Source organism: Lactobacillus mulieris, assembly GCF_007095465.1.
In the GTDB taxonomy this organism is placed as follows: domain Bacteria; phylum Bacillota; class Bacilli; order Lactobacillales; family Lactobacillaceae; genus Lactobacillus; species Lactobacillus mulieris.
Map to the genome: position 1 here is coordinate 57,672 of NZ_SDGL01000006.1, position 57,671 is coordinate 115,342.

Here is a 57,671-nt window from a genome sequence, read left to right on the forward strand (position 1 = left end):
TATACAATGTATAAAGCAAAGAACATGATAGTGAATAGAATTAAGAACAAGTGACCATTCTTAGTTGCTAACCCATTCATAGTAGTAAATAGGAATGGACTACCAAGACCTAAAATTAGACCAGTTCCTAAAATCCAAGGACGATACTTTCCCCACTTAGAATTAGTTTTATCAATCATTGAACCAATAAATGGATCAAGGACTAATTCAATAATTCGAACAACCATAATAATCATAGTTGTAATAGCTACCATGTGAGTAGTGTAATTCTTGTCACCACCAGAGAACATAATACTGGTAATAAACATTAATAAATAGGTGTTCAAAATTCCATAAAATGAATCATGACCAAAGGCACCTAAACCATAGGCCACAGTATTTTTCCACTTTTGCATAACGGTTTTATCTCCAAAAATTATTGTTTTAATTATTTAACTGCTTTAAAGTAATGAACTTCACTAATAAAGTCACCCTTATGAGTAGGATTTCTGAATAAACCGAGGTTCATCAATTCATCGCCACCATAAATTTTTCCAGTTACACTATCTTGATAGTTCTTATCAGGATCTAGGGCATACATCTTAGTGTTTACAATTTCATATCGAACTGAACTCAACTTGCGATACATAAATAGTAAAGCTTCACTTTTATCAGGGCTGACAAATTCCCAAGCAACGTGATTACCAGCAAAGGCACTTTGTAAGCGATAAAAATCACCAAATTGAATCAATTTACGATGTTCCTTATAAAAGGCAACTTGTTTTTTCACTTCAGCTTTTTCATCTTCAGTTAAGGCACTTGGATCCAATTCATAACCAAAAGTTGCACTCATTGCGACATCACCACGCATCTTAAAACTAGTAATGCGGTTAGTGTGCCCATTTGGAACCGCTGAAACGTGACCAGTAACAGAAGAAATTGGATAAACTAAACTAGTTCCTTCTTGAATTCTTAAACGTTCATTAGCATCAGTGTTATCTGATGGCCAGCATTGTGGCATGTAATATAGCAAACCGGCATCATCACGACCACCACCACCAGAACAACTTTCAAATAAAATATCTGGATATCTTTCAATCAATTTTTCCATTAAACTGTAGACACCTAAAATATGACGGTGAGCAATTTCACCTTCTTGATCTGCTGGATAAGCAGCTGAATAAACTTCAGTTAAATTCCGGTTGCAGTCCCACTTGATGTAATCAATATCTACATCATCTAGAATCTTACAAATTTGATCAAAAATATTATCGACAACTTCTGGACGACTAAAGTCGAGTACTAGTTGATTTCTAGCTAAAGTCATTCCACGCCCCGGTTCATGTAAAACATAGTCTGGGTGGGTCTTATACAAGTCTGAATCTTTTGAAATCATTTCCGGTTCAAACCATAATCCAAATTTCATGCCAGCATCATGAGTCTGCTTAGCCACCTTATGTAAGTCAATTTTCTTAGTATTGACATACCAATCACCCAAGCTTGAGTTGTCATCATCCCGGTGACCAAACCACCCATCATCTAGGACAAACATTTCAATTCCAAGTGGCTTAGCTTCCTCAACTATTTGATCTAACTTAGCAGCATCAAAGTTCATTTCAGTAGCTTCCCAGTTATTGATAATGATTGGACGCTCACGGTCACGCCATTTGCCACGTGCTACTCGTTCACGAAGTAAATGATGGAAAACTTGGGTCATGCCATTAAGCCCCTTAGTTGAATAAACGTTAATTGCTTCTGGAGTTTGGAAGCTTTCACCCGGATTTAATTTCCAACTGAAGTTGTCATCATTAATTCCAACAAGCAAGCGGATTTGGTCAATTTGGTCACTTTCCAAACTAATCTTAAAGTTGCCAGAATATACAAGTAATGTAGCCATAACATTACCATGAAATTCATCGGTATCCTTATCTACAATTGCAGCAAAAGGATTCATATGATGTGAACTAGCTCCACGTCGACTAGACATTTCAAAAATACCTTGATCAATTGACTTACGTCTTGTTTGGCGTTCAACACCATATTGTCCAGGTAAGTAAACTAAATCATAGTTTTGCTTAGTTAAATCAAGTTGCATAGAAGCTAACTTTTCAACTTGGAAGGCTTCACTACCACAATTAATTAAGCGAGCATTTCTAGTGATAACTGGACGATCACGGTAAATGGTGTAAGTTAAAACTAAATCAGCCTTAATAACATCATCACGTAAAGTCACTTCCAAAGTTTGAGCTTCTTGATCACTTTCAACATAACTTTGAGGTAAACCTTCAAGCTTAGGCTTGCCATTAATGATCTTATATGATTGATAGCGGAAATCCGTCATTCTCGCACCATTTTTGGTCTTAATAACAATGGAGGGCAATCTAAAATCGCCAGTATTATTACCGGAGTATTCTTGGAGCAAATCATCTTTTGAATATGTCCGATCTAACGAATCAGGTAAATTACCAGAAAACCCCCGATCAATTCTAGGATAGAAACGTTCACCATGATATGCTCTAATTTTAGGACCATAGTATAAATGGCCTAATAATCCACCTTCCTCAATAGAAAAAAGGTATGAAATAGATGCATTTGTGAGGTTAAAGACTTTTTGTTTTTCATCAAATGAAATCATAAGCGAATCCTTTTCTTTCTTTATTTTTGTTAACGGTTACATCTTAATGCTTTTGGTGTTTTATGTAAACACTTACATTAAATAGCTTCATAGAAATAGTGGCTAATTTTCTTTATATAAAAGCATTTGAAACGTTTACTTAAAAATAGCTTTTTAAGTAAACAAAGTTATATAAAAAAGGTCTTGGTATTAATCCAAGACCTAAAGTAAGTAAAAATTATTTATTTACCAATTCAACGGGTAAAATATACTTCTTTTCAATATTTTCCTTATAATTTTCAATCTGATTCAAACATATTTCTGTTAACAAATTAGCCAATTCTTCCGTTGGCTGTCTAACTGTAATCAATTCTGGAAAGAGATGATTTATAAATTTTGTTCCATCAAACCCTGTAATAATTGGAGAATAGTTGATTAACTTAGCCTGTTCTCTAACGAATAAAGCCGTTATATCATCTGTTGTACAAATCGCGTCATATTTTTTATTTTTTATCAATCCATCAATTTGAATTTTTTTGGCAATTTCTGATCCCTCAAAATCCGTATAAGCAGTTTTTATTTCTAATTCATGATAATTGAAAACCTTCATCATTCCTTTAATTCTATCGGTAATGGGGAAATAATCCTGACGATTTCCAGATAAAATCAAAATCTTCTTACAGCCTTTTTCTACTACTGCCTTAGCAATTTTAAACCCACCATCTAAATTATTACATGATACAAATGGAATATTTGGCCCCAAATTTCTATCAAAAGTAACAATCGGAATCCCTGGATAATTTACCTTATCTATTTTTAATGGGGAGCTATTAATAATTCCTTTTATTTGTCCATCTAGAATTAATGACACATAATCTTCCAGCTTATGATTTTCATTATTATCAATAAACAAAGTACAATTATATCCCTTATTTTTTAAATTACTTTCTAAATATGTAAATAATTCAGAAAATAATGGATTCTTAATTGATGGGAATACTATCCCTATCGCCTTAGTAGTTGAGGGTTTGCGTATTTCATTTTTTGGCTGATAGTTTAACTTGGAAATTGCATTTTCAATCTTTTTGGCAGTAGATGCAGCTACATAGCCATTTTGATTAATAAATCTTGATACAGTTGCAATTGAAACTCCTGCTTCCCGAGCAACATCTTTAATATTAGCGCTCATAATCTTATCCTATTCCCTTAATAAACACTGTAAAAAATGTAATTTATGTAAAAAGATGTAAATAGTTTCATATTATAAAACTATTGTATACAATTTTTATATAAAATCAACTGAAAGCGCTATGATAAGGAGTAAATAGTTATGAAATTACAAAACAAAGTGATGTTAATCACTTATCCTGACAGTATGGGTCATAACTTAAAAGACCTAAACTTCGTCTTAGAAAACTATTTAAAAGGTGCCATTGGTGGTTTACATATCTTGCCATTTTTCCCATCAGCTGGAGACCGTGGTTTTTCACCAATGACTTATGATAAAGTCGACGATCAATTCGGTGACTGGAGTGATATTGAAGCATTGTCAAGTAAGTACTACACAATGTTTGACTTCATGATTAATCACTTATCCAAGCACTCAGAATATTACAAGGACTTTGTAAAAAATAAAGACAAAAGTAAATATAAAGATCTTTACCTCAACTGGGATAAGTTTTGGCCAGAAAATCGTCCTACCCAAGCTGATGTAGACTTAATTTACAAACGTAAAGATCGTGCCCCATATCAAACTATTGAATTTGCAGATGGTAGTAAAACTAATATCTGGAATACTTTTGGTGAAGACCAACTTGATTTAGATATTAGAACTGATACAACTAAGAAATTTGTCAAAGACAATTTAGTTAACTTAGCCAACCATGGTGCAAGCTTAATTAGATTAGATGCATTTGCTTATGCTGTTAAAAAGCTTGATACTAATGATTTCTTTGTTGAACCAGAAATTTGGGACTTACTTAAAGAAGCAAATGATGACTTAAAGGGTACTGATGCTCAACTTCTCCCTGAAATTCATGAACACTACAAGTATCCATTTAAAGTAAGTGAACACGGTTACTTTATTTACGACTTTGCTTTACCAATGGTCTTATTATACTCACTTTACAATGGTAAATCTAAGAGACTTGCTGACTGGCTACGTAAGAGTCCAATGAAGCAATTTACTACTTTAGATACTCATGATGGTTTAGGTGTTGTTGATGCTAAGGATATTTTATCTGATGATGAAATTGACATGACCACTAATGAATTGTACAAGGTTGGTGCTAATGTTAAACGTAAGTATTCATCAGCTGAATACCACAACCTCGATATCTACCAAATTAATACTACTTATTACTCCGCTTTGGGTGACGATGATAAGAAATACTTCATTTCTCGTCTTGTTCAAGTATTTGCACCTGGTATTCCACAAGTTTACTACGTTGGATTACTTGCTGGTCAAAATGACTTGAAGTTACTCGAAGAAACTAAAGAAGGTAGAAATATCAACCGTCACTACTATGAAGTTGATGAAGTAGCTGACGAAGTTAAGCGTCCAGTAGTTGCAAAATTACTTAACTTATTACGCTTCAGAAATGAAGAAGAAGCTTTTGACTTAGAAGGTAGCATCGATATTACTACTCCTAGCGAAAGCCAAATCCAAATTGTTCGTGAAAACAAAGATAAGACTAGAAAAGCTGTGTTAAACCTTGATTTAGCAAGTCTTGAATACAGCGTTGAAGTCAATGGTAAATCTGTTGATTTCAACTAATCTCTTTTTACATTAATTATTCTAACTGTTTAATTATTTTCCTATTTCCAATTTTATAACTCAATTAAAAAAGCAGTCATCTGACTGCTTTTTTCTTATCCACTAATTTTTATCGTACCAGCAATTACTAGATATATTGCCAATATACTTAACAAAAGTAAAAATATCATAACTAATTTTTCAGAAAGAGAAATTGTTTTTTGATAATATTTCCTAGCCTTGTAATACAAGTAAAAGCCTGGAATAAAACTAACTGTAACTAATAGAACTTGTTTCCAACCAGCTAAAATCATACAGCATAATTGAAAGAGCGCACCTAATAATCCGATTAATAATTGACCCCAATTATTTTCTTTTCGACTTAGTTTCATCTGATAGATACAAACGAATAGATACGTAAATAAACTGGCTGCAACACATAATGAATATGCAAATTCATAAGCTTGCTTTGTAAATAAAAGTGAGAATAAAAAGATACTTTGTAAGCTAGCTGTTAAAATCAACGAATCTTTTGGCGCACCTTTTTTATTTGTTTTGCCCCAAAACGGTGGTAAAACTTTATCTCTTGCTAATAACATTGTAGATTCTGCAGGTAAAAGTGTCCATGACAGCCAAGAAATAAAAGTAGAAACAATTAACCCAATATTTATAATAATTGTTCCTGGCCACCCAATCAGCTTAGTCAAAATTGCTCCTAAAGCTGGTTGACCAGCTTTAGCTAGTTGCGCTTGCGTCATAACCCCATAAGGTAAGATAGAAATCAAGACATAAACCAAGAACAGCAGAATAAAAGCTACAATCGAAGCAAATTCAGCTTCTTTTCTTGTTTTAGCCCGGTGAGCCATCACACTTGCACCTTCAATTCCGATAAACACCCAGATCATAGTTAATAATGATGCTCTAATTTGTGACCATAAATTTCCAACCTTAAAACTACCATTTAAGTTATCAAATGCATTTCCCCAAAAATTAGCTGTAAATAAACCTGCTTTGAAAGAAATTATCACAAAGATTAGGAATAAAATTAAAGGACATATTTTGAAAAAAGTTCCAATAGTATTGATAAAAGCGGCATTTTCTACTCCTTCATTAACCAAATAAGTTAATATCCATCCCACTACAATTGCAAATAAAATAGCAGCAATAGTTTGCCCATTTCCAAAAATCGGGAAAAAGGTTCCTAATGCACTCATCATCATAGTGGCAATTGCAATATTTCCTAACCAATCAGACAACCAATAAGTCCATCCAGCAATAAATTCTGCTAGTGGTCCTAATGCTTCATGGGCATAGCTGAATACTCCTGATTCCAAATCAGGTCTTTTTTGCGATAAATTATTTAATGATAAAACTAAGAATAAAATTCCCAACCCCACAAATAACCAAGCTAATATTGCAGGGCCGGGGGCGGCAGCTGTACTAATATCTGTAGTAATTCCAAAAATTCCTGCACCAATACATGAGCTAACGATTAGTGCAACTAGTTCTAGCTTTCCAATTGCTCTTTTTTTAATTGTTCTCACCTATTCTGAAAAATAATAAAATAATTAATCATTTTATCAGATTAAACTATTATTTGTCTAACAAAAAAAAAAGCTCTAAACAATTAGAACTTTCTTCTTTAAGTTATATTCAGTAATTAGCCAATTTTAATTACTCCAGTCATAATAAACATGATTGATACCAAACTTAACAATAGAATAACTCCCATTACCAATTTCTCAGATAATGAAATTGACCGTCTATTTTCACGACATGCTTGGTAGTAAATAATAAAGCCTGGGATAAAACTAATTGATACTAGCAATACTTCTTGCCAACCAGCCAAGAACATACATGCCAATTGAAAGCCTGCTGCTAGCAAACCAATAGTGAATTGTCCCCATTCCTTGCGACCAGCACTAAACTTCATTTGATACAAACCAACTAACAAGTACGAGAATAAAATAGCAGCTGTACATAATGAATATGCAAATTCATAAGCTTCTTGTGTAAATAAAAGTGAGAACAAGAAGAGTGTTTGCAGAATCGCTGTAATGTAAAGCGAAGCAGTTGGTGCTCCCTTAGCATTTACTTTTCCCCATACTTTAGGCATTGCCTTATCTTCAGCAGCTAACATTGTAGTTTCTGCTGGAAGCATTGTCCAAGACAACCATGAAATAATTGTTGATACTATCAAACCTAAGTTAATAATGGTAGCTCCCCATTGTCCAACTACATTTTTAAGTACATATCCTAAAGCAGGTTGACCTGCACTAGCAAGTTGAGCACGAGTTAAAGTACCATAAGGTAAGATTGAAATTAAAACATAAATTAGGACTAATAAAATAAATCCAATAATTGAAGCTTGTTCAGCTTCTTTACGAGTCTTAGCTCTGTGGGCCATGACGCTCGCACCTTCAACGCCAATAAATACCCAAATCATTGTCATCAATGAACCTTTTACTTGTTCACCAATTGAACCTGTTACAGTTCCTTTAGACATATTATTAAGGACTTGACCCCAGAAATCAGTAGTAAACATCCCACCTTTAAAGAATATTACCATCAAAATAACAAATAGCACTAATGGGACAATCTTAAAAATAGTACCAATAAAGTTAATAAATGATGCACTTTCTACACCGTGGTTAACTAAAATAGTTAAAAGCCAACAAAAAATAATTGCTCCGATAATTGATGGAACATTTTGACCACCAGCAAACAGAGGAACAAAAGTACCAATGGCACTCATTAACATAGTCGCAAAGGCAATATTCCCTAGCCATGCTGAAAGCCAATAAGACCAACCTGAAATAAATTCACCTAATGGTCCAAAGCCTGCACCAGCATAACTAAAAATACCAGCTTCAAGATCTGGACGCTTTTGTGATAAGTTATTTAAACATAAAACTAAAGCTAAAATTCCTAAACCAACAAACAGCCATGCAAGCAAAGCTGGTCCTGGTGCTGCAGCTTTCGAAACATCACTAGTAATACCAAAAATACCAGTCCCGATACATGAACTAACTATCAATGCAATTAGTTCAACACGGCTAATTCCTTTTTCTTTTTCCATAATTACACCTCACGCAAAATAGCGAAGTAGCCTCTTCGGCCAACTTCGCTATCTCCTTAATCGATATCTTCACGTACGATTGGGCAAGACATACAACGTGGGCCACCACGACCGCGTGACAATTCACTTGAACGAACTTCATGAACTAAAATACCATGTTTACGTAACAAATCGTTTGATACATAGTTTCTATCATAAGTTACAACTTCACCTGGAGCAATTGCCAAAGTATTTGAACCATCATTCCATTGTTCACGTGGAGCCACAATCTTATCACCATTACCAGTCGCAATTAAGTCAATTTCTGGCTTGTTCAAAGCTTCTTTCAAAACTGCCTTAATGTCAGTGTGGTGTTCAATGGTAATTTCACCATCTTTACCTGGGTGAAGTACCCAATTATCTACCTTGCCATCTTCATTCAAAATAGCTGGGTGAACTGTAAATTGATCATAATTAATCATTGTAAAGACAGTATCTAAGTGCATCATTGCGTGATTATGTGGAATATGGATAGCAATGATGGTATCGTAATCAGAATCTTTAAATAAGTTCTTTGCAATATCTTGAATTGCATCAGCAGTAGTTCTTTGACTAATACCAATTGCCAAAACATGATTACTTAAAACTAATTCGTCCCCACCTTCAATGTGAGTAGCATGGTTACGATCACGCCATACTGGAACTTTACCAGCAAACCGTTCATTATACTTAATAATGTATTCTGTAATCAAAGATTCTCTTTGACGTGCCTTAAAGGTCATCCGGTTAATTGAAATACCATTACCAATTGAAGCTTGTGGATCTCTAGTAAAGTAAGCATTTGGCATTGGATCCATTAAGAATGGCCAATCAGTATCTTCTGAAAGTGATTGAAGATCTGGATTTTTAATTTCAACATCTTCAATTCTTACACCTTCAATAATTTTATTAACCATATCTTGAACATTCATACTGCCCAAGTATTCCATCAAAGCTTCTTTAGTTGCTCCTGCAATATAGCCAGATTCGGCAATCATTCTTTCCAAAAATTCATGACGTACCTTTTCATCTGCCAAGGCTTCAGCAGCTAATTTTTCAAAATAAATTACTTCAATTCCTTGATCACGCAACGTTTGTGCAAAATAGTCATGCTCTTTTTGAGCAATTGGCAAATATGGAATATCATCAAATAAAAGTCGTTCCATATAATCTGGTGTGATATTTTCAATTTCCTTACCGGGACGGTGAAGCATAACAGTCTTTAACTTTCCGATTTCAGAAGTTACATGAATTCCACTAGTCATTACTTTCACTCCTTTTCTCAAGTCTATTTTTAATAAAAATAATGTTTTAATTATGAATTACTGTTCCTAGCTTGCCTGCTAGTGCATCATCTAAGCCGGCAAGTGAGGTAATAATTGCTTTTCTTTCTGGGTGATTTTCAACAAAGCTCAAGCAAGCTTCTACCTTTGGCAACATACTACCAGTGGCAAATTGCTTTTCAGCAATATATTCCTTGGCTTCAGATACTGATAAATCCTTCAATGTCTTTTGATCTGGCTTATTGTAATTTACATAAACATAATCCACTGCTGTCAAAATAATTAACGTATCTGCACTAATATTATCAGCAAGTAAAGCACTTGAACGGTCTTTATCAATAACAGCTGGCACACCCTTTAATCCACTCTCAGTTTTGATAACGGGTACACCACCACCACCACCAGCAATAACAATTGTGCCGTTTTCGATTAAAGTTTTAATAGAATTTAGTTCAATAATCTTTTCCGGAAGTGGTGATGCAATAACTTGGCGATATCCTCGACCAGCATCTTCTTTGAAAGTTACCCCTTTTTCTTCAGCTAACTTTTCAGCTTCTTCTTTAGAATAGAAGCTTCCAATTGGCTTAGTTGGATTTTGAAATGCATGATCTTTTTCATCAACCAAAATTTGAGTAATTAAGGTTGCAACATCTTTATCTGGCAATTCATTTTTTAAACTTTGTTGTAAATGATATCCAATATAACCTTGACTTAAGGCACCACATTCTGGAAATGGGAAGCTAGCTCCTTCACCATGTTCAGCCGCATAGCTTAAGCCCAAGTTAATTTGCCCAACTTGTGGGCCATTACCATGACTAATAACGACTTGATGTCCTGCTTTAATTAGACCAGCAAGTGACTTAGCAGTTTGCTTAACTAACTTTAATTGTTCTTCTGGAGTTTTACCTAAGGCATTTCCACCTAAAGCTACAACAACTTTCATTAAACTTTCCTCCTTAGTCACCTAAGGTTGCAACCATAACAGCCTTGATGGTGTGCATACGGTTTTCTGCTTCGCGGAATACTACTGATTGTGGACTTTCAAAGACTTCATCAGTTACTTCCATTTCACTTAAACCATACTTATCTTTAATCTTCTTAGCAACAGCAGTATCTAAGTTGTGGAATGCTGGTAAGCAGTGTTCAAAAATTGCATGTGGATTTTCAGTTGCTTCCATAACTTCCTTAGTTACTTGGTAAGGCTTAAGGAGCTTAATTCTTCTTTCCCATTCTTCGTCAGGTTCACCCATTGATACCCATACGTCAGCATAGATAACATCCATGCCCTTAACGCCTTCTTTGATGTCGTTTGAAACAACAATCTTGGCACCAGTCTTTTCAGCAATCTTGTTAGCCTTTGCTAAAACTTCTGGATCTGGGTTCAATTCTTTTGGAGTTACAACGTGGTATTCCATCCCCATAACTGCACTACCAAGCATTAAAGCATTTGATACATTGTCTTGACCATCACCAACAAAAGCAAACTTAATGTCGCGGTATTCCTTCTTCAAAACTTCCTTTGCAGTTAAGAAGTCAGCTAAAACTTGGGTTGGGTGATCTTCATCTGTTAAACCGTTCCAAACAGGAACACCTGAATATTTAGCCAAAGTTTCTGCTGAGCGTTGTGAAAAGCCACGGTATTCAATACCATCAAACATTCCACCTAAAACGCGGGCAGTATCTTTAACTGATTCCTTGTAACCAATGTGTGAACCAGATGGTCCTAAGTAAGTTACATGTGCGCCTTGATCCTTGGCACCAACTTCAAAAGCACAACGAGTACGAGTTGAAGCCTTTTCAAAAATTAATGCAATGTTCTTACCCTTAAGGTGTTGTTGTTCAGTTCCTGCATACTTAGCCTTCTTTAAATCTTCAGATAAGTTAAGTAAATATTCCATTTCACGTGTATTAAAATCTGCTAATGTTAAAAAACTACGATTTCTTAAATTAAAAGCCATTGATATATCCTCCCTGGATAATATTTCTTTGATTTATTTTCACTTTCTATTATAGTAACTGCTTTCAAAACACTTCATCAGATATTACCTTTATTCATTTATTTTTTTCTATCTTTTTGTGTTATTCTAGTAATAGATAAATATTAATAGCGCTTACATAAGCTTTTAACTAAAAATATGTTTATATTTAAATGATTATTTTTTTGAAAAGTGTTGTTTCAAAGTACATCATTATATTTCAATTTTATTCACGAGGTATAAACCATGAACTTTTATATTGTCGATCCAAATAAAGAAAATCGTGATAATCTCCGTAACTTAATTGAAGCAGACTATGATTCAATCGTAGTCGGAACAGCTGGAGAAAGTAATCGTGCCTATAGCGAAATTATTCAATTACACATAGACATTTTAATTATTAATTACAATCTTGATGAAAAAGAGAAAGGGCTTGAACTCATTAATAAACTCAAAAATGTTGGATCGCGGCCCAGATTTCTAATGATCTGTCCTAAGCTATCTTCACAAGAAATGCAAAATATTTATGATTCAAGCGTCGATCTAATTATTGCTTCCCCTCTTAATTTAGTCGAGGCCAGACAAATGATTCGCCTAATTTCTTCTTATGCAATGCTTTTAAATCGCTTAAATCAAATTTATGAAATATCTAGCTCCAGTATTGCTCCTTACACTCGGCCACAGGCTTTGCACCGTGAGCAAACTGATTATATTGCACAAGTACTTAGATTTTTAGGAATTGCGGCTGAAGCAGGAATTGATGATATCATGAAAATTTGTAATATTATGTGTGATCAAAATATTGAGTTTTCACAAATTAATTTTGAACGTGATTTACATATTACTGAACATGATAAACGAATTATCTTTCAAAGAATTAGACGATCTCTTAAAGTTGGAATCAGCAACCTTGCTAATATGTGCATAGACTATCCAGAAAATGATATTTTATTAGATTATGCCAATAATTTATTTGAGTATCGAAATATCCATAGTGAAATGCGCAAATTAAATGGTGAGAATGCTAAACCTGTTCAAATCTCTTTGCAACATTTCTTTAATGGGCTACTTCAAGAAAGTTATCGCGTTAAAAAATAAGCAAAAAGCTATCGAAATGTATCAATTGATGCATCTCGATAGCTTTTATTTGTTTAATAGAAATCTTGCAAAATATAATTCATAAATTATACCAAATATTGAAAAACACGCTGCAAAAAAACCTTCTGTTAAGACATTAATAATCGGATCGGTCAAAGGATTAAACAGCCAATTATTATTATGAAAAATCATATGATGGAAAGTGACAAAAAAAGTATCAAAATTTGCCACCGCAAATGGGACAACTACTACGGGAATGAGCATAAAGATTAAAGCCCAAGTCTTAGATAAATAATCAAAGTTAGACTTAAACCGCAAGACTATTAATCCCAAAATAAATACAATCACAGCTAATTCAAATAGGTGCTTACATTCAGTAAAATGTTCAATTGCATTAGCAGAACTTGCAAAATTATCCATTTTTAATTCCTGCTTAAATGGCCAAAGCAAGAACCACAATAACTGACTATAATTATGCATTACTTGTCCTACTGTTAAATTCACTGTTTCATAAGTTTTCTGTACTTTTACAAATAAAGCAAGTAATGGCCAACTTAACAAAATCGTACCAGTTACTGCACTTGCTACTCCCATAAAGAAATGAAATATAGGATTGTAGGCATTATTTCCAATTAATTTTTTTCTTTTCATAATTCAAATTCATCTAAATTATTCACAATATAACTTGGTTGACGCTTATCAATAATATCTTCACGCTTATTGACCCCTGTTAAAGTTAATAAGCTATCTACTCCACTATTAAAACCAGCATGAATATCCGTCAAATAATTATCACCAACAATTAAACAATCTTGTTTGTGATATGAAGTCTTTTCTAATAACTTTTCCACAATGATATTAGAAGGTTTACCAATAAATAATGGCTTTTGCCCGCTGGCTACTTCAATCATTTTACAAATTGAACCATTACCTGGTAACAATTCATCCCCACTAGGCAAATTCAAATCACTATTGGTTCCAATAAATTTTGCTCCATTTCTAATATGGCGAACCGCAGTCCGAATTTTATGATATGTTAAGTCAGTATCCATGCCAACTACAACATAATCCGGATTTTGATCATCAAAACTAATTTCGGGATGAGATAACAATTCATTCCATAGGCCAATTTGTCCAATTATATAAACTTTGGCAGACTTTCTTTCAGACAAAATATATGAACTAGTAGCCATACAAGGTGTATAGATATGTTGAATATCTGTATTAATTCCATGCCCTGCCAATTTTTCAACAACCATTTGTGGGGTACGAGTAGTATTGTTAGTTAAAAAGATATAATCTAATCGTTTCTCTTGCAGCCTTTTAACAAAATTAACCCCTGATTCAATCGTGTCTTTTCCTCGATAAATAGTGCCATCTAAATCAATTAGAAAGAGTTGGTATTGTTTCATTAGTAATTATCTATCCTTACGTTTTTTGATTACAAAGACATGGTGTTTGCCTTTTTTAGTTTGTGCATAATCTTTCTTAGAATTAAACTTAGTCTTTTTGACCTTTCTTTCTCGGAAATAATGCGAATTGTTTTTCTTTTTGTGGTAATTATTTTTACTTCTAAAACGCACATTATAAGTCTTCTTCTGCTTAAAGCTTTGACTTACTTCATTATGCGTATTATCTTCATCTAACTGTAGAATAAAATAACCACTTCCAGGATTACAATATTCCGTTAAATAATCTACAATTGTTGAAACTTTTTTATCAATTGACGTTCTCACCCAATCTTGAAAGAATCCTTTTAATCGTAAATGTTCACTTGAAATATCACCAACTAAAAAATCATACTGATCAAGATAAGGATCGTATTTTTGCCTTAAAAGCTCTAAATCAACTGCATCTTTCTCATTAGCAATAATTGTATATTGCCGTCCATTAATTATTAATTTATCACCTAACCGAGCTACTGATGCTAATGGATGATGCAAGATAGGAGTATTTTCATGTTTATTTTCTTCCACTAACCTCACCTTTCTTAATTGGATATTTTTTAGCCAAGTATTCACCAATAACTTGACTCAATACTTTAGAAAATAAAAATTCATTTTCACCGACTACAGCCAATGTTGGAAAGAATGGAATTAAAATGTAATGATCTAGTGTTGCAATTTGATAATATCTGTCAGGATCAATTTCTTCCCCATTAACATAAACAAGTCTAGTTTTCATATCAACCTGAATATTTCGGTAATAAACTTCACCAAATACTTTTCCTCGAAAACTCATGCCTATCAAATGAAATTTCCTAAGGAAATGGCGATTTTTTTCAATTTCCATGACTAGTCGCCATAAGTCACTACCTTTAAGAGTTGTACGTACGACATGCATTGGATGAGGCAAGCAAGTTTGTAAATCAAAGCGAGTCATAATTCCCTGTTTAAACGGTGTCAAAAACAATCCAGTTGAAAGCATTGCCAAATCAGTCCCAGCAAAGTCTGCTATAGCATCAAGCGAAACAGCTACCGCTTCTTCTTTATCATCTGCAAACAAAGCTGGCAAATCAGCTATTTTTTCTCTTTCTAATAATTGCTTGCCCTTTTCAAACAAAGCTTTACTCTCGGCCAAATCTTGTGCTTGTTCAGCCATTTGAGCAGTTTCATGTACACAAGCCTTCATTGAAGTAATTTTATGGTGATCATCAACAATCAAGTTAACATCCCCAACATAACGTCCCCATTTTCCAGTTTGAACAATCAAGGTATTATTAACCCATTTTCCAGTTTCTAATAAAGTATGAGTATGCCCTCCAACAATTAAATCAAACTCAGGGAATTTGTCAGCAATCCAACTATCTAAATTGACCCCAATGTGGGTTAAACCGACTAATATATCATATTTTCCCTTCAAAGTAGTCAACAAGTCTGGTATCACTTCTCCTAACATTTTTACATGCCAATGATTAGGACCATAAGTCATTGGATAAGGGGCCGTTAAACCAATGACTGCAATTCTTGTTTTCTTTTTGGTAGTAAAGATTTTATAACTAGTACACCATTTAGGCATACTTTCATCTTCTTCGCGCAGATTAGCCAAAACAGTTGGAAATTGTGCATAATCAAATAAATGTTCAACTACTTCATGTGGATTAGAAATTCCCTCATTATTTCCAATAGTTACAGCATCGTAATTAAACTGATTCATCAACTCAATATTGGCATGGCCATTAGTTGCATCACTTAATGGATTGGAACGATCCATAAAATCTCCTGCATCAAATGTATAAACTTGATCAACAGTATTATCTTGTTGTGCAGCATTTAAGAAGCGCTTAATTTTAGGGAACTTTTCAAAGTGTGAATGTAAATCATTTGTATGCAAAATTCTGATTTTTTCCATGGTTGCCTCTTATCCAATATGATTTGATTTTAAAATTAAATTATAAGCGTCCAGTACTTTTCCTTTTGGTTTATCCCACTCTTCCCACTTAGTTAAGGTGGTCAAAGTTGGAAATTTGTAAGTTTTATTAATATATGCTTCATAAGTTTTCAAAGCATTAGTTCTGGCAATATTAAGTTGTAATAACCGAACCTCTTTAATCATTCCCCGGTCACAAGCTAACTCAGCGATTCCATTTTGTTCAACATTAGTAATCTCGTAGTAAGTTGAACCGTCATTACGGGTTATTTCTTCAATCATATCAAATGTTTGGTAATTTTGATTCATTACGCACTCCTTAAAAATCGCTAATTTAATAGAAAAAAAACTCTTTCCATGCTATCGTAAAAACAACAGAGGTGGACAGATGAAATTAAAAAAATGCCTAAGTTGGGGCCTTTTCTTATGTTTAATATTTATAATTAATTGTGGCTTTTTAGTTGTTGGGCATCGTGGAGATCCAACTAAATACCCAGAAGAAACCATTCAAAGCGATAATTCTGCTTTTGACTCCGGAGCCGATTATGTGGAATTAGACTTGCATATATCTAAAGATAATATAGCAGTAGTTTCTCACGATGACGACTTAGAAAGAATGGTTGGTACAAATGCCATTGTATCACAAAATACCTTTGAAACTTTAAGTAAGCTTCAATACTCTAATGGTGAACACGTAATCAGCTTAGAGCAATTATTCGAATACTATAAAAATAAACCAAATGCCAAATTTATTCTTGAAACTAAAGTTGATCACGGAGTTGATAAAAGTAACAACCTAGAAAAAGTCATTGCGACTAGTATCAAAAAATATCATATGGAAAATCGAGTAATGATTCACTCTTTTTCTGCTAAAAGTTTATACTATTTCAGCCAATTACTTCCAAATGTAGAACGTATTTTTATTGTGGGATCTTTAAAGAGAATTAATTATGATACTCTTCAATATGTAAATGCTGTTAACGTTTCAAGTGATTTAATTAAAAAATATCCCAATCTAGTAAAATGGCTGCATGGCAGTGGAAAAAAGATTTTTGTTTGGGCAGAAATGGATGAATCACCTAAACTTTGGAATTGGTTAATCAATAACAATATTGATGGTGTGGTAACTAACTTCCCAGCAACCGGCTTTAAATATAAAGTTGCTAAAGAGGGTTCAAAACAAATAGAAATTAATAAAGATGCCACTTATTTAGGATTTACCAATGCAAAAACTATTATGAATCCATATCAACCTGTTGCCAACAAAACCAAGCTTTCTTTTTTAGAAAGCATTCATGTCGTAAATAGTGTACAAGTAGGGAACCAATTATACTATCAACTAGGTGGTAATTCGTTTGTTAAAGCTGACTATATAAGTTTTGATTTGAATTATGACAATTTAAATCCTTATTTCAATGCTCAAGTAAAAAGCCCATCTCATACTAAAGTAAAAGTATATCTAACACCTGATCATTTATCATATTTGCATAAACATCTAAGCTTTAACAAAAGCTATAAAATTTATGGATTCTCAGGAACTAGTAAAAATCTTTGGATTAAGACTAACTTAGGTTGGGTTCAAGCGCGAGAAATTTTATTCACTAATCTTCCGATTAATAGTTTTGCTTTTAGTCGCTACCAACTACTTGATGCAAACACAAGATATAATAATATTGAATTACTTTCATTTACTGTTTTACATGATTCATATACTCATCAATTTAATCCAAATTTAAAATCTTTTCTTAATCATAAGGCGCTTTCATAAAAGGAGCGCTTTTTTTATGATAAAATTAATTTAATATGATTAAGGAGGCTTTTTCGATGGAATTAGATTATAAAAAATTAGCCCTTGCTAAAAAAGATGATATTTTAAAAGACTTAGGTGAATTAATTGCAATTGATTCTTCAGAAGATTTAGCTAATGCTAGTGAAGAATATCCTGTTGGACCTGGACCAGTTAAAGCAATGAAGAAGTTTTTATCTTTTGCTGAAAGAGATGGCTTTGATGTTCAAAACTTTGCTAACTACGCTGGACGAGTAAACTTTGGTGAAGGTAAAAAACGCTTAGGTGTAATTGGACACATGGACGTAGTTCCTGCTGGAGATGGCTGGGTAACTGACCCATTTAAGATGATTATCAAAGATGGAAAAATTATTGGCCGTGGTAGTGCTGACGACAAAGGTCCTGCTTTAGCAGCTTACTATGGAATGTTAATTCTAAAAGAAGCTGGCTTTAAACCAAAGAAAAAGATTGATTTTGTTTTAGGTACTAACGAAGAAACTAACTGGGTTGGTATTGATTACTACTTAAAACATGAACCAACCCCTGATCAAGTTTTTTCACCAGATGCTGAATTTCCAATTATTAATGGTGAACAAGGTATCTATACCTTAGTTATGAACTTTAAAGAAGTTCCCGGTACTGGTAGCGTTGAGCTTCTTACCTTTAAAGCAGGAATTGCAGCCAACGTTACTCCACAAAAAGCTTTTGCAAGTATTAAGGCTGCTAACCTTTCAGAAATTAAGTCTGAATATGAAAAGTTTTTATCAGATAACAAATTGGAAGGTAAATTCGAAATTGCTGGCGATACTGCTAACTTAGAATTAGTTGGACAAGGCGCTCACGCTTCTGCCCCACAAGTTGGTAGAAATGCTGCCACTTTCTTAGCTGTATTCTTAGATACTCTTGATTTAGCTGGTACTGCTAAGAATTACATTCACTTCTTAAGCAGTGTTGAGCATGAAGATTTCAAGGGTGAAAAGTTAGGTGTTGCCCACCATGACGACCTAATGGGTGACTTATCAAGTGCACCAAGTATGTTTGACTTCAAGAAAGGCGAAAAAGCTGAACTTCTTGATAACATTCGTTACCCACAAGGAACTGATCCCGACAAGATGATTAAACAAGTAACTGAAAAATATGGTGATATCTTAGAAGCTTCATTCGATGGCTTTGAAGAACCTCACTATGTACCTGGCGATGACCCACTTGTTAAGACTTTGCTTAGCGTTTTTGAAAAGCAAACTGGTCTTAAAGGACATGAAGTTGTTATTGGTGGTGGTACTTACGGTCGTCTATTTGAACATGGGGTTGCTTTCGGTGCTCAACCTGAAGATGCTCCAATGGTTATGCATCAAGCCAATGAATATATGAAAGTTGATGACTTGATTGCCTCAATTGCAATTTATGCCGAAGCAATTTATGAATTAACTAAAGATGCTGAATAATAAAAAAGTCTGGAAGGTTAATCTTCCAGACTTTTTTATACTATTTATTTAGTAGTGCTGCCCTTTTCTACTAATTCGTAAGGCAATACCATATGTTTTTCTTCTAATTCTTCATTAGCCATTAACTTGGTTAACATTCTCATTGCCACAGCACCAATATCATAAAGTGGTTGCTTGATATTAGTCAAACTAGGACGAACAACTTCAGAAATTACAGTCGCATTTGAAGTAATTAATTCTAAATCATCAGGAATTTTTTTGCCATCATCTAATGCAGCATTCATAATTCCAACTGCAGATAAGTTTCTGGTTACCACAGCACCTTCAATTCCATCTTCTTCTAACTTGCCATATAAATCATAACCATCTTGGTAAGAGTAAATATCTTGATAAATATGCTTGGTCAAGTTATGTTCTTCCACAAATTCTTGGTAAGCTCTGATTCTGTTTTCTTTATTAATACTTGCTTCAGCATCTGCTAAAATTAAGGCAATTTCACCACAACCATTTTCAAGTAATAAATTAAAAGATTCCTTATCAGATTTTGGGTAATCAATATTAACAGAATCAAATTGCTCTCTTGAATCAATTGTTCCTGCTAAAACAACTGGAGTATTAGTTCTTTCAAAAGCAGCAGCTGCTTCATCTGATAAACGATCCCCCATATAAATTACCCCATCGACTTGCTTATTAAGCAAACCTTGAATAACTTGGTCTTCTCTCAATAGCTTATTTTCAGTACTTGAAAGGATAATATTATACTTATATAAAGTTGCAATATCATCAATACCCTTTGACAATTCTGCAAAGTATAAATTAGTCAAGTCCGGTACAATAAGACCAACAGTAGTAGTTCTTTTAGATGCCAAACTTTGAGCTACTGCATTGGGTTGATAATGGAGGCGATTGATTACTTCCATTACCCGATCACGGGTTTCTTTGCGAACGTTATTATTACCGTTCACTACTCGCGAAACTGTAGCCATCGAAACTTTAGCTTCGCGAGCAACATCATAAATAGTCACTTCTTGTTTATGCATAATTTCGCTCCTCATCTTTCACTAACTCATCATATAACAATACCATGAAATCCCATAGTGGTGCAAACGCTTGCCCAATTCATGGCAAATTCTTTACATTGTTATATAATAGTTTTAAAAGATTTTTAATTATAAAGGAGAAAAAGTCATGAATTTAGATAAATTACAAAATTGGCTAGCTGAACATAATGTAGATGCTGCTTATATTTCAAACCCAATTACTATCGCTTATTTTACTGGTTACGAAATGGAACCAGAAGAAAGAATCTTTGCTTTATTAGCTTTTAAAGATGCTGAACCTTTCATTTTTTGTCCAGCTTTAAATGTAGAAGAAGCAAAACATTCTGAATGGAACGGGGATGTATATGGTTATTTAGACCATGAAAATCCATGGCAAATTATCAAAAGCCTTGTTAAAAAGAGAACCAATTCTTTTAAGCACTGGGCAATTGAAGAAAATAATTTACCTGTTGAGCGTTATAATTTTTTGCGACAAGCCTTTAATAACAGTGATTTTGATACTAATTTATCTGAATTTATTGATCATTTAAGACTTTACAAAACTCCTGAAGAAATTGAAAAATTGAAAGCTGCAGGTGCTGAAGCTGATTTTGCATTTCAAATTGGATTCGACAATATTGCCACTGGCGTAACTGAAAGATACATTGCTGGTCAAATTGATTATCAATTAAAGTTACAAAAAGGTGTTATGCACCAAAGTTTCGAAACTATTGTTCAAGCTGGTGAAAATGCATCAAATCCACATTTAGGACCAACTATGAATCAAATAAAACCAAATGAGTTAGTTTTATTTGACTTAGGGACAATGCATAAAGGTTACGCTTCTGATTCTTCAAGAACTGTTGCTTATGGTGAACCAAGTGATAAGCAAAAAGAGATTTATGAAGTCGACCGCGAAGCTCAACAAGCAGCCATTGAAGCAGCTAAACCTGGAATTACAGCCGCAGAATTGGATGCAGTTGCTAGAGATATTATTACTAAAGCAGGATATGGTGAGTATTTCATCCACAGATTGGGACACGGAATTGGTAAAAATGTTCATGAATTCCCTTCAATTATGCAAGGAAATGATTTAGTAATCGAAGAAGGTATGTGCTTCTCAATTGAGCCTGGGATTTACATTCCTGGTGTTGGTGGCGTTCGAATCGAAGATTGTGGCGTTGTAACTAAAAATGGCTTTGAACCATTTACAAAAACTGACAAAGCTCTTAAATATATCCCTTTACGTGATAAAAAATAGCAATAAAAAAAACTTTACCAGATAGGTAAAGCTTTTTTATTACTTTTCAGCGTTTTCTAAATCACTTAAAGTTTCATTATCGTCATTTTCATTGCTGCCAAGATTATGCTTGGTTGAATCAATTACGATATCATCAAAATCTTTAAGTTCAGAATCATCTTCAACATTTTTAGGAAAAGCAGCGAGTTGATTTTTCACAATTTCAGTTGAATTATCATACTTCTTTTTTAAATCATTTAAAGTATCATTATCATTAATCTTTTGCTTTAAGTCTTCAAGTGTTTCATCTGGAAGAAGATATGCAGCTGCTGCTAATCCTGCTGCTGCACCAACAACTGTCCCAAACACAAATGCTCCTAATTTCTTCATCGAGAAAATCCCCAATCTTTTCTAATCTAAACCGCGACGTCTTCTACGTCTAGCCAAAATACTAGTCAAAATAGTAGTCATTAAGCCTGTTTTCTTGATATTTACCTCAGAAAAACGTGTCGCTAACTTACGAGATGATGAATTAAGGTCAGATACACTTTCACCCAAATCTGCTGCTGCTTGTACAACAGGTTCAACAGTTTTCATCTTGGAGTTTACGTCTTCTAATAAATCATTGGTTTTATCAAGCAAGTCATTGGTCTGCTTCATAATATCGTCAATATCATTACTCATCTTCCCCAACGCATCATTGGTGATGTCCATTGTTTGTTCAACTTTCTTCAAAGTCTTAGTAGTTCTTAAAAGAACAGGAATAGTAAATAATACAAACAATAAAAAAGCAACCGCTGCAATTAAGCCAGCTAATGCACCATAAGAAATTAACATTATTTTTCCTCCAATTAATTCATCTAAAAAAAGTCTAGCATGATTTAGTCTATCTGACAATTTTACATCATTATCTGGTATGCTAATAACATAATAGCACGAAATGAGGACATACATGTACACGCTAACTTCAAAAATATTTTCAAATTGGTCAATTGATTGGTCTAGCTACTTAAATAATTTTATAAATGTAATTTGGCAATTAGCTATTACTACTGCCATCTTTCTTTTAATTAACAACTTCGGTAAACGTGTAATTACTAAATATTTTTTGAAAGGTAAAGTCAAGTTAAATAAGCGCAGCCAAACAATTGCTAATTTATCAACCAACATTTTTCAATATACTACTTTATTTTTCTATTTATTTGGCGTTTTAAGCATTCTAGGAGTCCCTGTCGGTACTTTAATTGCCAGTGCTGGTATTTTCTCCCTTGCCTTAGGTATGGGGGCTCAGGGCTTTGTTAGTGACCTTGTAAATGGCTTCTTTATTTTAAGTGAAGATCAATATAATGTGGGCGATTTAGTAAAAATCGGAACCGAAAAAGGTACGGTTGTCCGTTTAGGAATTAGAACAACATGTATTAAGCAAGTAGATGGCTCACTTACCTATATTCCCAATCGTAATATTTTATTAGTTACTAATTTGTCTCACGGAGGAACCGGCGGAGATATTGAATTAAACTTATTAGCAAAAAATGATTTAAACAAAGTAAATGAGCTAATTAATCAAGTTAATAAACAACTGAAGCGCAATGAAAAATTTTTATCTACACCACCAAAAAATTATGGTGTAACTAAACAAGAAGGCCCAAATGTTACAATCCAAGTTCACTTACAAGTAATCGGGGGGGATTCAACAGAAATAAAAAACAATTATTTAAGTAGTTATATTCAAGCTTTTCAAGATGCTGGTATAGAATTTGCTCACTTAACATAAAAGGTCCTGGAAAAATCCAGGACCTTTTTTATGCACGCCATTGTCCACCTTGACCATAAGTATGTGGACCTAATTCATTGATAATTACATGGATGTGTTCTTTAGGAGCGCCTGTATTTTTGTGAACAGCATCAGTAACATCTTTCATTAAATTTTCTAATTGTTCAGGACTTCTGCCCTTAATTAATTCAATATGTACAAATGGCATAATCTACCTCTTAAAATTGTTCAAGCCAAGCTGGCAACTTCTCTACTAATTGTTTAAGTGCTTTACCACGATGAGATACTTCGTTCTTTTCATCCGTAGTCATTTCAGCAAAAGTTTTGCCTTTTTCTGGAACATAGAATAATGGATCATAGCCAAAACCATCATGCCCACGAGGAATTGCTAAAACCACACCTTCACATTCACCAGTTACAACTAAATCCTTATCAAAATGTCCAGGCATTGATAAAACAAAAGTTGAGCAAAACTTTGCAGATCTTTCTTCTTCAGGAATACCACCTAAAGATGCAAGCAACTTAGCATTATTTCTTGCATCATTATGTGCTTCTCCACCATATCTTGCTGAATGAACACCAGGAGCACCATTTAATTTATCAACAACTAAACCTGAATCATCACTTAAAGTAGGCAATTTAGAAAATTCTGCTAAAGTGTGAGCCTTTAAAGTGGCATTTTCTTCAAATGTGCTGCCATTTTCACTAACATGTGGAGCTGCTTCTAAGTCCGCATTAGTTTTAATTTCAATATCTAATCCTGCCTTTTGAAAAGCAGCTTTTAATTCTTTAACCTTGTTTTGGTTATTAGTTGCAAATAATAAAACTTTATTCATTACCTTTCTCCCGTTTCTACATGATTAGCTACTAACTGCGGATCATCTAACCATTTACGAGCAATTTCCGTAAACTTTTTACAGTCACCGGTCGTATAGTATTCATGCTTTCCTTTTTCTCCAGCTAGCATTCCATCCCGCTTTAAAATATTTTCAGTGTATTGAGCAACCTGATCAGCAGGATCTACTAGCTTAATTGTACTACCAACAATTTCAGAAATTTCTTTCTCAATAATTGGATAATGAGTACAACCTAAAACCATTGTATCAAAATCTTTTCCTTTTAGGGAGTCCAAACTATCCCTTACCACATCAACATTGTAAGCGAAATCACGTTGTGCCTCAACAAGTGGTGCTAATTTAGGTGTTGCAAGTTCTGTAACTTTAATATCAGGGTTGCGGAACTTAATTTCTTTGCTATAAGCATGCGATTCAATCGTAACATGTGTACCAATTACTGCCACTTTATTGTTTTTAGTAATCTTAGCAGCAGCCAAACTACCTGATTGAATAACTCCAATAATTTTGGGGGCAATTTCTTTTTGAATCACTTCCATTGCAGCAGCAGTTGCTGTATTACATGCAAAAATAATTACTTTTACATTTTTGGATAGTAAAAAATCAACACTTTTTCTTGTTAATTCTATTACTTCCTCAGTTGTTTTATCACCATATGGCATATGTGCTTGATCACCAATAAAAACCGTTGCTTCATTTGGTAGTTTCTTCATAACCTTTTTGAGGACGGTTAAGCCACCTAATCCGGAATCTAATAATCCAATTGGTCGATTATCCATTAATTTTTCTCCTCAGACTTGTAAAAAATATTTTTCGCTTCCACTAGTTTAATGTAAAATAGAAAAGAATACAAAGGGATGGAAAGCTATGCAAGAAAATAACGAACACTCATATTTTATTAATCAACTCTATCGTGATTTTTTATTACCAACTATTTTAGGGGAAGATACCAAAGAAATTCTTTATTGGGCTGGTAAAAAAATCGCTAATAAATATGCATTAAGCGATACTGACTCTCTAATCGATTTCTTCCAAATGGCACAATTTGGTGATTTAAAATTAATCAGTGAAAAAAGAGTCGGGGCCACTTTTGAATTAAGTGGTCAAATTGTGGAAGATCGTTTAAATAGTGATACTAAAGATTTCGAACTTGAAGCTGGCATTATTAGTGCTTGCTTAGCTAGTGAAAATCAACGTGATTGTGAAAGTAACGTTGTCATTAACGACAAAGAAAAAAAAGTTCAAATCATTGCTCAATATTAATTACATAAAAAAGCTACTTCGTTTTGAAGTAGCTTTTTATGTAATTATTAGTCAGTATATTGATCTAAAATTTCATCTAATTTTTCTTTAGGTGTATAACCAGTAATCCGATCTACAACTTCACCATCTTTTTTAATAATTAACGTAGGAATTGCCATAATTCCCAAATTCTTAGCTGTTGATTGATTTTCATCAACGTCCATTTTGGTAAATTTTACATCTTGGCGTTCTTCTGCCAATTGGTCAATAATTGGTGATTGCATTCGACAAGGTCCACACCAGGTTGCCCAAAAGTCAGTTAAAACTACGCCTTCCTTAGTTTCCTCAGCAAAGTTTTGATCAGTTAAAGCTTCAACCATTTTAACTACCTCTAATCTAAAAATAATTTTGTTTTTGAATTTGTACTTTAAGTTTATGGTTTATACTTACTTTTTGCAAGTAACTTGCTCATTATTTTAACTCAACTATAGTTGCACCATTTCCACCTTCATTAGCTGGTGCATAATTGAAACTTTTGACATGGCGGCTAGACTTCAAATATTGCCAAACTCCTTGTCTAATTGCTCCCGTACCAATTCCGTGAACAATTACGACACTACCTAAGCCTGCTAATAAAGACGTATCCATATACCGATCTAAATTAACCATTGCTTCTTCATAGCGCTGTCCTCGTAAATCTAGCTGACTGCTTGCGTTTGCTCGATTAAGCTTTCGAGTTGTCCGGACAATTGTTTGCTTTTTCTTAGGAGCTTTACTGGCTTCTTTTTCAATATCACGATCTGTCACTTTAAGCTTAACAATCCCCATTTGAACTTCATAGTCATGTTCAGATAGTTTTTTAGTAATCGTCCCTACTTGACCATATGATAAGACCTTAACCTGATCACCAACCGCAACATTATGACGCTTTTTTTCTCTTTTTAAAACTTTATTATTGGCTAAATTATCAGCTTCTTTGGCTAACTTATTGAAATTACCCTTAGCATCGATCAACTTGTTTTCTTTAATTGCTGCACCACTTGCTTTTTGCTTTTCTAATTCCGCAATAATCGCCTCGGCCTTTTTGCGTTTTTTAGCGACCACTTCATTAGCACGTTCATTTGCAAATTCTAATTGTTTTTGTAAGCGTTGGTTATAAATGTCTAAGCCATCTTGTAACTTCTTGAGAAGCTCCTCAGATTTCTCCAAATTTTTAGCTAAAAACTTACGCTTAGCTGTCACTTCTTTTGTTTGTTCATTTAAACGAGCAATCATTTTATTTAGTTCAGAATCAGAATCTTTAGTCAAGCTTTCAGCTTTTTTGACGACTTTCTCATTCATTCCTAAACGTCTGGTAATGGCAAATGCATTTGAATAACCTGGAATACCAACTTGTAAAAGATAAGTTGGTGTCAAATTCTTCACATCAAATTCCATTGAAGCATTAGTAGTTCGATCACGGTTATAACCATAAAGTTTAAGTTCAGGATAGTGAGTTGTTACCATGATTTTAGCACCATGTTCTCGCAACTCATCCAAAATCGCAATTGCCAAACTAGCTCCTTCTTCTGGATCCGTACCTGCCCCAATTTCATCAATTAAGACCAAAGTGTTTTTATTTACATGCTTCATGATATAAATAATGTCATTCATGTGTGATGAAAAAGTACTCAAAGATTGCTCAATAGATTGTTCATCACCAATATCAGCATAAATCTCACCAAACACGCCCACTTGACTATTTTCATTTGTGGGAATAAACAAACCAGATTGGGCCATCAATTGAATTAAGCCCAGAGTTTTTAATGTTATTGTTTTACCACCAGTATTAGGACCAGTGATTAACATCGTGTCAAAATCAATCCCTAAACTAATATCATTTGGCACTACTTTTTCTGGATCAATCAAAGGATGTCGCGCTTGTCTTAAAAGTACTTCATGATTATCTGAAATCATTGGCTCAGAAGCTTTCATTTTTTTAGCTAATTTAGCTTTAGCTTGTAAGAAATCAAGTTCTGTCAGTGCAATGCCAATATTTCGCAATTGTTCTCTATCTTCGCCAGCTAAAGCTGATAAATGTTTTAAAATTTTGCGAATTTCTTTCCGCTCTTGAGCTAACAAACTTTGTTGTCGGTTATTTAAATTCAAAACTGCTTCTGGTTCTACGAATAAAGTTTGCCCACTGGCACTTTGATCATGGACAACCCCACCGAGTTTTCCTTTAAATTCTTGCTTAACCGGCAATACATACCGATCATCACGAATGGTAACCAAGCCCTCTGATAAGTATTTACTCGCTGATTTAGTTAAAGAAGCCATTTTATTTTTGATTTCTTCTTCGTTAGCAGCAATATCATGTCTTAACTTGGCTAATTCGTTAGATGCTGAATCTAGCACACTACCATCAAAATCAATTGAATGTTTTAGTTCAGATAACAATTCAGTAGGGACATCCAAATCTTCTAAAATCTTATCAATTGCCCTTAAATCAAGTTCAGCATCTACATTTTTTTCAATAAAGTCATTAATTTCTTTGGCTAATGTCAAAATAAGTAAAATATTTGCTAATTCTTCTGCATTCAAACTAGCCTTTACCTTTAAGCGCTTTAAGCTACCGTCTAAGGGCTTAAAATTAACAATAGGTAATTGTCCCCTAATCCGTAGTAAATTTGCTACAGCACGTGTTTGAGCAAGCATTATCCTAACTTGAACAGAATTGTCACTCGGTTGTAAATCACGCGCTTGTTTTTTAGCTGTATCTGTAATTGCTTCTTGAGCTAGTTTTTCAGTAATTCGTGGATATTCTAATATTTTTAAAATCTTATGATTCATATTTCCTTTAACCTATAAAAAAGGACCGGCCTAAACCAGTCCCTTTAATTATTCACCGCTTAAACGATCATCATCTAAGAATGTGTTCAAGACTCCTTGAACCATGGCCCATTCTTCATCTGATTCAATTTCATGCAAATCGCTACTTGTTACATCACCATCTGCATTTGCATCATAACTAAAAGCTTGAACTTCAATATCTTCATCTTCAGCAATTGCAGCTGGGTATAATAACACATAACTTTTATCATAATCATCTGAATGAAAGGTGAATAAAACTTCAAATAATTCTTCATTACCTTGATCATCAATTAAGGTAATTTGGCGATCTTTATCATCACCTGGATTAATTGTTGCTGCCATCAGTGTTCCTTCTCTTTAAATCTAAATAATTCTGTAAAATTAAAACCGCAGCCATTTGATCAATGACTTCTTTTCTTTTTTTACGGTCATGGATTTCAGCTTCTTCAATCAAAACACGATCTGCTTCAATTGTCGTCAAACGCTCATCAGAATAAGCAACTGGCAAAGAAAATTTTTCTTCTAATCTCTTACCGTAATTCTTACTTCGATTCACACTTGCACCATCAGAACCATCCATATTTTTAGGTAGACCTAGTACAAAACCAGTTACATCATATTCTCGCACTATTTTCTTTATTGCTTTCATACCAAAATTGTGCCGAGTTTCATCAATTGAGATTGTTTCTAGTTTTTGTGCAGTAAGCCCTAGTTCATCACTAATTGCTACACCAACGGTCTTTGAACCAACATCAAGGCCTAATAAGCGCATTACTTGTCCTTACCTAAGTAACTCTTGACTAATTCCTCGATAATTTCATCACGTTCATGTTTCAAAATCAAGTTACGTGCATCATTATGCCGAGGAATATATGCTGGGTCGCCAGAAAGTAAATATCCTACGATCTGGTTAGTTGGATTATAACCTTTTTCTTCAAGAGCATTATAAACATCTTGTAAAGTATCATAAACATTTTTGCCTTTATTTTGATTGAAATCAAAATGCATAGTTTTATCTAGCGAACTCATTTTTCATTCCTCCTATGGCAATTCTACTTGAAAAACGCGGTTAAAACAATTAATTTTACTTGTTAATCTCGTTAATTACAGCTGTAATAGCTTCTTTAAGTCCAGCAGGATTCTTACCACCAGCCTGTGCCATGTTGGGACGGCCACCACCGCCACCACCAAAGACAGGTGCTGCAACTTTAATTAAGTTACCAGCTTTAAGTCCTTTATCTAAGGCTGCGTCAGCTAAACTAATAACCATATTAGCTTTGCCATCATTGGCACAAGCAAGTACCAAAACATCACTCTTGTTAGAAGCTTTCCAGTTATCAGCAAGTTCACGTAAATCATTCATTCCATTTACATCAGCCATAGCTGCAATAACTTTCAAGCCATTGACTTCTTGAACATTTTCAAAAATATCGCTTGCTTTAGCTGCATTAATTTCAGATTCAAGTTCTGCGGCTTTCTTTTGACTAGCATGTAATTCTTCTTCTAGTGAAGTAATCTTAGTCTTAATATCTTCAACCTTAGTAGCCTTAACTTCTTGCTTAATTTCTTCAAGTAAAGCATCACGGTTAGTTAAGTATTCATAAGCTTTTTCACTTGTTACAGCTTCAATTCTGCGCATACCTGCACCAATAGCTTGTTCAGAAATAATCTTGAAAATGCCAATTTGAGCTGTGTTAGAACAGTGTGTCCCCCCACAGAATTCAATTGAAAAGTCATTGATTTGAACAACTCGAACCTTGTCGCCATATTTACCATTGAATAAGGCTAAAGCCCCCATCTTCTTACCAGTTTCAGGATCAGTAATAGTTGTCTTAACATCAATATTTTCCCAAATTTTTTGATTAACTAAGCGCTCAACCGTTTCAATTTCGCGTGGAGTCATTGGGTCAATTGCTGTAAAGTCGAAACGCAAGAAGTCAGGATCAACTAAAGAACCAGCTTGGTGAGTATGTTCTCCTAATACTTCACGAAGTGCAGCATGAATTAAGTGAGTTGCAGTATGTGAGTGACGCAAACCTTCACGGCGGTGAGCGTCAATCTTTAAGACATACTCTTTACCTTTTTCCATTGGTAAAACAAGATCAACAAAGTGTAAGTTTTGATCATTTGGTGCATGTTGAACATCAGTAACTTTAGCAACCAAATCACCATTTTGGTCGTAAATATCACCATGGTCCGCCACTTGTCCACCACGTTCTGCATAAAATGGAGTCTTATCAAAGATTAAAGTAGCAGTTTCACCATCAGCTTTATCAACAAGCTTATCATCAACAACGATATCAATTAATTTAGCATGTTTTTCTTCATAAACGCCATATTCAAATTCTGACTTATCTTTGATATTCATCAAAGTTTCGTCCTGACGTCCCATTGATTGAAGGTCACCACGAGCTTTTCTAGCACGTTCTTTTTGAGCGTCCATTTCTTTATCAAAGCCGGCCTTATCAACCTTTAAGCCTTTATCTTGAGCTGCTTCAAAAGTTAATTCATATGGGAAGCCATAAGTGTCAAATAATTTGAAGGCATCTTTACCAGAAATGGTCTTATCATCACTTGCACTAGCCTTTTCGATTAAGTCGTCAAGCAAAGAAAGGCCTGATTCAAGAGTTGCACCAAAACGATCTTCTTCATTCTTAATTACTTTTTGAATGAATGAAGCTTGCTTTAAGACTTCTGGATAGTGGCTTTCCATAATCTTACCCACAACTGGAACTAACTTGTAAAGGAAAGCCCCATTAATGCCCAAACGCTTACCATTCAAGTCAGCACGTCTAATCAAACGACGTAATACATAGCCACGGCCTGAATTTGATGGGAGAGCTCCATCACCGATTGCAAAGGAAACTGCCCGAACGTGGTCCGCAATAATCTTAAAGGCAATATCATCTTCTTTATTTGCACCATATTTCTTACCAGCACTCATCTTTTCAGTTTCATGAATCATTGGTAAGAATAAGTCAGTTTCAAAGTTAGTTGGAGCATCTTGTAAGATTGAAAGTACCCGTTCAAGTCCCATCCCTGTATCGATGTTCTTATGTGGTTGATCAACATATTCACCATTTGGTAAGTGATTGTATTGTGAGAACACAATGTTCCAAATTTCAAGGTAACGGGCATTTTCACCACCTGGGAAGTTTTCAGGGTCATCTTCAGCCACGTCATTGTTTTCTTGACCACGGTCATAAAAGATTTCAGTATCAGGACCACATGGGCCTTCACCAATATCCCAGAAGTTATCTTCTAATTTAATGATATGGTCCTTTGGCATCCCTGCTTTTTCCCAAACCTTTTGTGAGTCAACATCTTTAGGGTAGACAGTACAGAAAAGTTTGTCTTTATCTAAACCAAGCCACTTAGGACTAGTCAAAAATTCCCAAGCCCAAGGAATAGCTTCATCTCTAAAGTAATCACCAACACTGAAGTTACCAAGCATTTCAAAGAAAGTTTGGTGACGAGCTGTTTTACCAACATTTTCAATATCGTTAGTTCTGATTGACTTTTGTGAACTAGTAATTCGACGATTCTTAGGGACCACAGAACCATCGAAATACTTCTTCATAGTTGCAACCCCTGAGTTAATCCAAAGCAAAGTTGGATCATCTTGAGGGATTAGTGATTGTGATGGCAAAACCATGTGACCATGTTCTTTAAAGAAATCTAGGTACATTTGCCGAAACTCTGAACTTGTAAGCTTCTTCATCGTTATCTCCTTGTATAAAAAAACACTATTGCACATATTCAAGGACGCCAACGCGCGGTACCACCTTGATTGCAACAGTGTTTGTTACCACTTTAATATCGAAATTTAAGAACTTAAAGGAGCATTTTTTACTTCTTATTAGGATTTCCCACCAAAACTTCCCTCTCTGTAAATAAGATTGGTAAAAAACATATCTTAAGCTGAAAATAATTTTACTACTTAGTCATTATTTGTCAACGCGTTTGCGTTTGCGACGACGTTTTTGAACTCTTGCTTCATGCCTTTTTTCAAGCTTCCGCTTTTGTTTAGCATCTTCAGCAATAGCCTTTTTAATTTTCTTTTTATAGCCAGGCTTTTTCTTAACTTTTGCTTTCTTAACATAGCCAATCAAACGATTGTCTAATTTATGATTAGTTGCACTTCTTTGATTACGGCGATGATAGTGCGTTCTTTCTACTAATTCACCATTTTTCAATTCAACAAAATCGAATTGAACACCAACATGTTCTAATTGCCCTACCAAGTTCATTTCTTCTTCACGGATTAAGGTAATCGCATGCCCCTTTAATCCATTACGGCCTGTTCGACCAATTCTATGAATTACAAACTCTAAATCTTTAGGCAATTCGTAGTTAATTACCAGACTAACACCATCAATATCAATTCCTCTAGCTGCTAAATCAGTAGCAACAACATATTGAAAATCACCTTGGCGAACTAAACGTAAAGTTCTCTTTCTTTCTCTTTCAGTAATACCACCATGAATTTTAGCAACTCTCAATCCTTGATCCTGTAAATATTTAGCAACTTCATCTACTTTTTGCTTAGTATTTGCAAAAACTAAGGCTAAATATGGTTGCCCCATTGTTAGCAACTTAAATAAAATATTCTTTCGATCTTTTGAACCAATATCAAGTAAATCATTTTTTATTGTTGGAGCAATAACAGCTGGATTTTCAATAATGATTCGTTCAGGCTTTTGCATATACTTCCGCAAAAAGTTATCTAACTTAACAGGAATTGTCGCAGAAAAGGCCGCAATTTGAACTGTCTTAGGCATTCGTGCTGCAACTTGGTCAATATCACCTAAAAATCCTAAATCAAGTGACATATCTGCTTCATCAATAATAAAACACTTAGTGTTTTCTAAATTGATAATTCTTTTCTTGGCGAAATCAAGTAATCTACCAGGAGTTGCAACTATAACTTGTGGTGCCTTACTTTCCGCTTTAGAAATTTGCCGATCACGATCACTACCACCTGCCAAAAGAGAAATTGAAATATCTAAACTACTTGCATCTCTCAATTGACGAGCAACTGTATAAAGTTGCTGCGCTAATTCACGGCTTGGTGCGGTAACAACTACTTGAGTAGTTTGACTACTTGTAATTACTTCGTTAAGGGCTGGAATTAAGTAAGCATGAGTTTTTCCAGAACCAGTTGCCGCTTGAACTAGCATATTCTTACCTGTCAAAAAGACTGGAATAACTTCCGATTGCACCTTAGTTGGTTTTTGGAAGTTAATTTTTGCAAGACCTGCTTGAAGATTTTCGTTAATTCGTGAATCTAAAAAAATATTATTCATGTTCTTCCTTATATTTATTTGTAACATCAATTAATTCTGCAAAAATTTGTTTAATTTCTGCTTCATCTTTAGCCTTAGCACCACTTGCTAGGGCATGACCTCCACCATTATGTTTAGCAGCTAACCCATTAATTACTGGGCCCTTTGAACGATAATGTACTCGGTATGTACCATCTTCTAATTCAACAATCACACTCCAAGTCAAAATATCTTTAATTCTACCAGGAGTTGAAACAGTAACAGAAGCTTCTTCAGTTGTAACTCCCATCTTCTTCAAATCAGCTTGAGTCAACACTGCATAAGCTGCACCTGATTTATCAACCGTCATGTAATCTAATACACTACTTTGAAGCTTAGCTTGCTTGAAAGTTACGTCACTAATGTTTCTAGCAATTTGTGTCAAATCAATACCAGTTTTTGCAAGCATTGCTGCAATTTCAAATGTATGAGCAGTTGTTTCTGGATACATGAAACGTCCAGTATCTCCTACAATTCCCGCATAAATTGGCAAAGCAACTTCAGCTGTAATTGGCATTTTTTGACTAATTAAGAAATCGGCAATAATTTCACTAGCTGCAGGAGCTTGATCATTTACATAATATAAATCACCATAAGGATCTACATTAGGGTGATGGTCCATCTTAATTAAGAAATCTCCCATGTCATACCGTTGATCTGAAACACGTGGTCGATCAGCAGTATCAGTTGTAATAACTAAGGCACCCTTATAGTCTTCATCCTTAATGTCGTCACCTTTATTAATCCAAGTTAAGTCGCCCCAATCAACACCAGCATATAAAACTCTCTTTTCTGGAAAGGCTAATTTAATTGAGCGGCCAAGACCTGCTTGAGAACCAATTGCATCAGGATCAGGACTAATATGACGATGCAAGATAATAGTGTCGTATTCTTTAATTTTGGCATAGATTTCATCAAAAGTAGTATTAGACATAATAATGTGCTCCTTTATGTTTAAATAAACTCAATATAAATTCTATCAGATAAAGAATATATTTTACCAATCAGTTGAAAATAAACCAAGATTTATTTCCGTATAGCGGTTATTTTCAAGCTGGCTAACACTAATTCCAAGCAGACGAATGCCAGCGGTCCGATAATCAATTTGATTAAGTAACTCATAACTAGCTTGATAAATTATCTGCTCATCATTGGTAAATTGAGATAAAGTTTTACGCTTAGTTTTAGTAACAAAATCAGGCGTTCGCACCTTAATTGTTACTACCTTACCTTGCAACTTTTTTTCTTTTAATTGCTTACTAATACTCTCAGCAAAATTCCTTAAATTCCGCAAAATTTCATTTTGATCAAATAATACTGGCAAAAAAGTATTTTCTTTTCCAATTGATTTTCGTTTACGTTGCGCCTTAACAGGCGAGAAATCAATTCCATGTGCATGAAGCGCTAGTTGATAACCGAATTTTCCAAATAATGTAGTTAACTCTTTTACTGTTAGTTTCTGTAAATCCTTACCAGTTTTTAATCCCAATGCTTGAAAAGTACCTTGGGTCTTTTTTCCAACGCCAGGAAATTTTTTTATTGGCTGGTCTGCAAGAAAAGTCAGGGCTTCTTGAGGCAGAATCACACTTCTTCCAAAAGGCTTAGCATATTCAGACCCCATTTTGGCTAAGAACTTATTGTAACTCACACCAAAGCTAGCTCCTAGCTGTAACTCCTTGTAAATTCTCTCTTGCATATAACTGCCCAGTTCAATAGCACTATAATTTCCTAGTTTATTACTGGTTACATCCATATATGCTTCATCTAAAGCGACACTTTCCACTTGATCAGTTACAGCATGCATAATTTCATGAACTTGAGCTGAAACTTGGCGATACTTATCAAAATTAGGTGTAACAAAAACCAGCTTATCCTTGGGAATTCTTTTAACAGCTTCAATTGCTGGCATTGCTGAATTTATCCCATATTGCCGAGCTAAATAATTAGCAGTAGCAACTACACCATGTCCATTATATTCACGAGGATCATGAGCAATTACTAAAGCCTTATTTTTTAAAGCTGGATTATCTCTCATTTCAACTGATGCATAAAATGCATCCATATCTAAATGAATAATTTTACGATGAAAATCATTTTTGGGAAGTAAATCCATTATTCATAAATCCAACGTTCAGTTGGACTTTCAAAAATTTCACCAGCTTGTTTTGGTCCTAACTTTCCTTGTGGATATTGAATTAATTTTTCAACAGATTCATTTTCACTTTGCCAAGCAGCTTCAACTGCATCAATAAATTCCCAAAACTTAGCAATTTCACTCCAATGTGTGAAATTAGTTTGATCTCCAACAAAAACATCATGTAATAAGCGTTCATAACCATCAGGAACTAATGAGTTTTCATAATCTGAAAATTCATAAGCTAAGTTTTCACGACGAATACCTGGCTCAGAAATTCTCTTACCATTGATTGTGAAATAAATCTCACTCTTAGGGTCAATAATAATTGTAATATTATTGGAATGAGCTTGTCCGTATAAGTTATTCATATGCTTTAAGACGATATCAATTCGGTTCTTCTTTTCCCGCATTTTTTTACCTGTTCTAAAGTAAATTGGGACATTAGCTAAAGGGCCTTTGGTAAATTTAACTTTCCCTGCCGCAAAAGTTTCAGTCTTGGAATCAGGATCAACATTAGGTTCTTGTAAGTAGCCGAAAGTGTCGTCTGTTCCTGCATATTGTGCTCTAACAAAAGTTTTTTTGACTTCATCAACTGAAGGAATAACCATACTATCAAGTAATTCTTGCTTCTTAGCATGAATTGCTTCTGAGCTAAGTGCAGTCGGTTCCCCCATTGCCAGTAAAGTAATTATTTGGAAGATATGATTTTGAACCATATCACGCAAAGCACCTGAAGTTTCATAATATCCACCACGAGCTTCAACACCTAAGTTTTCAGCTAGTGTAACTTGGACATTCTTAATAAATTCACCTGACCAAATATATTTAATTAATGGATTAGACAAGCGCATTGGTAAAATATTTTGAATCATCTCTTTACCAAGGTAATGATCAATTCTATATACTGAATCTTCACTAAATGAAGCCTTAATTTCTTCATTTAGTTCGCTAGCTGAAGCAAGATCTCTGCCGAAAGGTTTTTCAACAACAATTCGATTAAATCCACTACCCATCAGCTTTTGATCGTTAATATGAGTCGCAATCGTTCCAAAAAAGCGTGGAGCCATTGCCATGTAAAAAATTCGATTTCCTTGAGCGCTGTATCGACTGTCTAAGTCATTAGCCAAGTCTTTAATCGCTTGGTAGTGTTCAGTATTAGTTACATCATGTGATTGATAGTAAAAGTGGCTTGCAAATTGCTTTAAGTGATTTTCATCCACATTTTTGTCATTTTCATGGACAGCATCAATAACCTGCTCACGTAAATATTCATGGCTCCAAGGTCGACGTGCAGTACCAATTACTGCAAAATTATCTTTAATCAACCCCTGCTCAAATAAATTAAATAAAGCTGGGTACAATTTCCGATGGGCTAAATCACCACTGCCACCCAAAATAGTCATAATTACCGGTATATTTTTCATAGTCATCCCTTCTAAATCAGTTACTCACATTCATAAATCATTTTACAACATTCTAGTTTTAGACATAGAAAAAACGCCTCACGGCGCCTAATCTTACTTGTCTTCGTTAGCTTTTTCTTCTTCTGAAGCAGCTTTTTCTTCAGTTTCTGCTGGCTTAACTTCTTGTTCAGGAGCAGCTTCAACTACTTGGCGAACTGCCATTTTACTAAAAGTTAAGAAAATTCCATCAGCATCAACAACAACTGTCTTGTTCTTGTCATTAACTGAATCAATCTTAGCATGTAAGCCACTTACTAAAATTACTTTATCGCCCTTTTTAAGCTTAGAAAGCATATCCATTGCTTGTTGTTGACGCTTCTTTTGTGGCTTAATCATGAAAAAGTATGTAAAACCAACTAAAACAACCATCATAAGGATTGTTGAATAACTACCAAAACCGGCTGCTGCAGCCATAAATGAAATATTCATTTCTTCACCTCATAAAAATATCTACTTTATATTATACAAAACTATACAAACTTTACTAGAAATTAAGTTTAACTTTCTTCAGGAAGTGGTATCCCCAGTTGCAAATAAGCTTTCTGAGTGGCTACGCGACCACGCGGTGTCATCGTAATAAACTTATGCTGAAGCAAATATGGCTCATAGACGGCTTCAATTGTATCTGTATCTTCTCCAATATTTGCTGCCAAAGTTCTAATTCCAACTGGTCCACCATGATAAGCTTCAATAATTGTTCTTAAAATCTTGCGGTCAGTTAAATCTAGCCCTTCATTATCCACTTGCAATTGATCTAAGGCATACTTGGTTGTAGCTAAAGAAATTTTGTTTTCTTCTTTAACTTGAGCATAATCTCGTACTCGCTTCAAAAGCCTGTTAGCCACTCTTGGCGTTCCCCGACTTCTTCTAGCCAATTCATGAGCGGCTTCTTTACCAATTTTAGTGGCAAAAACTTCACTAGAGCGTTGAATAATTTTTTCTAAATCACCAATTGTGTAGTATTGCATATGCTCAACAATTCCAAAACGATCTCTTAATGGTGCTGATAAGTCCCCTGCTCTAGTTGTTGCCCCAATTAATGTAAAAGGAGGAAGTGGTACGTGTACCGCATGACTAGTCGAACCTTCTCCCACTACAATATCAACATAATAATCTTCCATTGCTGAATAAAGAATTTCTTCAATTGGCTTAGCCAAGCGGTGAATTTCATCAATAAACAAAACATCCCCCGGATCAAGATCCGATAGTAAGGCCACTAAATCGCCAGCCCTTTCAATCGCTGGACCGGAAGTGTTTTTTAAATTAACTCCCAATTCATTCGCAATTACAAAAGCCATAGTAGTCTTCCCTAAACCAGGTGGTCCATAAAGCAAGACATGGTCTAAAGCTTCATCCCTTTTTTTAGCAGCTTGGATGTAAATTTCCATTTCTGACTTAACTCTTTTTTGCCCAATATATTGACTAAAAGATTGGGGACGCAAACTTAATTCATCTTGCAAATCTCCTTGTTCTTCTTCACCAGCTACCACTCTGCTATCTTCGTCCATCATTTCACTTCCTTAAATTGGTTTATTTTATTTATTTCTTCTTGAGCAACAGCTTGAGACCTTCTTTAATATACTCATCTGCTGTATCAAAGCTTGATTTTTCAAGTTTTGGCTTAACTTTTTCGACTTCTTTTTTAGTATATCCTAAAGCTGACAAAGCTAATAAAGCATCACTAAGAGCTTGAGAAGTATCAGCTGTAAACAAATCTTGTTCAACATAACTACCTAATTTACCCTTTAAATCAAGCACAATTTGGGAAGCGGTCTTTTTCCCAACACCTGGAAACTTGGTTAAGTAGTTAACTTCTCCATTTTCAATTGCTTTAGCAAGCGAATCGCTACTTTCAGCTGCCATAATAGCCATGGCACTTTTGGGTCCGATTCCACTTACACTAAGTAGCTTCAAAAATAATTGTTTTTCATCGCTACTTTCAAAACCATATAAACTAATATCATTATCACGCACAACTTGCTCAACATAAACCCGAATCCGTTGGCCTTCACTATAGCTATATGGCTTTGCACTAAAAATCTTAAAGCCTTGTCCACCCACATCTAATGCAATGAAACTTGGCGTAATGATTGTAACAGTTCCTTCTAAATATTCATACATTCTTATTCACCTTTTTTAAACATATGGTCAAGTTCCGTATCAGTAATTTTGACAATAATTAATTGTCCAAATGGATCATGATATGGATCAGCTAAACTTGCTAGTTGTTCAAGCAGGTTTTGAGCGCCTTCTTTTGTAAGCTTTTCTTTACGTACTTGTCTTCTTACTTCTGCTTTAGCAAGGCTAGACTTAATGCTAGTTAGATTATCTTTTTTGCTGGTCAAAAATAAATCTAACAGTTCTCGAATATTTCGCTCAGATTCATCTTTTAACCAGAGTGGATAACTAGGCAAAAGAAGTGAATTCTGACCAAAATCTTCTAAAATTAATCCCAGCTCTTTTAGTTCTGATAAGTGATTTTTAATTTCTAAGTAGTCTTCACTGCCAAAATCTAAAACAAGAGGAGTTAGTAAGGTTTGTTGATAATCTTTCTCCTGCATCTGCTTTAAAGTATCGCGATATTTTAAAGCACGCTGAGCACTCACTTGATCAATTAAGTATAAATCATCCTCATTGCTTGCTAAAATATAGGCTCCTACCTGACCACAATAAGTTAAATATGGCAAAGAATAGGCTATTTTTTCATCGCCCTTGGTTAGTAAACTATCTTCTGAGCTATCAGTATCTTTTGAGGTAAATGGCGTTAAGCTTACTTGAATTGCAACATTTTTATCCCAACTAGCAGTTAAAACATAACGATCATCTTCTCGAACTTGATTTAAATCAACATAATTAGCCTCTTGATCAGCAATTTGCTTTTCTTCTTTAGCAGGCTTTTCTTCATAAGTACGAGTTGTATCAACCACATTTTTGTTAAGATTAAAAGCTAATTGGTCTTGTCTGTCTACTTCTTTATTTAAATTCGCTAAAGCACTTACTTGACTAGTATTTTCTAATAAAGCAGTAGAAATTCCCTCAGTAATTAGCCGACTAAGTTCTTTTTCTTTTGATAGTCTAACTTGTTCTTTAGTAGGGTGTACATTTACATCGACTAAAAATGGGTCAAGTTCTATCAAGATGACAGCTATTGGATAGCGTCCTTGAGCAATTTTACTACCATAGCCGGCTAAGATTGCCTTGGTTAATTGATAGTTTTTAATGTAACGCCCATTAAGCAAGATCGATACAAAATTGCGATTTGATCTCGTAGTCTCAGGCGTAGATAATAATCCACTTACCTTAAAATCTGGATCTTCTTTACTAAATTCAATCATATCTTTAGCAATAAATCGCCCATAAATATTGGCTAAATCTTGGCGTAAGTTATTATTGCCTGGCGTTTTTAAAAGCAGTTTACCTTCATTTTTTAAAGTAAAGGCAACCTCACTATGTCCAAGTGCTAGTCGATTCACAATGTCCACAATTTTCATTGTTTCGGTCCGTGGACTCTTTAAATATTTCAACCGAGCTGGCGTATTGTAGAACAAATCACTAACTTTGATTTCAGTTCCCTTTGTACTAGCATGAGTTTCTTCGCTTAGCTTTTCCCCACCAGCAAATTCAGCCTTCACACCTTTAATACCATCAGTACTTGTTATTACTTCAGTATGTGACACAGCAACAATTGAAGCTAACGCTTCTCCACGAAAGCCCAGAGTTGCAATCTTAAAAAGATCACGTTCTTTGCTTATTTTGCTGGTAGCATGACGGCGAAAGGCTAAGTCTAAGTCTTCACTTGCAATACCACTACCATTATCGCGAACGATTACTTCTTTTAGACCAGCATCAATAAATTCAATCTCAATTTGACTAGCTTTAGCATCAATTGCATTCTCAACTAGTTCTTTAACTACACTAGCTGGTCGTTCAATAACTTCACCAGCCGCAATCTGATTGGTTAAAGTTTCCGATAATTCATGAATTTTTGCCATTAGTCTTCATCCTTTAAATCTTGTTGCCAAGATGCTACTAATTGCATAACTTCTAGTGGCGTCTTATCAGCCAAGTACAAGTTATTAATATCTTCAATTACTTGCTTTTCAGTATCGGAAATGGCTTCATCGCTAGTAGTTTCTTCACTGTCATTTTTCTCGTTAAAAAGATCTAATTGCAAACTAGCTGGTTCAAGTCCATTAGCGCCTTGCGCTTCAAGCCGTTTTAGCATCTTGCTTGCCTCGCGTAAGACTTTATTAGGTAAGCCAGCAAGTTGAGCAACGTGAATGCCGTATGATTGATCGGCTGGTCCTGGCAAAATCTTATGTAAGAAAATTAGCTTGCCATTTTCTTGAGTTGCACCAACATGAATATTTTTAAGATGATCTAGTGTTTTTTCCATATCAGTTAATTCATGATAGTGCGTTGCAAATAAGGTCTTAGCACCAACCTTATCATGTAAGTACTTCACGATAGCCCCTGCAAGCGCCATCCCGTCATAAGTCGCAGTACCACGTCCAATCTCATCAAAGAGGACAAGTGAGCGCTTAGTAGCATTTTGCAAGGCTTCATTAGCTTCGCTCATTTCAACCATAAAAGTGGATTGTCCACTAATTAAATCATCGGCTGCCCCAATTCTAGTAAAGATCTGGTCAAAAATAGGTAAAGCTGCTTCAGTAGCTGGCACAAATGAACCTACTTGAGCCATTACGGCTATTAAAGCCATCTGTCTCATGTAAGTACTCTTACCTGACATGTTAGGCCCTGTAATTAAGAAAACACTAGTATCATCAGCCATTTGAATGTCGTTGGGGATATAACTGCCATCAGCAAGCACCTTCTCAACTACGGGGTGACGGCCTGCGACTACTTTAATTTCTTGACTATCTTGGTGGAAACTTGGACGACAATAATTATTTTCTTCTGCAACTGTCGCAAAACTAGTCAAAGCATCTAAGCTGGCAATTGTGTTACCAAGTTCTTGTAATTTAGGGATGAAGGTCTTGATATATTCACGCAAGTCAGAAAAGATTTGGTATTCAAGGTCCGTTGACTTATTTTCAGCCTCTAAAATTAGATTTTCATGTTCTTTAAGTTCTGGCGTAATGTAGCGTTCTGAACCAGTTAAAGTCTGCTTACGAATGTAACGGCCTTCTGGCACCTTGGCAACATTTCCCTTTGAAACTTGGATAAAGTAGCCAAAGACCTTGTTGTAGCCAATCTTTAAATTCTCAATCCCAGTTGCTTTACGTTCTTGAGCCTGCAACTGAGCAAGCCAAGTCTTCCCATTGTTCATTGCATCGCGATAACGGTCAAGCTGTTCATTGATACCTTCACGAATCAATCCACCATCAGTAGTTAGAATTGGAGGATTTTCTACAATTGTATCTTTAATCTTCTTAGCTAACTCTGATAAATCAATAATCTGCTCTGCAAAATTAGCTAAATCTTCATCGCCACTTTCAAATAAGGCACTTTGAATCTGAGGAATCGCATCTAAAGAACGTGACAGTTGCAAAAGTTCGCGCGCATTAGCACTGCCAAAGGCAATTCGACCAGTTAAACGCTCTAAATCGTAAACACCCTTTAGTGCATCCTTTACACCTTCTCGAGTAAAGTAGTTGTCTAACATTGCTTGAACAATCTTTTGGCGCTTTTCAATTTCACTAATTGAAAGAAGTGGCCGCGCTAACCACTGCTTGAGAAGTCGTCCTCCCATCGCAGTATTAGTTTTGTCAAGTAACCAAAATAGCGACCCCATCTTCTTGCCAGTCTTGGCACTAGCCACTAATTCGAGGTTATTTTGAACAACGTGGGACATTTGTAAGTATTGAGAAACCTCATAACTCTTGGCAATTTGTAAGTGAGCTAGACTTCTCTTTTGAGTAACTAATAAATAAATTACTAGTTGCTTAGTTGCATCTTTTTCAGCTTGATTGCTTAACTTTTGAATTGCATATGAAACTTCGGCATGCTTTTCTTGGTCTTGAATAGGTGTTGAAACTGTAATGTTACTCTTTTTTAAGACATCCTTTTGACTATCAGAAAGACTGCCTTCAAAAACTACTTCTTTAGTTCGCAGAGAAAGCAATTCATTTAGCACATCGGCAAAACTCTTCAAATGAGTGGTAAAGATTTCCCCAGTGGATAAGTCAGAATATGCTAAGCCAAAGCCACTCTTGGTGGAAAAAACAGAAGTTAAATAGTTACTTTCCTTAGCTCCATTAGGTCCCTCATTCATCATAGTTCCGGGTGTAACTAACTGAATGATTCCACGCTTAACCATCCCTTTGGCTTGCTTAGGGTCTTCAAGTTGTTCACAAAGAGCAACCTTGTAACCTTTTTCCACTAAAGTATTCACATAAGAATCCACAGCTTGGTGGGGAACCCCAGCCATTGGAATTGGATTTTCGCTTTTATTTGAGCGGTGAGTTAAGGTTAATTCTAAGATTTGCGCACCCTTAACTGCATCATCTTCAAAAAGTTCATAAAAGTCCCCGACACGATAGAACAAAAAGGCATCAGGATACTGACTCTTGATGTCGTAATATTGCTTCATCATAGGTGTTGTTTCTGCCATTTAATTGCGTCCCCTCAAAAAGAAATTACTATATTCTATTATAGCAAAAAGAAAGCGTGCAATAATCATTGCACACTTTAATTACTTAATAATTATAATCATCATCCGAATTGGCGTTTTGTTTGACTACTAATCTCTCCAACATAATTTAAGTTACATACTAAAAAGAACGAAAAAATATTGATACTTCAAAGAATATATCCCTTGATTATCAACATTTTGGCATTACAGAAGAAATTTACTCTAAATATACTTTATTAAATAGGTCCAATTGCCATTTGTTTTGCTTGAGAAACCACCAATTTCGTTGCATCAGCTGAAATATCAGGTGGATACCCGTATTTTCTTAAAAGGTGTCTAACAGCCATTATCATTTTAGCTTGAACAGCAGCTCTTCGTTCCCAATCAACACCTGCATTAGCCTTGACTGTCTTTACTAGTTCTTTGGCAATTAAATGTAATTTTTCTTCACCTAAAACTTGTACAGCTTTTTCATGGTTTGCTAAAGCATCATAGAAAGCAATTTCTTCTGGAGTTAAACCAAGATCTTTACCTTTTTCCTGTTCAGCATTAATTTTTTGAGCCATTTCAATCAACTCTCGAATAACAATTTCAGTGTTTATCCCACGTTTATTATATTCAGCAATTGACGCTTCAAGCATTTCTTGAAATTTCTTACCTTGTACAATGTTCATTTGCAAACAAATTTTAATCTGTCCTCGTAGAATTTTCTCCAAAATTCTAACTGCTAAAGATTTTTCATTTAGATTTTGAACTTTTTTCAAAAACTCTGGAGAAATTGTATCCAATCTCGGCTTTTCCAATCCCAAAGATTTATATACATCTACTTCAGGTTCAGCAATTATTGATTGGTCAATCATTTGACGTAAGCGATAATCAATATTCTTTCTTTCATGATCATCATTGTTAGAAAGTAATTTCATGATAAATACTTTAACTAACCTAAAGAATGCTATTTCTGGCCCAATCTCTTGAGCAGCTGGCTGAATTGCCACTAATGCATATAACTTTTGAGCTTCTGTTACTACATCACAAAACTTTTGAATTGTTTCTTTATCTTCAGCAATTAACTCATTTGCAACCTTATTAACTGTCCTAGTTCTTACAATATCATCTTTCGAATCGAAGCCAGAATAGTCTATTCCGTATAAGAAATCATTTTTAATGATATTGTACTTATCTTTAAGCAGTGCCAAAACCTTTTCGACATTAATGCCTACTTGATCTTTGTCATCTTTAGAATAAATACTTAATGCAAGTTTTAAAGAATCCGCAATACCAATGTAGTCAACAATCAAGCCACTTTCTTTATTTTTGAACACTCTGTTAACACGAGCTATCGCCTGTATCAAATTATGACCTTTCATAGGTTTATCAACATACAAAGTATTTAAACTAGGTACATCAAATCCAGTTAGCCACATATCAACAACTATTACTATTTGAAGTTCATCTGAGTTGTCTTTCATACGTTGTTGTAAAATACGACGGTCTTGCTTGCTAGTATTATGTTTAGAAAGTTCTGGGCCATCTGAAGGACTAGAGGTCATTACGATCTTTATTTTTCCTTTGTGGATATCTGAACTTTCCCAATTTGGACGCAATTTTATAATCTCATTGTATAATTTGACAGCATTGATTCGAGAGATTTCGACAATCATAGATTTACCGAACTCTTCTTTTTGCCGAGCTTCAAAATGAGATATAAAATGCTTAGCTATAGCTTCCAATCTTTGCTTAGCACCAGCAATAGCTTCAAGCTTAGTTAATTCTTTATTTCGAGCTTCTTTTTCTGAATCAGAAGCTTCGGTATTTAAATCATACTCATTCATCAACTCATTAAACTTCTCTTCTGAGCCTGATTTAAGTTTTAAAGGAATTATATGACTTTCATAAAAGATTCTAACTGTTGCGTGGTCTGCTACAGATTGAGTTATATCATATACATCAATATAATTACCAAAAACCGCTACAGTAGACTTATCTGCTGTATCTATTGGAGTACCAGTAAATCCAATAAATGAAGCATTAGGCAAAGCATCCCTCAAATATTTTGCATAACCATATCTAACACCGTTCTTAGTAAGTTCAGCCTGCAAACCATATTGAGTTCTATGAGCTTCATCTGCCATAACAATTACATCAGATCGATTAGTTAAAACTGGCATCTCATTTTCCCCACGTTCAAAATCTGGAGAAAACTTTTGAATTGTACTAAAAACAATTCCACCTGAATTACGACTCATATAATCTCTAACTTCATCACGATTTTCTGCATGATCTGGTGTTTGTTGAAGATATTCATGAGCCTGAGCAAAAGTACCAAATAATTGATCATCTAAATCATTTCTATCATTAATCACAAGAATAGTTGGATTACCTAGTTTTCTGGCAACAATCCCTGAGAAGAAAACCATTGATAGAGATTTTCCTGATCCTGTAGTATGCCAAACAACACCTATTCTTTTATCACTATTAGATTTCAAAGCACGTTCGGCAGCAACAACTGCTTTATTAACCATATAGTATTGATGATATGCAGTTAATATTTTTACTGTACTATCACCATTGGTCTCAAAAATAATAAAGTTTTGAATAATATTAAGTAAGGTTTTAGGCTTCAACATATACTCAATTAAAATATCGAGTTCCAGACTACCTTCTGGTACTAATTCATTTTTAGGTTGTCGCCATCTCATAAAACGATCAAAACCTGCAGTCAAAGAACCTACACGAGCATTAACTCCATCAGAAGCAATTAGAATTTCATTGTATTTCATGTAGTCTGGGATTTCAGCCTTATAAGTTTGTAACTGTTCATATGCTTCTTTTACAGTAATATTCTCATTATCAGGCTTTTTAAGCTCAAATGTAATTAAAGGTAGTCCATTAACAAATACAGTGATATCAGTCCTACGGCTTTTTTCACCTTGTACAATTTCAAATTGATTAGTAGCTAAAAAGTCATTATTTTCCCAGTTATCAAAATCAATTGCATGCAAAGTAACAGTCTTATTTTCTCCATTCTCAGATGTCTTTATCTTCACACCTTCAATCAGCAACTTGTGCATGTAATGATTGTTAATCATCATATCTGGATTATCAGCTAATTTTGAAAATTCATGCAGAGCACGACGATAAATATCATCTGAATAACCTGGATTTAATTCTTTTAAGACTTTAGCCAATCTAGGTTCAAGAATGAACTTAGTATGATCATTATTTCTTTCAGCATCGATAATTTTACTAGTATGATTGTATACTTCACTTTTGATGACTTGATAGCCCTGTTTTGCAAGGGTTTCAAGAGCATCTTTCTCTATACTTTCTTCTTTAATTGAATTCATGACTTCACCTCTTTCAAATATGGTTTGTTAGGATAAATGATAATTTATTTAAGCAAATAAAGGAAATCAGCAACTACTTCTTTACTTATTTAAAATTTAATAATGGGAAAATGCCATCTGATTGGAATTATGTTTCTCTTAAAGATTACGCAGAAGTCACACCTGGTTATTCATATAAGGGTAAAGAACTATCACCAAGTCATTTAGCAATGGCTACGATAAAGAACTTTGATAGAAATGGTGGATTTAACGCAAGAGGATTCAAAGAAATTAATCCTCAAAAAGAAATAAAAGTTCAAAAATATGCTAATCTTTATGATGTTTTGGTTGCACATACTGACTTGACTCAAAATGCTGAAATAATTGGTAATGCTGAACCAATACTTACATGTGGTAACTACGATAAAATTATTTTTTCTATGGACTTGGTTAAGGTAACAGCTAAAGAAAATAAAATTTCTAAGTTTTTACTTGCATTAATAATGCAAGGCGATATTATGAAACGTCATTGCTTGACATATGTTAATGGTACAACTGTCCTACATCTCAATAAAAAAGCATTAAAAGATTTCGAGTTTCCATTTCCTGAAAATCCTCAAGTTATCTCAAATATCGCCAACTTTGCAGAAGAAAACTACAAAAAAATAAATAGCAATTTACGAGAAAACGATTTATTAATAAAGATTAAATCTGAACTTTTAAATAAATACTTCTAAGCAGCTAAATTATCATTTATTTGATTGTTTAATTCTATTTTCCTTTGTATAGGTATTAATTGATTCAAAATTTTCTCTTGTTTTGATAATGAAGGTATTTCGACTTCAAATTCTTTCATTACTTTACCAGAAACTTCTTTAAAGGTTGAACCAGATGCTACTTTTTCTAGATTTAATTTATTTTCCAACATTAAGTAGTATAAATATTCTGGATATACTTTACTTTTATCTGGAATAATACTTTTAAATCCCTGATTTGTAGCAATTTCATTCTTTGCTATTGCTACATATCCAATAGGTGCTCTTGAGCTTATTAAAACAGAATCCTTAGGTAAAAGTTTAGCTGAAGAGTTATTATATCCCTCACTAGTTAAATCACGGGATCCATGATCAATATACATTTTAGAATAAGAACTTAAGTCTTTAGGTGTCAACCAAGCTATTCCCTTACCACTACTGGTATAGTATTCTTCGTGTTTAGTACTTGGTGTGCCACCACCTATAACTTTTCCTATCTCTCCAACTTTATATTTCATACCCTAACTCCTTCAAAACATCCTTTATCTCATCTTGAAGTCGATCACTCTCTTCAAATTGCTTCTTCAATTCAGCAGTCAATCTCGCCATCTTAACTTCATATGGTTCTCCATCATCTTCTTGTTCAACTAACCCAACATAACGTCCTGGTGTTAATACGTAATCATTTTTAGCAATTTCATCTAATTTAGCAATCTTACAGAATCCAGCCATATCTTCATATTTTTGCTCATTGGTTCCACGATATGCATGATAAGTGTCAGCAATCTTCTTAATATCTTCATCGCTAAATTCTCTGTGAGTTCGGTCTACCATTTCACCTAATTCACGAGCATCAATGAATAAAGTTTCTCCACGACGATCCCGCTCATCTTCAGAATTCTTATTCATATCAATAAACCATAATGAAACAGGAATTCCAGTTGAGTAGAACATCTTATCTGGTAAAGCAACAATCGCATCAATCTTGTCTGCTTCTAAAAGATTTTTACGAATAGCTAATTCTTCTTTGAGTGTGGTTGATAATGCTCCATTAGCTAAAACGAAACCTGCTTTTCCATCTGGATTAAGCTTACTAATGATATGTTCAATCCAGGCATAGTTGGCATTTCCTTCAGGTGGAATACCATATTTCCAACGTGGGTCATCTTTTAATTTTTCTCCACCCCATTTTTTAACGTTAAATGGTGGATTAGCCAAAATATAGTCAAAATGAGTTCCTTTATGCAAGTCGTTAGTAAAAGTATCTGCTTGATGCGCCCCAAAATTGTTGTCAATACCTCTAATGGCAAGATTCAATTTGGCTAATTTCCAAGTAGTTGGATTTGATTCTTGTCCATAAACTGACAAGTCAGCAATCTGACCTTGGTGTTCTTGAACGAATTGTTCTGATTGTACAAACATCCCTCCAGAACCACAGCAAGGATCATATACGGTTCCCTTAAATGGCTCTACCATTTCAACCAAAGTTTTAACTACTGATCTCGGAGTATAGAATTCTCCACCATTTTTCTTTTCATTACTAGCGAATTTTTGTAGGAAATATTCATAAACTCTTCCAAGAATATCTCTTTCCTTTGCCTCTTTACCACCCACATTAATGTCTGAAATTAAATCTACTACTCCACCCAATCTAGATCTATCTAGATCTGGTGATTCATAATTTTTACTCAGAATTCCACGCAATGATTCATTATCTTTTTCAATAGATTCCATTGCATGATCTATTACTTCACCGATTTCTGGAGTTTTAGCCGCTTTTTGAATATTGTCCCATCTTGCTTCCGGACTAACCCAAAAAATATTATCAGCTAAATATGCATCTGAATCTTCAGCATCTTCTGGATAATCAGACTTTAAAAGTTCTTGTCTTTTTTCTTCAAAAGAGTCTGACACATACTTTAAAAAGATTAAACCTAAAACAACATTACGATATTCTGATGCATCCATGCTTCCACGTAATTCATCACACGCTGCCCACAATTTATCTTCAAATTTTAAGTCATTTGATTTGCTTGCCATAATTTGTCTCTTTCTATTATCTTTACTTTTGAATTTTACACTAACTCAAGTTTCTTAATTATCATTTCTTATTTTCTTTTCATTAATTTCAAAGACTAACTCTGCTGGATCTATTCCGTATATTTGAAATAGCTTATTCAATACATTCAATTTATTCCATGTATTTGTTCTTCCATAAACATATAAATCATCTGCTACTTTAGTAAATTCATTTTTTTCAGTACCACTTAAATAAAATTTCCATCCCTTTGTAGCATGCATTGCTATTATCTTATATAGTGGAGTTGGATCTATTTCATATAATGCTTCAATCACATTTACATACATTTCAATCCAAGATTTAACTTGATAAGGTGTTCCTTTAAATGTATAACTAACTATCTTAGTACCCGCAAAATCATAATCTTCATCAAGTGTACGACTTACTTTTTCGCGTTGCTTAGGCTGAAAATTACTTTCAGGATATGGCCATAATTTCAAAGCGAGTTCCTTTAAGTAATCGTTTCTAGCAAGTAATTCTTTTTCAGTCCATTGATTACAATTTTTCAAAAAGTCATTAAGTCTAAAACCACTTTGGTCAAAACCATTATCAATATACTTTTTTTCAATAAAGCTTCGATTAGAATACTTACTGTTGTAAGCAGTCAAAGTTAAATTGGCCAATTTATTTATCCATTGAGTGTAGATCCTCTTATAATCACTACCTAATGCATTTTTCCATGAATCAGATAATGTTTGCGGCATAATATGTTCAATTGTATAATTCCCATCTTGCATATTATCTACAACATTAACATGCTCGCGTGAGTCTTGATTTTCAAGTCTATCAAATAAATATTTTCGAGCATTTTTATTCATATCATAGATATCCTTATCATCAAATGATTTTAAAAATTCAGAATCTTTAGGATATCTAGAACTATCTGCTTTATTAATAAGAATATAACTTAAAACCGGTAAAAATTCTGTATTTCCTTGGTTAGTCAACTTAATAGTTTCACTAAATAAAGTAGCAAAAATTTTATTTAAGGCATTTGTAGGGAATGAACACATTGTACGTCTAAAAATAAAGGTTTCCACTACTTTCAATGATCCTATAAGTGTTTTAGAATCAATCTTATTTAATTTCCAATAATTAATCAAAGGTAACAAGAACGGCTTAATAACTCTCATATCTAAAATATTTAATCTATGCAATACTTCATCTACTTCTCGCTCTCCGGTTGAAGCATTGCTAATATCACGATTAATTTCTGAATATCTTTCCAAATCACTAAGTAATTCTTCTATATCAGAGTCATTTTTCTCACTATACTTTTTAAATTCAAGATAAACTTTTTGAATTTTAGGAACTCTCTTCAAATTAAAAGTCAGATAATTTCTTAGGAAATCAGAAACCTCATAATTTGTATTAACTTCAATCTTATTCCAATAATTTTCATATAAGCTTTCTTGAACTTTTACTGGCTGGTTCATCAAAACATAATTTCTCACTTTATCAGCTTCAGTTAAGTCTAGTCCCGTTGAATTTAAACTTTCAAAAATTAATTGAGCGTCATCTTCTCCTTGCTTAAGAGAAATATCAATAATCATTAACTTCTGAATAGCCTTAAATAACTCATCCGCAGTTAGTTCTTGATCTAAAATTCTTTCATAAAAATATCTAAAGTTATTAGTTAAATTAGAACTCAATAAATAATCTTTTTCATCTTTAAATAGTCGCTTTAACGCCATTTCATCATTCTTTACAGGCTTTAAGCGTAATTTTTTATCTTCTGGTTGAAATTCATCTTCAAGGTAGCTTGCTCTTATTCTTCGTGCTAATTGCGGATCAGTACTTGTAATTTTTTCTTCTTCAAGAAGCTTTACTAATGCAAGCATTAAAAGATACACTGTAGTAATTCGTTGCTGCCCATCAATAATTGAGACTTCTCCTATACCTTCTTGCGTACCCATTTCAACTACACTACCAAAGAAATGATTTTGACGATTATTTTTTATTAATGACACTAAATCATCAAATAATTGACGACAGTTATCACGAGTCCAATCGTAATTTCTTTGATAAACTGGAATAATCATTCTTACATTTGAGCCGTCATAAAGAGAAATTAATCTTTTTTCTGATCCTTTCATAAGCTACCTCCACTATTTTCTTTCTATATAATTATATCCAATCCCTTACCGCTTCACCACCTACTCCAATTTTCCGCTATAATAAAATAAAAAAACGGTCTCACATAGGTATTCCTATGACTGAGGCCGTTTTCTTCTAACTAAATATTCTTTTTTCCTACATATACTTACTAAAGTCCACCACTTGGTCATACTTGGCCAAGCTTTCACTATCATAATGGTGGTTAACTTCAATGAAGGTCAAGTCTGAATTAAGCAGGTAATTTTCAACATCGGCTGCAGTCTTTTTATCAAGTGAAGCGTTAATTTCATCTAATAATAAGACTGGCCGCTTAGCTAGAATTGCCCGCGCCAGGCCAATTCTTGACAGTTGCCCACCTGAGAGCTGATCCGCATTATCACCTAACTGATAGTCAAAGCCCTTTTCCCGAACCAAGTCACCTAGATCGAGCTGCTCGCACACTGCTCTTACTTCACTTTCTGCAAGCTCAGCTCCTAAGGTTAGATTGAACCAGAGACTCTCAGGAAAGATAATCGCTTTTTGACTAGCGTAACTAAATAAGTTGCTAAACGCACCAGCTTTCACAAATGCATCATCAAGCTTAAGCTCACTTGCCTTCCCGAAGTCACCATATAGCAAGAATTGCAATAGCGTCGACTTACCTGAACCTGATGGTCCGATGACGGCAAGTTTTTCACCTTTTTTCAAAGTAAAGCTAATGCCATTTGCTAACTTGTTACCTTGCCGACTCAAGTTAACATCTTTAACTTCCAAACTATTGAAGTCAGAAATTGCAGCTTTTTCAGCCTTTTGACCTTGAGCTGACAACTGTTTAATTTTTTCAACGATATCCTTGGTAGTTGTTAAGTTATTCCGTTCACTCAAAATTTGCAAGATAGGGTTAACGAAGGAGTTCGATAATTGAATAATCGCAAATAAAGCACCAAGAGTTGTTTGGCCTTGAATAACTAGCATTACCCCAATTGAGAACGGAACAAGGAAGGTCCCGCCCATCGCGATAATGTTCAAGAAGGCATTGGTATTATTTTTTGCTAAGTTCATTTTGGCAAGCTTATCTTCAAGATTGTCAACAGTGACCCGATTTTGCGCAACAGCTGCATTTCTTTTATTGAATAAATTGAAAACTTCAGTCCCAGCTAACAAGTGCTTAGTCTGGTTAACGTACTTGTCATTAGCCTTAGTCCAAGCAACAGAACTAGTTTGAATTTGCTTTTGGAAGAAGTTAGACACAATTGCTGGCAGACTCGCACCAACCAAGAAAATTAGTGTCAACATCCAGTTGAGGTAGAGCGAATAGCCTAGAGCCAACACGACTGTATATGAATAGAACAAGATTTGAATCTCAGCTTCATAGCGATTAGTTTCAAGGAGTTTAAAATCATTGGTCAAAAAGCCCAAGTTTGCACTATCTTCATGTTTACTAGTAAGCATCCCCTTAAGCACGCTAGTTCTAAGCTTAACATTGGTAGTTTTAATTGCGTCAGCTTTCAAATAATTAAAAATTAAATTAGAAATCAGCACAATTGTAAAAACAACTACCATCTGAATAAAAAGCAGTGGCAATGAAGAAAATTCTCTCTTAGTCGCCATATTGGTTAAGCTACCAACCATGTAGGCCATAATAATATTTTCGGTACTGTAGATTAAGCCGAAAAAGTTAAGCCAAAAGAACTTGAACTTTGAATAGTTTTGGTAGATCATAGTTCTCCTCCATTTTTATTAACAATCTTATTTTTTTATAATAATACCACATATTTTAATTAAAATAAAAAAGTGTCGAAATTGACACTTTTTATCTTGCTAAATAGCGTGTTAAGTCTTCCATGCCATTATCATTCAAAAATTGGCGAATTTGATTAGCTTTTTCTTTATTGCCAGACAGTAACATTTGAAAATAGTTAGCATAAATTTTAGTCAAACAATTTTTAGGTGATGAATCCAGCTCGCTTAGCCAGGAAAATGTCAGAGAAAGTGCCGCTCCTTTAGTGATTTTTCTATTATATGAATAGGCTAAATAGTTAATCAGAATTGACGATACTATTTCTCGATTTCTAGAAGTTAACTTATCTGGCTTATTTCTAGTTACTATTGCTTTGATAATTGCACTTAATTCATCATTCTTAAAAAACGAAAGCGAAACTGACAACAGAGTCAAACTCAACTCATCCCAATTATCTGAGTTAAACATCAGCTGTTTAACTTCTCTGATTGTTTCTTCATCAATCTTTTCTGGACCATATTTTAGTCCTTGATAAAGTAATTTTGCTTCGACTCGAAGTCCTCTAGCCAGCCGATTATTTTGACTATTTGGGAATTTATCTATCGCATCAATAACTTTCAAAAGTCCATCAGTATCTTTTTGATAATAAGCATTTCCCACTAACCTGTGTAAATGGTCAAAGTTACTTTTCCCAAAAGTATTTTTCTCAAAATTAAATTCTTCAAAGAAGTCCTGAATTCTAATGCCATGCAAATTGAGGATATCAATTAAATCTTGAGCATTAATTTCATGGATTCCACGCTCTATTTTAGAATAATAAGACTTAGTCAAAATATTTCCCGCCATTTCACTTTGGCTGAGATTTAACTTCTTCCGTGTAACTTTCAATGCTGCCCCAATTTCCATAGCTATCCCTCCAAGTATTTAAGTTAAGTATATCAGCACGCTACCTTTTTCTCCTGATAATTGCATACAAAAAGCTGGTATATCAGCCTGAGCTAACTTACCAGCACTTTTATTTTGAGAATATTTTTCAGCTATCTTTATTTCTTGGCTGTTCTCATAAGATTTCTCCCTGACAAGTTTATTTCATATTCTGGTGGATTATTGCTTGGATGTCTGAGTCACTTAAGCTGAAGTCTGGACCAACAGTTTTCTTAATTTGCTTAAACACATCTGTTTCGTTAGTCTCTGGTCTCATTTCTTTAATGGTCAACGTAAGAGCCTTCACCGTATTCTTGTCGCCTTTTTCGCGACCTCTCTCAATACCTCTTTTTTCCGCTACTGCTGTTTCTTCCTTCATCCGTAATTCTGCTGTTCTCATAAGATTTCTCCTTTTCGGATCATCATTATATTCTTGGATTTTGTTCTGAATCTCTTTAAAGATTCCTTTTGATTCTATTTTATCATCGTTCATTAGTTTTTGGAGATTTAACAAATCGACATCTTCGCTGCCACTACCTTTTGAATTAATGATAATATTTTCAGCATTGTTTTTAAGCTGAATACTTTTATTTTCATCATCATACAAGTGAAAACTATAGCGCAGCTTTCCCTTACCGAATGGATCAAAAGCACACAAGAATATCAGATACGTTCTAGACAATGAAGTGTACGGTTCGCCTCGATCCAAAGTATCCCGATCCATCGAGGATTGATAATACCGCATTCGTGGTCCAATGTCATGATTGTTATTAACCTGCATTTCCACGTCATACAAGTTACCTGCTTTGTCTTTAACCGCAATATCGAGTCTGACAGATTTACTAATTTTATCCGACTTAGTCCCTAGCTCTTTTTGCGCATCGATACTTTCTACAGACACAACATTCACATCAGGTAGTGCCGCTTGAATAATCGCCTTACAAAAGCGTTTATTTTGCATAATACTACCAAAGATTTCATCATTTGTGAAACCATAAAACTTTTGGTCTTCAAACATGGTAATTTCCTCCTATATTTTTCGTACAATATAAAATACGAAAAAATGGGAGGTTTTAATTTACAAAATAAAAAAGCCCTAGAACATAGTTGTTCTAGAGCTTGAAAGCTAATTTACGCTTTTTACATCATGCCGCCCATACCTGCAGCTGGGTTAGCAGGTGCAGCTGGCTTTTCTTCTGGGATTTCAGCAACTACTGCTTCAGTAGTCAAAAGTAATGCAGCGATTGATGCCGCATTTTGTAATGCTGAACGAGTTACCTTGGTTGGGTCGATAATGCCGGCCTTAACCATGTTTTCCCACTTGTCAGTTGCAGCGTTGTAACCAACTTCTGGGTCAGCACTCATTAAGTGGTCTAAGATAACTGAGCCATCTTTACCAGCGTTTTCAGCAATTTGACGAACTGGTGCGCTAAGAGCACGTAACACAATGTTAATACCAGTTTGTTCATCTTCATTGTCGCTAGTAAGCTTAGTGATTGCCTTCTTAACATCTACTAAAGCAGTACCACCACCAGCAACATAACCTTCTTCAACTGCGGCACGAGTTGAGTTCAAGGCATCTTCAATTCTGTACTTACGTTCCTTCAATTCAGTTTCAGTAGCAGCACCAACCTTGATTACTGCAACACCACCAGCAAGCTTAGCAAGACGTTCTTGCAACTTTTCCTTGTCAAAGTCACTAGTTGAGTTTTCAATTTCTTTTCTAATTGAGTCAACTCTTTCAGCAATGGCTTCCTTAGTGCCACCACCTTCAACAATAGTAGTTGAGTCCTTAGTTACAGTAACCTTGCCAGCTTGACCTAATTGATCAATTTTAGTGTCCTTAAGTTCTAAGCCTAAATCTTCAGTAATAACAGTACCACCAGTTAAAGCTGCAATATCTTGTAATTGAGCCTTACGACGGTCACCAAAGCCAGGAGCCTTAACTGCAACAACGTTGAAAGTACCACGAATCTTGTTCAAAACAAGAGTTGGTAATGCTTCACCTTCAACATCATCAGCAATAATAAGTAATGACTTACCTTGTTGAACAATTTCTTGTAATAATGGCAAGATATCTTGAATGTTAGAAATCTTCTTATCAGTAATCAAGATGTATGGATTATCAAGATCAGCTTCCATCTTGTCGTTGTCAGTTACCATGTATTGTGAAAGGTAACCACGGTCAAATTGCATACCTTCAACTACTGAAAGTTCAGTGTTAACACCCTTTGATTCTTCAATTGAGATAACACCATCATGGCCAACCTTTTCCATAGCATCAGCAATCAAGTTACCTACTTCTTCTGAAGCACTTGATACGCTAGCTACTTGTGCAATTTCGTCACGGCCAGAAACCTTGTGGCTAATCTTATGCAATTCATCAACTGCAGCCTTAGTAGCCTTTTCAATACCACGACGAATACCAACAGGGTTAGCACCGGCAGTTACGTTCTTCATACCTTCATTAACGATAGCTTGAGTTAAAACAGTAGCAGTAGTAGTACCGTCACCAGCAATATCATTAGTCTTTTGTGCAACTTCGCTAACAAGCTTAGCACCCATGTTTTCGAAGTGGTCTTTCAATTCAATTGCCTTAGCAATAGTTACACCGTCGTTAGTAATTTCTGGTGCACCATAACTCTTTTCAAGCACTACGTTACGTCCCTTAGGTCCTAAGGTTGTCTTAACAGTATCAGCTAACTTATCAACACCCTTTAATAGTGAGCGTCTAGCTTTTTCATCAAATTTAATGTCTTTTGCCATAATAAAATTACTTCCTTTATTTCAGAATTATTTTACAATTGCTAAAATGTCTTTTTCA

At 34.5% G+C, this 57,671-nt stretch carries 51 protein-coding genes (2 of these 51 cut by a window edge); 8 read left to right on the forward strand and 43 right to left on the reverse strand.

The features are described 5' to 3' along the window. The 3 genes from ETI37_RS03710 to ETI37_RS03720 form a co-directional block, all read right to left on the reverse strand. Nucleotides 1–395: the 5' end (the start) of a glycoside-pentoside-hexuronide (GPH):cation symporter gene (locus ETI37_RS03710; protein WP_143458485.1), read on the reverse strand. The gene continues 1,009 nt to the left of window position 1, outside the view; 395 of the gene's 1,404 nt are visible here — the first part of the coding sequence; its start codon is at nt 393–395; the stop codon falls past the left edge of the window. Between the two features lie 32 nt (nt 396–427). Further along, nucleotides 428–2,614 carry an alpha-galactosidase gene (locus ETI37_RS03715; RefSeq protein WP_006586394.1) on the reverse strand — a complete coding sequence of 729 codons (2,187 nt, stop codon included), beginning with the start codon at nt 2,612–2,614 and terminating at the stop codon, nt 428–430. A 217-nt stretch (nt 2,615–2,831) separates the two neighbouring features. Further along, nucleotides 2,832–3,782 carry a LacI family DNA-binding transcriptional regulator gene (locus ETI37_RS03720; RefSeq protein WP_006586393.1) on the reverse strand — a complete coding sequence of 317 codons (951 nt, stop codon included), beginning with the start codon at nt 3,780–3,782 and terminating at the stop codon, nt 2,832–2,834. 141 nt (nt 3,783–3,923) lie between these two features. On the opposite strand from ETI37_RS03720, the gene gtfA reads away from it, so the two are divergent. After that, nucleotides 3,924–5,369, forward strand: coding sequence for a sucrose phosphorylase (gtfA, locus tag ETI37_RS03725; protein WP_006586392.1), 1,446 nt, complete (start codon nt 3,924–3,926; stop codon nt 5,367–5,369). 95 nt (nt 5,370–5,464) lie between these two features. Here gtfA and ETI37_RS03730 read toward each other — a convergent pair whose 3' ends face one another. The 5 genes from ETI37_RS03730 to argF form a co-directional block, all read right to left on the reverse strand. Next, the gene (locus ETI37_RS03730) at nt 5,465–6,892 is read right to left on the reverse strand and encodes a basic amino acid/polyamine antiporter (RefSeq protein WP_006586391.1); all 1,428 of its coding nucleotides are present in this window, start codon (nt 6,890–6,892) and stop codon (nt 5,465–5,467) included. 116 nt (nt 6,893–7,008) lie between these two features. Further along, nucleotides 7,009–8,427 (reverse strand): basic amino acid/polyamine antiporter, encoded by a 1,419-nt coding sequence (locus ETI37_RS03735; protein WP_006586390.1) that lies wholly within the window; start codon nt 8,425–8,427, stop codon nt 7,009–7,011. Nucleotides 8,428–8,483: 56 nt separating this feature from the next. Continuing rightward, entirely contained in the window at nt 8,484–9,710 is a 1,227-nt protein-coding gene (arcA, locus tag ETI37_RS03740) for an arginine deiminase (protein WP_006586389.1), read from the reverse strand. A gap of 46 nt (nt 9,711–9,756) precedes the next feature. Next, the gene (gene arcC / locus ETI37_RS03745) at nt 9,757–10,671 is read right to left on the reverse strand and encodes a carbamate kinase (RefSeq protein WP_022091315.1); all 915 of its coding nucleotides are present in this window, start codon (nt 10,669–10,671) and stop codon (nt 9,757–9,759) included. 13 nt (nt 10,672–10,684) lie between these two features. Further along, nucleotides 10,685–11,686 (reverse strand): ornithine carbamoyltransferase, encoded by a 1,002-nt coding sequence (gene argF / locus ETI37_RS03750; RefSeq protein ID WP_006586387.1) that lies wholly within the window; start codon nt 11,684–11,686, stop codon nt 10,685–10,687. A gap of 264 nt (nt 11,687–11,950) precedes the next feature. Here argF and ETI37_RS03755 point away from each other — a divergent pair, with 264 nt between their 5' ends. Beyond that, complete coding sequence (locus ETI37_RS03755) at nt 11,951–12,802, forward strand: DNA-binding domain-containing protein (protein ID WP_143458484.1); 852 nt, start codon at nt 11,951–11,953, stop codon at nt 12,800–12,802. A 45-nt stretch (nt 12,803–12,847) separates the two neighbouring features. On the opposite strand, the gene ETI37_RS03760 is transcribed toward ETI37_RS03755, so the two are convergent. Genes ETI37_RS03760 through ETI37_RS03780 form a run of 5 tightly spaced genes read right to left on the reverse strand, consistent with a single transcriptional unit; the run spans nt 12,848 to nt 16,480 of the window. Further along, nucleotides 12,848–13,453, reverse strand: a complete 606-nt coding sequence (locus tag ETI37_RS03760) for a TIGR01906 family membrane protein (RefSeq protein WP_006586385.1) — start codon at nt 13,451–13,453, stop codon at nt 12,848–12,850. Further along, nucleotides 13,450–14,214: a TIGR01457 family HAD-type hydrolase gene (locus ETI37_RS03765; protein WP_006586384.1), complete on the reverse strand. Its 765-nt coding sequence runs from the start codon at nt 14,212–14,214 to the stop codon at nt 13,450–13,452. The genes ETI37_RS03760 and ETI37_RS03765 overlap by 4 nt, the downstream gene beginning before the upstream one ends. A gap of 6 nt (nt 14,215–14,220) precedes the next feature. After that, on the reverse strand, nt 14,221–14,778 hold the full coding sequence (locus ETI37_RS03770) for a YutD family protein (protein ID WP_006586383.1): 558 nt from the start codon (nt 14,776–14,778) through the stop codon (nt 14,221–14,223). Continuing rightward, nucleotides 14,765–16,153 (reverse strand): bifunctional metallophosphatase/5'-nucleotidase, encoded by a 1,389-nt coding sequence (locus tag ETI37_RS03775; RefSeq protein ID WP_006586382.1) that lies wholly within the window; start codon nt 16,151–16,153, stop codon nt 14,765–14,767. The genes ETI37_RS03770 and ETI37_RS03775 overlap by 14 nt, the downstream gene beginning before the upstream one ends. Before the next feature lie 9 nt (nt 16,154–16,162). Next, nucleotides 16,163–16,480 carry a hypothetical protein gene (locus tag ETI37_RS03780; RefSeq protein WP_006586381.1) on the reverse strand — a complete coding sequence of 106 codons (318 nt, stop codon included), beginning with the start codon at nt 16,478–16,480 and terminating at the stop codon, nt 16,163–16,165. Between the two features lie 79 nt (nt 16,481–16,559). On the opposite strand from ETI37_RS03780, the gene ETI37_RS03785 reads away from it, so the two are divergent. Further along, complete coding sequence (locus tag ETI37_RS03785) at nt 16,560–17,939, forward strand: glycerophosphodiester phosphodiesterase (protein ID WP_006586380.1); 1,380 nt, start codon at nt 16,560–16,562, stop codon at nt 17,937–17,939. A 56-nt stretch (nt 17,940–17,995) separates the two neighbouring features. Beyond that, nucleotides 17,996–19,402, forward strand: a complete 1,407-nt coding sequence (gene pepV, locus ETI37_RS03790; RefSeq protein WP_006587709.1) for a dipeptidase PepV — start codon at nt 17,996–17,998, stop codon at nt 19,400–19,402. A gap of 44 nt (nt 19,403–19,446) precedes the next feature. Here the strand turns inward: pepV and ETI37_RS03795 are convergent, their stop codons facing one another. Then, entirely contained in the window at nt 19,447–20,442 is a 996-nt protein-coding gene (locus tag ETI37_RS03795; RefSeq protein WP_143458483.1) for a substrate-binding domain-containing protein, read from the reverse strand. A 148-nt stretch (nt 20,443–20,590) separates the two neighbouring features. Here ETI37_RS03795 and ETI37_RS03800 point away from each other — a divergent pair, with 148 nt between their 5' ends. After that, on the forward strand, nt 20,591–21,703 hold the full coding sequence (locus ETI37_RS03800; RefSeq protein ID WP_006586377.1) for a M24 family metallopeptidase: 1,113 nt from the start codon (nt 20,591–20,593) through the stop codon (nt 21,701–21,703). Between the two features lie 39 nt (nt 21,704–21,742). Here the strand turns inward: ETI37_RS03800 and ETI37_RS03805 are convergent, their stop codons facing one another. Further along, nucleotides 21,743–22,072: a hypothetical protein gene (locus ETI37_RS03805; protein WP_006586376.1), complete on the reverse strand. Its 330-nt coding sequence runs from the start codon at nt 22,070–22,072 to the stop codon at nt 21,743–21,745. Nucleotides 22,073–22,093: 21 nt separating this feature from the next. Beyond that, nucleotides 22,094–22,519: a DUF948 domain-containing protein gene (locus tag ETI37_RS03810; protein WP_006587712.1), complete on the reverse strand. Its 426-nt coding sequence runs from the start codon at nt 22,517–22,519 to the stop codon at nt 22,094–22,096. 115 nt (nt 22,520–22,634) lie between these two features. On the opposite strand from ETI37_RS03810, the gene ETI37_RS03815 reads away from it, so the two are divergent. After that, nucleotides 22,635–23,456, forward strand: coding sequence for a mechanosensitive ion channel family protein (locus tag ETI37_RS03815; RefSeq protein WP_006586374.1), 822 nt, complete (start codon nt 22,635–22,637; stop codon nt 23,454–23,456). A gap of 28 nt (nt 23,457–23,484) precedes the next feature. Here ETI37_RS03815 and ETI37_RS03820 read toward each other — a convergent pair whose 3' ends face one another. Genes ETI37_RS03820 through murI form a run of 3 tightly spaced genes read right to left on the reverse strand, consistent with a single transcriptional unit; the run spans nt 23,485 to nt 25,089 of the window. Next, entirely contained in the window at nt 23,485–23,664 is a 180-nt protein-coding gene (locus ETI37_RS03820; protein ID WP_006585703.1) for a 2-hydroxymuconate tautomerase, read from the reverse strand. A gap of 10 nt (nt 23,665–23,674) precedes the next feature. Next, a complete protein-coding gene (locus ETI37_RS03825) occupies nt 23,675–24,292 on the reverse strand; it encodes an XTP/dITP diphosphatase (RefSeq protein ID WP_006586373.1) in 618 nt (205 codons plus the stop codon). Then, nucleotides 24,292–25,089 (reverse strand): glutamate racemase, encoded by a 798-nt coding sequence (gene murI, locus ETI37_RS03830; RefSeq protein WP_006586372.1) that lies wholly within the window; start codon nt 25,087–25,089, stop codon nt 24,292–24,294. Before murI ends, ETI37_RS03825 begins: the two co-directional genes overlap by 1 nt. An 88-nt stretch (nt 25,090–25,177) precedes the next feature. Here murI and ETI37_RS03835 point away from each other — a divergent pair, with 88 nt between their 5' ends. Then, nucleotides 25,178–25,573, forward strand: a complete 396-nt coding sequence (locus tag ETI37_RS03835; RefSeq protein ID WP_006586371.1) for a YslB family protein — start codon at nt 25,178–25,180, stop codon at nt 25,571–25,573. A 47-nt stretch (nt 25,574–25,620) separates the two neighbouring features. On the opposite strand, the gene trxA is transcribed toward ETI37_RS03835, so the two are convergent. From trxA to ETI37_RS03915, 16 genes are all read right to left on the reverse strand, one after another. Beyond that, nucleotides 25,621–25,932 (reverse strand): thioredoxin, encoded by a 312-nt coding sequence (trxA, locus tag ETI37_RS03840; protein ID WP_006585701.1) that lies wholly within the window; start codon nt 25,930–25,932, stop codon nt 25,621–25,623. Nucleotides 25,933–26,023: 91 nt separating this feature from the next. Then, a complete protein-coding gene (locus tag ETI37_RS03845; RefSeq protein ID WP_006586370.1) occupies nt 26,024–28,384 on the reverse strand; it encodes an endonuclease MutS2 in 2,361 nt (786 codons plus the stop codon). A 48-nt stretch (nt 28,385–28,432) separates the two neighbouring features. Beyond that, nucleotides 28,433–28,747, reverse strand: a complete 315-nt coding sequence (locus ETI37_RS03850) for a DUF1292 domain-containing protein (protein ID WP_006586369.1) — start codon at nt 28,745–28,747, stop codon at nt 28,433–28,435. After that, nucleotides 28,731–29,177 (reverse strand): Holliday junction resolvase RuvX, encoded by a 447-nt coding sequence (ruvX, locus tag ETI37_RS03855; protein WP_006586368.1) that lies wholly within the window; start codon nt 29,175–29,177, stop codon nt 28,731–28,733. The genes ETI37_RS03850 and ruvX overlap by 17 nt, the downstream gene beginning before the upstream one ends. Continuing rightward, nucleotides 29,177–29,434 carry an IreB family regulatory phosphoprotein gene (locus tag ETI37_RS03860; RefSeq protein ID WP_006586367.1) on the reverse strand — a complete coding sequence of 86 codons (258 nt, stop codon included), beginning with the start codon at nt 29,432–29,434 and terminating at the stop codon, nt 29,177–29,179. The genes ruvX and ETI37_RS03860 overlap by 1 nt, the downstream gene beginning before the upstream one ends. Nucleotides 29,435–29,489: 55 nt before the next feature. After that, nucleotides 29,490–32,126, reverse strand: a complete 2,637-nt coding sequence (gene alaS / locus ETI37_RS03865; RefSeq protein WP_006586366.1) for an alanine--tRNA ligase — start codon at nt 32,124–32,126, stop codon at nt 29,490–29,492. A gap of 226 nt (nt 32,127–32,352) precedes the next feature. Further along, on the reverse strand, nt 32,353–33,711 hold the full coding sequence (locus ETI37_RS03870) for a DEAD/DEAH box helicase (RefSeq protein WP_006587715.1): 1,359 nt from the start codon (nt 33,709–33,711) through the stop codon (nt 32,353–32,355). Beyond that, the gene (locus ETI37_RS03875; protein WP_006586364.1) at nt 33,704–34,663 is read right to left on the reverse strand and encodes a DHH family phosphoesterase; all 960 of its coding nucleotides are present in this window, start codon (nt 34,661–34,663) and stop codon (nt 33,704–33,706) included. The genes ETI37_RS03870 and ETI37_RS03875 overlap by 8 nt, the downstream gene beginning before the upstream one ends. 63 nt (nt 34,664–34,726) lie before the next feature. Then, entirely contained in the window at nt 34,727–35,842 is a 1,116-nt protein-coding gene (gene dinB / locus ETI37_RS03880) for a DNA polymerase IV (RefSeq protein ID WP_006586363.1), read from the reverse strand. Next, a complete protein-coding gene (zwf, locus tag ETI37_RS03885) occupies nt 35,842–37,290 on the reverse strand; it encodes a glucose-6-phosphate dehydrogenase (protein WP_006586362.1) in 1,449 nt (482 codons plus the stop codon). Before zwf ends, dinB begins: the two co-directional genes overlap by 1 nt. A gap of 93 nt (nt 37,291–37,383) precedes the next feature. Continuing rightward, complete coding sequence (gene yajC, locus ETI37_RS03890; RefSeq protein ID WP_006586361.1) at nt 37,384–37,758, reverse strand: preprotein translocase subunit YajC; 375 nt, start codon at nt 37,756–37,758, stop codon at nt 37,384–37,386. A gap of 68 nt (nt 37,759–37,826) precedes the next feature. Next, nucleotides 37,827–38,840, reverse strand: coding sequence for a Holliday junction branch migration DNA helicase RuvB (ruvB, locus tag ETI37_RS03895; RefSeq protein WP_006587717.1), 1,014 nt, complete (start codon nt 38,838–38,840; stop codon nt 37,827–37,829). A gap of 28 nt (nt 38,841–38,868) precedes the next feature. Then, nucleotides 38,869–39,450: a Holliday junction branch migration protein RuvA gene (gene ruvA, locus ETI37_RS03900; RefSeq protein ID WP_006586359.1), complete on the reverse strand. Its 582-nt coding sequence runs from the start codon at nt 39,448–39,450 to the stop codon at nt 38,869–38,871. A 2-nt stretch (nt 39,451–39,452) separates the two neighbouring features. After that, on the reverse strand, nt 39,453–41,321 hold the full coding sequence (gene mutL, locus ETI37_RS03905; protein WP_006586358.1) for a DNA mismatch repair endonuclease MutL: 1,869 nt from the start codon (nt 41,319–41,321) through the stop codon (nt 39,453–39,455). Then, nucleotides 41,321–43,903, reverse strand: a complete 2,583-nt coding sequence (gene mutS / locus ETI37_RS03910; protein WP_006586357.1) for a DNA mismatch repair protein MutS — start codon at nt 43,901–43,903, stop codon at nt 41,321–41,323. Before mutS ends, mutL begins: the two co-directional genes overlap by 1 nt. A 257-nt stretch (nt 43,904–44,160) precedes the next feature. Then, on the reverse strand, nt 44,161–47,271 hold the full coding sequence (locus ETI37_RS03915; protein ID WP_006586356.1) for a type I restriction endonuclease subunit R: 3,111 nt from the start codon (nt 47,269–47,271) through the stop codon (nt 44,161–44,163). 110 nt (nt 47,272–47,381) lie between these two features. On the opposite strand from ETI37_RS03915, the gene ETI37_RS03920 reads away from it, so the two are divergent. Beyond that, nucleotides 47,382–47,987 carry a restriction endonuclease subunit S gene (locus tag ETI37_RS03920; protein ID WP_006586355.1) on the forward strand — a complete coding sequence of 202 codons (606 nt, stop codon included), beginning with the start codon at nt 47,382–47,384 and terminating at the stop codon, nt 47,985–47,987. Here the strand turns inward: ETI37_RS03920 and ETI37_RS03925 are convergent. The 8 genes from ETI37_RS03925 to groES form a co-directional block, all read right to left on the reverse strand. After that, nucleotides 47,984–48,523, reverse strand: a complete 540-nt coding sequence (locus ETI37_RS03925; RefSeq protein ID WP_006586354.1) for a restriction endonuclease subunit S — start codon at nt 48,521–48,523, stop codon at nt 47,984–47,986. The genes ETI37_RS03920 and ETI37_RS03925 overlap by 4 nt on opposite strands. Next, nucleotides 48,513–50,045 carry a class I SAM-dependent DNA methyltransferase gene (locus tag ETI37_RS03930; RefSeq protein ID WP_006586353.1) on the reverse strand — a complete coding sequence of 511 codons (1,533 nt, stop codon included), beginning with the start codon at nt 50,043–50,045 and terminating at the stop codon, nt 48,513–48,515. Before ETI37_RS03930 ends, ETI37_RS03925 begins: the two co-directional genes overlap by 11 nt. 54 nt (nt 50,046–50,099) lie before the next feature. Further along, nucleotides 50,100–52,181, reverse strand: a complete 2,082-nt coding sequence (locus tag ETI37_RS03935) for a DUF262 domain-containing protein (protein WP_006586352.1) — start codon at nt 52,179–52,181, stop codon at nt 50,100–50,102. A gap of 157 nt (nt 52,182–52,338) precedes the next feature. Continuing rightward, a complete protein-coding gene (locus ETI37_RS03940) occupies nt 52,339–53,904 on the reverse strand; it encodes an ATP-binding cassette domain-containing protein (RefSeq protein ID WP_006586351.1) in 1,566 nt (521 codons plus the stop codon). Nucleotides 53,905–53,995: 91 nt separating this feature from the next. Then, nucleotides 53,996–54,829, reverse strand: a complete 834-nt coding sequence (locus tag ETI37_RS03945; protein ID WP_006586350.1) for a helix-turn-helix domain-containing protein — start codon at nt 54,827–54,829, stop codon at nt 53,996–53,998. A gap of 178 nt (nt 54,830–55,007) precedes the next feature. Further along, nucleotides 55,008–55,865 carry an Rpn family recombination-promoting nuclease/putative transposase gene (locus tag ETI37_RS03950; RefSeq protein WP_006586349.1) on the reverse strand — a complete coding sequence of 286 codons (858 nt, stop codon included), beginning with the start codon at nt 55,863–55,865 and terminating at the stop codon, nt 55,008–55,010. Nucleotides 55,866–55,987: 122 nt separating this feature from the next. Then, on the reverse strand, nt 55,988–57,613 hold the full coding sequence (groL, locus tag ETI37_RS03955) for a chaperonin GroEL (protein ID WP_006586348.1): 1,626 nt from the start codon (nt 57,611–57,613) through the stop codon (nt 55,988–55,990). A 27-nt stretch (nt 57,614–57,640) separates the two neighbouring features. Beyond that, nucleotides 57,641–57,671: the 3' portion of a co-chaperone GroES gene (gene groES, locus ETI37_RS03960; RefSeq protein WP_022091322.1), read on the reverse strand. 254 nt of this gene lie beyond the right edge of the window; the window shows 31 of its 285 coding nt (coding positions 255–285); its start codon lies off the right edge, out of view; the stop codon is at nt 57,641–57,643.

What these genes read in the sequence shown, in the direction of transcription:
- ETI37_RS03945 (WP_006586350.1), bottom strand. Translation starts at nt 54,829, where the DNA reads ATGGAAATTGGGGCAGCATTGAAAGTTACACGGAAGAAGTTAAATCTC.
- alaS (WP_006586366.1), bottom strand. Translation starts at nt 32,126, where the DNA reads ATGAAGAAGCTTACAAGTTCAGAGTTTCGGCAAATGTACCTAGATTTC.
- mutS (WP_006586357.1), bottom strand. Translation starts at nt 43,903, where the DNA reads ATGGCAGAAACAACACCTATGATGAAGCAATATTACGACATCAAGAGT.
- ETI37_RS03735 (WP_006586390.1), bottom strand. Translation starts at nt 8,427, where the DNA reads ATGGAAAAAGAAAAAGGAATTAGCCGTGTTGAACTAATTGCATTGATA.
- pepV (WP_006587709.1), top strand. Translation starts at nt 17,996, where the DNA reads ATGGAATTAGATTATAAAAAATTAGCCCTTGCTAAAAAAGATGATATT.
- ETI37_RS03760 (WP_006586385.1), bottom strand. Translation starts at nt 13,453, where the DNA reads ATGAAAAGAAAAAAATTAATTGGAAATAATGCCTACAATCCTATATTT.
- arcA (WP_006586389.1), bottom strand. Translation starts at nt 9,710, where the DNA reads ATGACTAGTGGAATTCATGTAACTTCTGAAATCGGAAAGTTAAAGACT.
- ETI37_RS03860 (WP_006586367.1), bottom strand. Translation starts at nt 29,434, where the DNA reads ATGAGTTCGCTAGATAAAACTATGCATTTTGATTTCAATCAAAATAAA.
- ETI37_RS03800 (WP_006586377.1), top strand. Translation starts at nt 20,591, where the DNA reads ATGAATTTAGATAAATTACAAAATTGGCTAGCTGAACATAATGTAGAT.
- trxA (WP_006585701.1), bottom strand. Translation starts at nt 25,932, where the DNA reads ATGGTTGAAGCTTTAACTGATCAAAACTTTGCTGAGGAAACTAAGGAA.
- dinB (WP_006586363.1), bottom strand. Translation starts at nt 35,842, where the DNA reads ATGGATTTACTTCCCAAAAATGATTTTCATCGTAAAATTATTCATTTA.
- zwf (WP_006586362.1), bottom strand. Translation starts at nt 37,290, where the DNA reads ATGAAAAATATACCGGTAATTATGACTATTTTGGGTGGCAGTGGTGAT.
- ruvX (WP_006586368.1), bottom strand. Translation starts at nt 29,177, where the DNA reads ATGCGCTTATTAGGCCTTGATGTTGGTTCAAAGACCGTTGGTGTAGCA.
- ETI37_RS03920 (WP_006586355.1), top strand. Translation starts at nt 47,382, where the DNA reads ATGCCATCTGATTGGAATTATGTTTCTCTTAAAGATTACGCAGAAGTC.
- ETI37_RS03805 (WP_006586376.1), bottom strand. Translation starts at nt 22,072, where the DNA reads ATGAAGAAATTAGGAGCATTTGTGTTTGGGACAGTTGTTGGTGCAGCA.
- ETI37_RS03755 (WP_143458484.1), top strand. Translation starts at nt 11,951, where the DNA reads ATGAACTTTTATATTGTCGATCCAAATAAAGAAAATCGTGATAATCTC.
- ETI37_RS03870 (WP_006587715.1), bottom strand. Translation starts at nt 33,711, where the DNA reads ATGAATAATATTTTTTTAGATTCACGAATTAACGAAAATCTTCAAGCA.
- groL (WP_006586348.1), bottom strand. Translation starts at nt 57,613, where the DNA reads ATGGCAAAAGACATTAAATTTGATGAAAAAGCTAGACGCTCACTATTA.
- ETI37_RS03925 (WP_006586354.1), bottom strand. Translation starts at nt 48,523, where the DNA reads ATGAAATATAAAGTTGGAGAGATAGGAAAAGTTATAGGTGGTGGCACA.
- murI (WP_006586372.1), bottom strand. Translation starts at nt 25,089, where the DNA reads ATGGATAATCGACCAATTGGATTATTAGATTCCGGATTAGGTGGCTTA.
- ETI37_RS03780 (WP_006586381.1), bottom strand. Translation starts at nt 16,480, where the DNA reads ATGAATCAAAATTACCAAACATTTGATATGATTGAAGAAATAACCCGT.
- arcC (WP_022091315.1), bottom strand. Translation starts at nt 10,671, where the DNA reads ATGAAAGTTGTTGTAGCTTTAGGTGGAAATGCCTTAGGTAAAACTCCA.
- yajC (WP_006586361.1), bottom strand. Translation starts at nt 37,758, where the DNA reads ATGAATATTTCATTTATGGCTGCAGCAGCCGGTTTTGGTAGTTATTCA.
- gtfA (WP_006586392.1), top strand. Translation starts at nt 3,924, where the DNA reads ATGAAATTACAAAACAAAGTGATGTTAATCACTTATCCTGACAGTATG.
- ETI37_RS03875 (WP_006586364.1), bottom strand. Translation starts at nt 34,663, where the DNA reads ATGTCTAATACTACTTTTGATGAAATCTATGCCAAAATTAAAGAATAC.
- argF (WP_006586387.1), bottom strand. Translation starts at nt 11,686, where the DNA reads ATGGCTTTTAATTTAAGAAATCGTAGTTTTTTAACATTAGCAGATTTT.
- ETI37_RS03775 (WP_006586382.1), bottom strand. Translation starts at nt 16,153, where the DNA reads ATGGAAAAAATCAGAATTTTGCATACAAATGATTTACATTCACACTTT.
- ETI37_RS03715 (WP_006586394.1), bottom strand. Translation starts at nt 2,614, where the DNA reads ATGATTTCATTTGATGAAAAACAAAAAGTCTTTAACCTCACAAATGCA.
- ruvA (WP_006586359.1), bottom strand. Translation starts at nt 39,450, where the DNA reads ATGTATGAATATTTAGAAGGAACTGTTACAATCATTACGCCAAGTTTC.
- ETI37_RS03820 (WP_006585703.1), bottom strand. Translation starts at nt 23,664, where the DNA reads ATGCCATTTGTACATATTGAATTAATTAAGGGCAGAAGTCCTGAACAA.
- ETI37_RS03815 (WP_006586374.1), top strand. Translation starts at nt 22,635, where the DNA reads ATGTACACGCTAACTTCAAAAATATTTTCAAATTGGTCAATTGATTGG.
- ETI37_RS03935 (WP_006586352.1), bottom strand. Translation starts at nt 52,181, where the DNA reads ATGAAAGGATCAGAAAAAAGATTAATTTCTCTTTATGACGGCTCAAAT.
- ETI37_RS03785 (WP_006586380.1), top strand. Translation starts at nt 16,560, where the DNA reads ATGAAATTAAAAAAATGCCTAAGTTGGGGCCTTTTCTTATGTTTAATA.
- ETI37_RS03810 (WP_006587712.1), bottom strand. Translation starts at nt 22,519, where the DNA reads ATGTTAATTTCTTATGGTGCATTAGCTGGCTTAATTGCAGCGGTTGCT.
- ruvB (WP_006587717.1), bottom strand. Translation starts at nt 38,840, where the DNA reads ATGATGGACGAAGATAGCAGAGTGGTAGCTGGTGAAGAAGAACAAGGA.
- ETI37_RS03950 (WP_006586349.1), bottom strand. Translation starts at nt 55,865, where the DNA reads ATGTTTGAAGACCAAAAGTTTTATGGTTTCACAAATGATGAAATCTTT.
- ETI37_RS03930 (WP_006586353.1), bottom strand. Translation starts at nt 50,045, where the DNA reads ATGGCAAGCAAATCAAATGACTTAAAATTTGAAGATAAATTGTGGGCA.
- ETI37_RS03835 (WP_006586371.1), top strand. Translation starts at nt 25,178, where the DNA reads ATGCAAGAAAATAACGAACACTCATATTTTATTAATCAACTCTATCGT.
- ETI37_RS03850 (WP_006586369.1), bottom strand. Translation starts at nt 28,747, where the DNA reads ATGGCAGCAACAATTAATCCAGGTGATGATAAAGATCGCCAAATTACC.
- ETI37_RS03845 (WP_006586370.1), bottom strand. Translation starts at nt 28,384, where the DNA reads ATGAATCATAAGATTTTAAAAATATTAGAATATCCACGAATTACTGAA.
- ETI37_RS03795 (WP_143458483.1), bottom strand. Translation starts at nt 20,442, where the DNA reads ATGCATAAACAAGAAGTGACTATTTATGATGTTGCTCGCGAAGCTAAA.
- mutL (WP_006586358.1), bottom strand. Translation starts at nt 41,321, where the DNA reads ATGGCAAAAATTCATGAATTATCGGAAACTTTAACCAATCAGATTGCG.
- ETI37_RS03765 (WP_006586384.1), bottom strand. Translation starts at nt 14,214, where the DNA reads ATGAAACAATACCAACTCTTTCTAATTGATTTAGATGGCACTATTTAT.
- ETI37_RS03825 (WP_006586373.1), bottom strand. Translation starts at nt 24,292, where the DNA reads ATGAATAAAGTTTTATTATTTGCAACTAATAACCAAAACAAGGTTAAA.
- ETI37_RS03915 (WP_006586356.1), bottom strand. Translation starts at nt 47,271, where the DNA reads ATGAATTCAATTAAAGAAGAAAGTATAGAGAAAGATGCTCTTGAAACC.
- ETI37_RS03940 (WP_006586351.1), bottom strand. Translation starts at nt 53,904, where the DNA reads ATGATCTACCAAAACTATTCAAAGTTCAAGTTCTTTTGGCTTAACTTT.
- ETI37_RS03720 (WP_006586393.1), bottom strand. Translation starts at nt 3,782, where the DNA reads ATGAGCGCTAATATTAAAGATGTTGCTCGGGAAGCAGGAGTTTCAATT.